Origin of the sequence: Flectobacillus roseus (assembly GCF_030056595.1) — a bacterium.
Classification (GTDB): domain Bacteria; phylum Bacteroidota; class Bacteroidia; order Cytophagales; family Spirosomataceae; genus Flectobacillus; species Flectobacillus roseus.
The window spans coordinates 346,030-393,355 of sequence record NZ_JASHIF010000010.1 but is presented as its reverse complement, the minus strand read 5'-3'; the positions used below and the strand labels follow the sequence as shown (position 1 = coordinate 393,355).

The window sequence follows — 47,326 nt, the reverse complement described above, 5'->3', positions numbered from 1 at the left end:
TACGTGTTACGCACCCGTGCGCCACTGTGTATTGCTACACCGTTCGACTTGCATGTATTAGGCCTGCCGCTAGCGTTCATCCTGAGCCAGGATCAAACTCTCCATTGTAAATATTTTAATGAAATGTTGTTCTGTCTTATTCTAAAGAATTATAACATCACAACCTATCTTAGAATGTAGTATCTTCTTTTATCTTTTCTTACCAGCTTTTCAAAGAACTCTTTTCTCTAAAATAATTAACCAACTTATCGTCAGTACATTATCTCAAAAATTGTCGTCAAATCTCTTTCGATTTAACCGCTTCCCGTTGTTTGGGAGTGCAAAATTAGTTGCTTTATTTTTAACTTCCAAATGTTTTTGAAAATATTTTTAAAATTTATTTTCGCAACTCACATCCTTTCTTTTTCGCTACAACCTCTTTCCCGTCGTTTGGGAGTGCAAAATTCCTACTTTATTCTCTACCATCCAAATCTTTTTTGAACTATTTTTGAAAGTTTTTTGTAAGTCGCTGATAACAAAAGTTTTAATTGTTAATTTTTTAATACAAATTTCAAGGTAAAGTAACATAGCAGCCCCGTCGGGCTGCTATGTAGGGAAATTTTAACTTGATATAATACAATTTATATTCAAAATCTTTTTCTCTTTTATTCAAACTTTTTGATAATTTTCTCCACTGCATCCAAATATCCTCCTCCAAATAGATTAACATGAACCATTAGAGGATACAAATTATAGATAGGAATACGATCACCAAACCCATTTTCGATAGGATATACCTCATGATAGGCTTCATAAAAGTTGGTATCGAAACCGCCGAACATCGTTGTGAAAGCTAATTCAGCTTCACGAAGGCCATAGTAACAGGCTGGATCCACTAAGGCTACTTGCCCATTGGCATCAGTCATTACATTTCCAGACCATAAGTCGCCATGAATTAATGAAGGCTTCTCATTAGGAATAAGTGAAGGCAGTTTCTGAACAAAGCCCATTAGGCGTTCATACAATTCAGTAGTGATTCTTCTTTCATATAGCGCTAGTCCTGCTTGAACACGCAACCTTTTTTCTATAAAAAACTCTACCCCATTATTCATCCACTCGTTACTTTGTGGAAGGGCTCCTATATAATTGTTATAGTCGAGTCCATAATTGGGAGCAGTGTTTAAATGCAGCTTTGCTAATTTGCGTCCGAAGTCCTGCCAAAAGTCATTTTGACGATGGGCTGTTGAAAGGAATTCTAACATAAGATAGTCTTTGTCCACAATTTTGCCAAAGTTGACAACTTTGGGAATTGATAACGCCCCAGTACTTCCTAATAACTCCAAGCTACGAGCTTCGGTCTCGAACATACCATTGTGATCTCCCTGATTCCATTTAATAAAGAAATCGCCTTCTTTGACTTTTACACGAACCGCCAAATTAAAATTTCCACCATAAAAGAATTGGAAATCCAAAATCTCAGGGTTGTAGCCTAAGTTTTCGAAAAGTATAGATTCAATAAATTGGTATTGTTCCTGCGTTTGAAATGTCATGTGCGTAAATATCCTTATCTTTTTTGCTTTATCTCTAATGTCTTAACTTTCGTTAATGCCAAATTTACAATAAAAGACCTAAATTGCAGATAAAAGAATTATTGATTTAGCATAAGCTCAATCGTCTATTTAAACTCATTGTTATTTATGAAATACAAAAAACACGTGTTTGTTTGTACAAACGTAAAGCCTGCTCCTAAAAAATGTTGTGGAGAAGAAAGAGGCATGGCATTGGTAAACGCTCTTAAAGATGAGCTAAAAGAAAAAGGTCTTAATCTTGAAATCCGTGCGCAGAAAGCGGGTTGCTTAGATGTATGTGCATTTGGCCCTTCGATGGTGGTATATCCTGAAGGTGTATTTTATGGTAATGTAGAATTATCTGACATTCCTGAAATAGTAGAAAGCCATCTAGTAAACGATAAAGTAGTAGAGCGCTTGGTGATTGCATAGTATAGATGCAATGTCGACAGCTATAAAGTGATTTAAGAAAGTTTTCTTGAATCACTTTATACTTTTCATCAATTTTATTGAATATCTAAGTTTTCCATTTCTAAAGTCTTTTGACGCTTTTATTATGATTCGCGTTTATCCGACCCTTTTAAATACATTTTCTTTGTTTTTACATGAAAAAACTAACTCAGAGGGAAATCTGATGGTTGACCTTCAGGAAATGTTAGATAGGATTAATCGTGTGCCTCGCCCAACAACCGAAGCGCAACAAAAAGGAATTGATTTTGAAAAGGCTATTACGACGGGCGCCAATGAAGAGATGTTTTCTGAATATGTGATAGAAAAGACAAGAGCGCTTTTACCTCCTAGATATAAAACCCAAGTTTATACTGAAACGCGCTATAAAGATTGTCTTATATATGGATATGTGGATATACTTGGTAATAATAAGGCTATAGACCTAAAAAGCACAAGAGTATACACAGGACCTAAGTTTGAGTACAATCACCAGAACTTGTATTTATTGGGTTTACAAAATTATGGTATCAAAACGTTGGATTATGTGATAACCGACTTTTCGGAAGTATATGTCGAAAGTTATCATATTGATAGCTATAATTTTTCGGAGCTATATAAAGAAATAGATGCTTTTAGTGATTTTGTGAATAGCCATCGCAAGCAAATTAGGGACAAAAAGCTTTTTGTAGCTGAAGATGATCACTCTCAATTATCGTTATTTTAATTTTTTTGTATTCAAGGGAATAAAAGCCTCCTCTTTTATAATAATCTCATCAGTTTTTATTCCCTATCATTTGTTATTTCCTTTCTAGAGTATTTTCTTCAATTCACTCAAATGTTTGATTTCATAAGTAGGGCGTTCGACATGACGTTGATCGTTGGGATTAAAGAAAACCGCATCAATTCCTACTTGCATTGCTCCCAGCACATCTGTATAGAATGTATCCCCAATCATTAAACACTCGCGAGGCTTGGCACCTACTTGCTCGAGAGCATAATGAAAAATCTCTGGATCTGGTTTTTTGTGTCCAGAATTTTGAGAAGTAATAATATGTTTGAAATAATGTTTGATTCCTCCGCTATTCATTTTCACATCTTGGATTTCGTTAAAGCCATTCGTGATAATATGTAATGGGTACTTTGGGCTGAGATAATCAAGAATCTCCTTGGTATAAGGTAAAAGGTGAGGCTTTTTAGGAGAAATATCCAAATAGGTGTCCGAAACTTGATCGCATGAATCATGATTGTTGACGCCTAGTTGAGAAAAAACCTGACGAAAACGAATATGACGAAGTTCGGCTTGTGAGATTTTACTTCTTTCGTAATCTAACCAAAGTTTGTGATTGACCTCATTAAATTTATGGTAAAACTGTTCAATCGAGGGAATACCAATTTCTTGAAGTTGAAATAACTCAAAAACTTCGCCTAATGCGATTTTTGAGTTATAATGGTGATCCCACAATGTATGATCTAAATCGAAAAAGATATGCTTGTACATGTTGTGATGGTTGGATTTGGTCTTCGGGTTTAAAGATTAAACTTTTGTTTTACCCGAATTACCTTTTCATTACATTTCTCAAAGCTAGATACCATATAATATAATAGGGAGTAAAAGCTTTGCCCTTTACTCCCTATTATAATATTGTAGAGATGGGAGTTTCAATAATAAAGTCTTTTTAAAAGCTTATCATTTTTCACTCTTTACTCCTAGCGAATATTCTTTTTACTAATAAACAAACTCACCGTAAGGAGACTGGATTGTCACTTGCTTTTGTTCAGCACCCTCTACGCGACCAATAATTTGAGCATTGATTCCAAATGATTTCGAAATGTCAATGATTGTTTGGGCATATTGAGGTTGTACATATACTTCAAGACGGTGTCCCATGTTGAAAACTTTGTACATTTCTTTATAATCGGTGCCACTTTCTTGCTGAATCAGTTTGAACAATGGAGGTAATTCAAAAAGGTTATCTTTGATAATATGAAGGTTATCGATAAAGTGTAACACTTTTGTTTGGGCTCCACCCGAGCAGTGTACCATCCCATGAATGGCAGAGCGAAGCTCTTTCAACATTGCTTTTACTACAGGTGCGTAAGTACGAGTTGGAGATAAAATCAATTGTCCTACGTTGAGTGGTGTACCTTCAACAGCCTCTGTCAATGATTTTGAACCGCTGTAAACTAAAGATTCAGGAACAGCTGGGTCAAAACTTTCAGTATATTTATCGGCCAAATAATGTCCTAATACATCATGACGTGCAGATGTAAGACCATTACTTCCCATACCGCCATTATAGCTATTTTCGTAAGTAGCTTGACCAAAAGATTCAAGACCTACGATAACATCTCCTGCTTGAATTGTATGATTTGAGATAACATCATCACGTTTCATACGAGCCACTACCGTAGAGTCAACGATAATGGTACGAACCAAATCACCTACATCGGCAGTTTCGCCACCTGTACTCCAGATACCGATACCATTGTCACGAAGCATTTGGAGAACCTCCTCTGTTCCGTTAATGATTTCAGCGATTACTTCACCTGGAATAAGGTTTTTGTTACGACCAATTGTACTAGACAACAACATATTGTCTATTGCTCCCACACAAATTAGGTCATCGGTATTCATTACCACAGCGTCTTGGGCAATACCTCTCCAAACAGAAATATCACCTGTTTCTTTCCAATACAAGTAAGCCAACGATGATTTTGTACCTGCTCCATCAGCGTGCATAATATTGCAGTAAGCCTCATCGCCTCCCAACATATCAGGCGAAATTTTACAGAAAGCTTTTGGAAAAAGTCCCTTGTCTAATTTTTCGATTGCTTTGTGTACGTCTTCTTTTGAGGCAGAAACACCTCTTTGTGCGTAGCGTTCTTGGTTCACAGTAGTAATGAGTTAAACTAATTGGTATTGAGTCAACAGTGCTCAATGTCTAATTTTTTGCAAAAGTACGAATTTATGGTCAAAAGACTTGAACAACACCACTATAAAGCACAAAAAAGCGCTTGGTGTTGTTACCAAAGCGCTTTTAAAGTGATTAGGGATTAGGAGTTTCTTTGCTTTTGGCAGTCGTTCAATTCATCTGCTGTATCGGCGAGTTGTTTTTTTAAGGAGGCGTTTTGGGCATTTACTACCCATCTACCCAATAAAAACCCAACAAATGCTATTGCTAATAAAAGGATGAGCATTTCGGAAATAGCTACACCTTTTGAGAGAGGATTTAATGCTAATAGTACCATATTTATTCTTTTCCTTTATTTAAAATATCTTGCCATTCTTTTAGTTCCTGCCATTTGCCTGCCGAAGCCAATTCGGCTTGACGAGGCCAAGTGCTGGGGTCGTGCATTTGAAAACGAGGACCTGCTTCTTGTAATATTTGTTTTAATAAATACGTAGATGCATGGCTCAATTGGATGAAAGTTAAAATACCATTTTGATTCAACAGCTCTTCAATCTTTGGTCCAATGCCTTCGATTTTCTTTAAATCGTCGGGTTTTTCAACCATTGTATGATAAGTATGAGCAATAGTAGGTATTGAGATGGTAGAAGTATTTATAGGGGTAGATTTTACTAGACTTGCTTTACAAGATTCTAATTGTGATTGAAGACTACTTAATTGATTTTGGAGAAAAGTTTTAGATTCTCCACTTCGATAACCGATGATATATCCTAATACGCCAGCGCCAACAAACATTATTACATGTTGCCACCAAGCATTTTCGTGTAAAAGAGGATTTAGCTCAAACATATTAATAATGATTTAGGGTTAAAATGATAAAACTACTCGGCGATTTTCTTGACGACCTTCTTCCGTTTCGTTATTGCCTTGAGGATTTGCTTTGCCTTGAGAGACGATTTTAAACTGCTCTGGAGAAAGTCCTCTTCGAACAAAAAAGTCTTGTACATTTTGTGCTCGTCGCGCCGAGAGTTTTAAGTTTAGTTCGTCGGAGCCTTTATTGTCGGTATATCCTGTTAGCGTAACTTGTTGACTTGGGTGAGCTTTGAGGAATGCTAGCACTTCTTCAATTTTCTTATCTATTTCTTCAGAATGGCTAAAATCTGTTTTAGCGTAAGGGAAATATAAAGTGAGATCAGGAGAAGATTCAAGGTTGGAAGAAGTTGTACTTTGAGATGCTACTCGCTTAAATATCACATCTATCCCACCAATAAGCGTATCTGCCTGAAAATACAGTGAATCGCTCAAGAGACCATCTGTAACAATGGATTGTGGATTGCCTTTTTCTCCTAAGATAATACCCTTTAATGCCTCCGCTCTGGCAATGCCCAGATTCGCAAAAGATGTATTATTCTTTTCATCAGAAGCATATCTTCCAATCAAAAGCATTTGAAGCGATGGATTTTTGGCAAGATAATCTTTGAGTTGCGCTAGCTGAGGTAGCACCTCCGACACATTGGGTGTCTCGCCAGACTGAGGAAATTTGATATTGCCTGAAGCTTTGAGTGAAAGACCATCAGAATTATGAATATCAAAGGAGGGTTTAGTCAGGGTATTTGCAGATGAAGCTGATTTTACGAGAGGTTCATCACAAACTTCCTTGATTTTGCAGACATGCCAGTAAGTCGAACCAGCAATCCAAGCTGTGAGCGCAATAAGCCAAGGTAAAGTATTTTTTTGCATAGCCAAAGAATTTATTTTTTATAAGACAATGGCTAAAGCTCTAGGTCACAAAGGATTATAGGTATTTTTGTAAAATATTTGTAAGAAAAGACATTTTAGGAGAAAGAAGGAAGGTGTTTTTACAAAAAAACGATGCCAAGAAAATCTCAGCATCGTTCGATATATCCATACTATTAAGCTTTCTTCAATTCAAAAACGGTAATTTCTGGTGGCATTCCTACACGCCCAGGATATCCCAAATATCCATAACCTCGGTTTACATAAAGCTTCTGGTTATCTTGTTCATACAAACCTGCCCATTGTTTGTACACATATTGCGCTGGCGACCAAGTGGTATCTCCTACCGTAATACCAAACTGGGTACCGTGTGTGTGTCCCGAAAACATCACATCAATATCTTTGTATTTAGTATTTACTTCTTTGTCCCAGTGCGTTGGATCGTGCGATAGTAAAAGTTTTACAGCCGCTTCGTCAGTACCTTTTACAGCCTTGGCTAAGTCACCATACGAATGAAAACGACTTTGACCACTGATATTTTGTACCCCAATAATCGCTAGCTTTTCGCCATTTTGCTCAATAAAGCGATTTTCATCATTGAGGATATCCCATCCCATTACTTTATGCGCATGAATCAAATTATTCAAGTTCTTTTGTTTGGCAGCTGGCGATGCCCATTGCACATAGTCACCGTAGTCGTGGTTTCCTAATGTTGAAAATACACCTAGTGGGGCTTTTACTTTCCCAAACAAATCAATGTATTCTTGTACTTCCACAGCTTGATTATTCACCAAGTCTCCTGTAAAGAATACCATATCTGGCTTGGCGTTGAGAATCATTTCAATACCTCCTTTTACGGCTACTTTATTGAAAAAGCTTCCTGAGTGAATATCTGAAATTTGAGCAATCGTCAATCCTTCAAATTCTTTTGGCAAATTGGGCAAAGCCAACTTTACCTTACGAATACGGTAATCGTGCGCTCCCGACAATATCCCCCAAGTCATAGCAACAGCAGGTACTGTACCTGCAATAACAGCCGTTTTCATCAAAAACTCCGAACGTGTAATGGGTTCTCCTTGTGGAGTACTAGCAGTTTCTACTGGCGCTGAATTGGTTAAAAGCTGAACTTTTTGTACAATCCAACGGATCAATCTTCCTAAGTCATCAATTAATAAAAATAGTACGACAAAGATTTTTGAAAGGTAATTCATAAAAATACCTACCATAATCCACGTTCTAATTGTCTTTCCGAGCAAATCGGGATTTGTGAAGTTATATAACCAAAGACCTACAAGAGAGAGGGTTGTTAAACCCCAAAAGATATATCGAGCAGACTGTTGTATCGTTTGTGAAAAATTTTGTACAGATACCTTTACGGCTTGCCAAACGTAATAATCTATTACCAGAAAGATAGCAGTCACCACAGGTATTATTATCAGCTTATTCATCGGAGAGTTGGGATAGTTGAATTTTTATTTCGCTATGTGGAAAGAACAAGCGAAGCTTTCTGAAGGTTTCTTTTGGTCTTTTTTTCTGGATAAAAGGTAATTTTTCTATTTCTTCGGAAAATTCTATCTCTTTTCTAAAAATCTATTTCATATAAAAACTCATATTGTTTGTCACGCATACGATCGGGGGTGCGCTTCATTGTCCAATTTCTGAGTTTTATCAACAAAGGATTTTCGAGCTGAGCTAATTTACCCACATTCCAACTGTTATTAACCACTTTAGTAACCCTTGCTATTCTTTTTTGTTCGAAATGTTTCGTTACTTTTTCCCAATCATATTCTTCTTTTAGGATTTGTTGTAGCACCAAAGCATCCTCTATTGCCTGACAAGCACCTTGCCCCATGTTGGGTGTAGTGGCATGAGCGGCATCGCCTAGTAACAAAATTCTATCAAATGCCCACCGACGAATAGGCGCCAAATCATATAAATCATGTTGCATAAAATTGTTGATAGTTGTTGCCGACAAAATTTGAGGGATAGGGAATTGATAATTGGCAAAATGTTTTGCCAAATCGGTAGGAGTATATTGTCGATAGTGAGGGTCATTTAAAGGAGCGTTGATACACACAAAGTAATACACATGAGTATCTGAAATGGGCACAAATCCAAAACGACCTTTAGCACCCCAAGCCTCGAAAGCTTTGTTGATATCACAAGGAATATCGCTAATATCGACCAGCGCACGCCAGCAGGTATATCCCGAATATCGCAAGCTACTGTTGGGAAGTAACTTTTTGCGCACCACCGAATGAATTCCATCACCTGCTATCATCACATCAGCTTGATCTTGTGTAGCATCTTCGAAGGTGACAGATACTGATTGAGCATTTTGGGAAAAATCTTTGAGCTTTTTGCCAAGTTGAATTGTTCCTTGTTGTAGTTCAGAAGCTAAAATATGGTGTAAATCATAGCGAGCAATCGTGAAGTTTCCGATACCATATTTTTCAAAAAAACGATTAGCATATACTTCCGAAAGAACATTGCCTTGGTCGTCGACTACCTCAAAAGAACTAATAATTCGTCCTGCTCGGATAATTTTTTGTTCTATTCCTAGTTTTCGTAGAGCCGTCATAGCATTGGCGGCCAATACAATCCCTGCGCCCAAAGCTTTGATTTCGCTACTTTGTTCATAGACAATCACTTCATGACCTAACTGTTGTAAAGCTATGGCTGTAGTGAGTCCGCCGATACCTGCTCCGATAATGATTACTTTCATGATTGAAAAGGTTTTTAGAATTTAGAACAAATGTACTAAAAGTATTTATCTGTAGAACATTTGTTCTAAAAATATTATCTTTAACCAAAAATCATTTAAAATTTTACCTGAAATACATCATGGTATTATCAACAAAAGACAAGATTTTGGCAAAAGCTCTTACTCTTTTCAATGAACAAGGTTCCGACTTTGTGACTGTTCGACATATTGCAAGTGAGATGGGAATAAGTCATGGGAATTTATGCTATCATTTTGCGAATACCGATGTGATTATTGAAGCACTGTATCAACAGCTTGTGGATAAACTCAATGAACTGACGATACAAATGACTGGTTTATCCGAAAATCAACTGACAATTCTGTATCAGTTAAGCTATCGTAGTTTTGAGATTTTGTATCAATACAGATTCTTGATGTTAGATTTTGTCAGAATCATGCGTCGAATTCCAGCCATCAAGCTACATTTCAAGGCCTTGATGCAAATTCGACAAGAACAATTCAAACATATCATTACTTCGATGCAAGCGAATGGCTTCATTGATATTCCCGAAAAGAATATTACACCTTTAATCGAGCAGGCTCTACTATTCGGAGATTTCTGGATTTCACGGGCGGAGATTCTATTTGATGGAAATGAACAAGAAAAAATAGCCTATTATCACAAAACCTTTTACGCCCTATTTGAACCCTATTTGTGTGGTAATGCGGATTGGTGATTTCTGGTTTCGGAAATAGTTGTTTCATCACAAATTCAAGTCTTTGTTTTGGACTTATGTTTCATAAAGCTGGTATCTCAAACCTCCACAGCCATTTACTATATTTTTTGCATTTTTGTTGTGAATACTTCAAAGATTTAGGAACTTCTTGCGTTAATTCAAAAGTTTGACATTTTTGCTCACAACTGCCTGATTTTAACCTTGTATAAACCCGCAAGTAACCCTAAATTTCTCGATTGTTTCAATCGTCTATTTTAACAATGAAAGCATTTCGTCCTTCCAATCTATTAGTTCAATTGTCTTTCTTTTTCTTGCTAATACTTAGTTCTTGTTCTCATTTTGGTGATGTAACAATTAGTGGTACTAACTTTGAAGAAGAAATTAACCAAACTCAAAATCTAGTTTTCACCTTCAACAAAGACCTTGTCCCCGTTTCAGAGCTGAATACTTGGTATTCTACCGACTACATTGAGTTTTCTCCTAAAGTCGAAGGACGATTTAAATGGACAGCCCCCAACGAATTGGTTTTCTCCCCTGCCGTAGGTTTTGATCCAGCTACAGAGTATACCGCCGAGGTAAATAAGCTTGTCTTGCACAAAGCTTCCGAAAAATATGACCTTGATACCGAAACCCTCAAGTTTCATACACCTTATTTAGCACTCGAAAAAACGGAAAGTTACTGGTCAAAGTCAAACAACTCGTCTCAGGGAACGGCTATATTAAAATTACATTTCAACTATGCTGTTAATCCACAGGAAGTTGCTAAATTATTGAAAATAACAGGCGAAAAAGAACAAGAAGTAAAAACTCAGATTGTACAAACCGATGCCTCCTCGCTGGTTCTTGTACGCATACAAGATGACATTGCATCGCAGGGCGGTTCGCTCAAGGTAAGTATTGAAAAAGGTCTTTCATTACCTTCTTCTCGCTATGCCACCTCAGAGGCACTAGAATCCGATATTCAACTGTCAGACCCTAGTAGTTTGGAGGTTCAGGAGGTTGAAAATGGATTTAGTAACAATAAAGGCTATATCAAAGTCTTATTCAACCAAGCTATTTCGCCAGAAAGTATTGCTAATGCCTATCAAGTATCTATCAATGGCTCTGCTTCACAAAATGAAGAAACTGAAGAATCCGTAATAGAATATGACTCTTTGGGGAATCCGATTCAAAAAGTAAAAGAAGCTCCGAAAAAAGCCGATAATCCTAAAGTAGATACCAAATATGAGGTAATCGAAAATGGCTTTGTTATTTCTGGCGATTTTAACGAATCTGACACCTACTTACTTGAACTCAAAACACAACTCAAGAGCGTGTTGGGTATCAATTTGTCCGATAGCTATACCAAAGATGTGTATTTTGGACAAATGCCTGCTTCTCTGGCTTTTGTGAATAAAAAAGCAACTTATTTGAGTTCGAAAGGGCATAAAAACATTGCCTTGAATATTGTCAACATTCCTCGTGTAAATGTGAAAATTGCGAAGATTTATGAAAATAATATTCTGAATTTTCTACGTCAAAATCGTTATCAAGATTATGACTACGAAAATGAGAATGGAGGAAACAATAAGTCTTTTGTCTACTATGAAGACGAGTCAGGTTTGTATTCGGACATTTTGGTCAACAAAATGGTAGAAACTACCAACTTGCCCAAATCCAAAGGTGTTCACGCTCTTAATTTATCCTTGCCTGACCAGAATAATTTGAAAGGAATCTATTTGGTAAGCGTCAACTCTACAGATGAGTATTATCAAAATGCCACCAAATTGGTGAGTATTTCGGATATTGGATTAATTACCAAACAAGCCGATGATGAATTGTTTGTATTTGCCAACTCTATCAAAACAACTGAGCCTATTAGTAATGTTGAAATAGCATTGATTTCTACCAATAACCAAACAATTCAAAAACTTACTACCGATAGCAAAGGCGTTGCAGTATTTAAAGATTTCAAAAAAAGTGGGTTTAAGGTTGCGATGCTTACGGCACATACAAATGACGATTTCAACTATTTGTTTTTGGAAGATACGCAGGTCGAAACTTCTCGATTTGAGGTAGAAGGCAAACGTAGTAACGTTTCGGGCTTCGAAGCCTTTATGTATGGCGACCGAGATATTTATCGCCCCGGCGAAACCATTCAGCTCAATACGATTATTCGTACTAATCAATGGAAATCGGTTGGTAAAATCCCTGTCAAACTACGCATTCTTATGCCTAATGGTAAAGAATGGAAAAGTTTCCGCCTCGAAACCAATGACCAAGGAGCCGTTGCCTTATCAATTCCTACCGAGCGTTCTAATGTGACGGGAACTTATATATTAGAAGTCCTCAATGGTAATGATGTTATTCTAGCCTCTAGAAACGTATCAATTGAGGAGTTTATGCCCGACCGCATCAAAGTAGATGTCAATACCAACAAGCCATTCTACCGAACTGGCGAAGTTTTGCAGGTCAATGCCACAGCCACCAATTTGTTTGGCCCTCCTGCCTCCAATCGCAATTATGAAATGGAGATGAAGTTGTCGCGTAAAGTTTTTCAACCCAAAGGATTTGAAAACTTTGTTTTTGATGTGCAAGACAATACAGCATTTGAAGGTATCATGCGCCAAGGTGTTACCAATGAAAATGGTATTGCTTCCGAAAATTTCCAATTGCCCGCAACTATGGCCGATATGGGTGTCATAGAAGCAAAAACATACGTAACTGTTTTTGATGAAACAGGACGCCCAGTAAATCGCTTGAAAAAGTCGGATATTTTTACCCAAAATGTATTTTATGGCATTGGGTTAAATGATACCTATCTCAGTACCAATTCGCCTGTACAAATTCCATTGGTAGCGCTCAATAAAGATGCGCAGGGCGTGAGTACGCAGGGAAAAGTGGAGATTGTTCGTTTCGATTACCAAACCGTTATTGAAAAGAACTCAGATAATTCTCTGAAATACACTTCCAAAAAGCAGACTAAGGTTGTATATGGTCGTATGGTAGATTTTAGTCAAGGGAAAGCTTCTATCAACTTTGTGCCAACGATTTCGGGGGAATACGAAATTCGAGTACATCGTAATGGTGCTAAAACTTGGACAGCACAAACTTTCTATGCTTACAGTTGGGGTAGTACCGAAAACTCTTCGTTTGAAGTCAATACCGAAGGACAGGTTACTATGACTTTTGATAAAGAAAAATACCAAACTGGCGATAAGGTAAAAGTATTATTCAAAACACCATTTGCAGGAAAACTACTTGTGACCATCGAACGTAATAAGGTACTGGAATATCATTATTTGGATACTGACAAAAAATCAGCTGAGTTGAGTTTCAAAGTAGATGACGAACATTTACCTAATGTATACGTGTCGGCTACGCTCATTCGTCCACTCGATGATTCGAATATGCCTCTTACCGTCGCGCATGGTTATGCACCTGTCATGGTCGAAGAAGAAGATAGTCGTTTGCCTATTGAAATTTCGGCGGTAGAAAGGTCCAGGTCAAAAACTTCACAAACGATTAAGGTAAAAACCAAAGCCAATACCGCCGTTACTATTGCAGTAGTTGATGAAGGTATTTTGCAATTGAAAAATTTCAAAACACCAGACCCGCATGCTTATTTCTATCAAAAACAAGCTTTGGAGGTCAATAGCTATGATTTATATCCTTTCTTATTGCCAGAAATAGCCATTCGTCAATCGTCGAGTATGGGAGGTGATGGTTATGATTTGGAAAAACGTGTTAACCCGCTGACAAATGGACGTGTCAATTTAGTAGCCATTTGGTCAGGCGAAATCACGACGAATTCAAGCGGTGAAGCTAGTATCAAAGTTGATATCCCACAATTTTCGGGAGATTTACGAATTATGGCGATTGGTTATAAAGACGAAGCCTTTGGTTCTGCAACCAAAAACATGAAAGTGGCCGACCCATTGGTTATCAGTACAGCGCTTCCAAGATTTGCTAGTCCAAACGATGAAATTCAAGTTCCTGTAAATATTACCAATACCACCAAACAAAATGCCGTGGTATTAGCCAATATTGCCACTTCTGGAGGATTAGCCATTACGACCACACGTCAACAAAAGGTTGTGGTTCCTGCCGAAAAAGAAGCGAGAGTATATTTTAGTGTAAAAGCCGCACCAGTGATTGGCTTGGGCAAAGTAGTCATTAGTGTCAATGGCTTGAAAGAGAAATTTACCGAAAGTACCGAACTCAGTATTCGTCCGAGTACTTCATTATTAAAAACTAGCTCTTCGGGTATTATAGCTGCAAATCAGAGTAAATCGATTGCTTCTGGAACGGAAAACTTTATCCCAAGTTCAGTGTCTTCTCAACTGATTTTGAGTAAATCCCCGATGGTGCAGTTTATCGATAAATTTGAGCATTTGCTGGGATATCCTTATGGTTGTATTGAACAGGTAACGTCCAAAGCATTCCCTCAACTGTATTTCAAAGATTTTGTAGGATTGATTCAAAAAGGGAAAAAACCTCAAATGAAATCAGGAGAAAATGAGCTAAATCCTAATACCAACATTATGGCGGCTATTCACAAAATCGAGACGCAGCAATTGCCTAATGGAGGTTTGGCTTATTGGACAGGTTCAGACAAAGAATCGTGGTGGGGTTCGGTATATGCTTGTCATTTCTTGATAGAAGCTCAAAAAGCTGATTACGAAATTAATATCAATACTCTTGGCAGATTGTTGGAATACATTAACAACCGAGCGAATAAAAAAGAGACTGAATCGGCATCGTTGTATGACCCAGCTACAGGTTCAAGTACTCAAAGCACCATTGCGAGTCGTGAAAATATCTATGGTTTGTATGTATTGGCGCTGTCGGGTAAACCCAACCGAGCAGTGATGAATTATTATAAAGCCAACCAACAGCTTTTAAGTTTGGATGAGCGCTATTTGTTAGCTGGAGCTTTTGCTCAAATCGGTGATCCTAAAAGTCAGGCTAGTATCATGCCTAATCAATTTGTGATGAACAATGATTCGCGCCAAAGTGGTGGGAACTTCAACTCGCCAATTCGTGAGCTGGCACTAACCTTAAATACCTTAGTAGATGTAGACCCTCAAAACTTGCAAATTCCAGTTTTAGCTAGATTATTATCACAGAATATTGCAACCCAAAAATGGCTTTCAACCCAAGAAGAAGCCTTTAGTTTCTTGGCATTGGGTAAAATTGCTCGTAAAGCAGTGGCTAATCAAATTACGGCTTCTGTTCGTACAGGAAAACAAGTCGGTAATTTTAGCGGTGCCGATTTATTGATGAAAAACTTAGCGCCAACCACCAGTGTAAGTACTAAAGGCAAGGGCGCTTTGTATTATTTCTTATCTAGCGAGGGATTATCGGCCAATAGCCAGTTTGTTCAGGAAGATAATTTCTTACAAGTACGAAGAACCTATTACACTCGTTCGGGACAAGTGATCGGTCAGAATCGATTTAAACAAAATCAATTGATTGTGGTAAAAGTTACGTTGTCGAGTCAAGTACCTACCGACAATATTGTTATTACAGATATGCTTCCAGCAGGTTTTGAAATAGAAAATCCACGCCTCAACGCCGACCGTGAACTTACGTGGCTGAAAGACCAAGCCTCACCTGAGCATTTTGATATTCGTGACGATCGTATCAATTTCTTTACAAGCACAAACGGCACAAACAAGAGTTTTTACTATTTGGTAAGAGCGGTTTCTAAAGGGAAATTTACTCAAGGACCAGTAAGTGCAGATGCCATGTACAACGCCGAACTGCGCAGCTATCATGGTGCAGGAAGTGTAACAGTAGAATAGTTTTTGAATGCTGAATGGTGAATGGTGAATGCTTTTTTAGTTATCATTACATCATAAATTTTAATATGAAAAATGCGGTCGAAAATTATTTTTCGACCGCATTTTTCATAAATATTCAATAAACTCCTATTGCCTTGGTAAATTTACCGCCTCCTTTATTAATACTTCTCTACGCCGCTTTTCAGATATTGAGCAAAAGCAGCAATATCAAAATTTGCCCCTTGTGGGTTTTGAAGTAACTGCTCATTGCGAGGGTCTATTAGTACATAATAAGGTTGAGAGTTGGCTTTGAAACGAGTCGTTTGCAGAACACTCCATTTTTTCCCTAATGTTTTAATCTGTTTTCCCTCTATCTCTTTTTGCTCTTCCGCAGGTAGTTCTGTACGGTCATCCACATAAAGTTGAATCAACACATAATCATTTTTGATTTGATTCAACACAGACGGGTCAGGCCACACACTGGCTTCCATTTTACGACAATTGACACAAGCATGACCTGTAAAATCAATCAATACAGGTTTTCCCACTTTTTTGGCGTACGCCATTCCTTCATCATAATCAAAGAACGCATCTAAGCCTAATGGTGCATGAAAGATTTCTCCATATTTATGTGTATTTGTTGTGGAGACACTCGGCTGATCCATCGAGCGTGAATACAAATCAAAATCTTGTGTTTGTTGTGGTGGTAAAAAAGCTGAAATCGCTTTCAAAGGCGCACCCCAAAGTCCTGGCAACATATATAGAGCGAAACTCAAAGAGATTACAGCTAAAAAGAAACGAGGAACGCCAATTGTTTCGAGTGGTGTATCATGCGCAAAACGGATTTTACCCAATAAATAAAAGCCCAACAAAGCAAAAAGGATAATCCATAATACTAAAAATATTTCTCGATCAAACCACTCCCAGTGATAGGCTAAATCTACATTTGACAAAAATTTTAAGGATAAAGCCAGCTCCAAAAACCCTAATACTACTTTTACAGAATTTAACCATCCTCCTGATTTTGGCAAAGTCTTGAGCCAAGACGGAAACATCGCAAAAAGTGTAAAAGGCAAGGCCAACGCAATGGCAAAGCCTAACATTCCAACGGCTGGACCTAATAAAGCGCCCGTTGTTGCAGCCTGTACAAGCAATGTTCCAATGATGGGTCCCGTGCAAGAAAACGACACTAGCGATAAGGTAGACGCCATAAAGAATATACCAAGGTAACCTCCTTTATCCACTTTTTGGTCTAACTTATTCGCCCAGCTACTTGGTAAAACTAGCTCGAATGCGCCTAAAAATGATGCCGCAAAAACAACTAACATCAAGAAAAAGATAAAGTTAAAAACGCCATTCGAGGAAAGGTTATTCAAGGCATCCGCTCCAAATACAATAGTGATGATTAGACCCAAGGCTACATAGATAACCACAATCGACAATCCATATACCAAGGAATCACGAATTCCTGCCGAACGACTTTCTGCTTTTTTGGTAAAAAAGCTTACCGTCATCGGAAGCAAAGGAAATATACATGGCATAAACACTGCTGCCAAACCTCCGAGCAAACCAGCGATAAAAGTCATCCACAATGAATCAGCATTAGTTTCGGTAGGTGGTGCCGTGACTGTTGCCTCGACAGATTTTACTACTGTATCACTTTTACTTTGTGGTAAGGTATCCTCTTTGACAACTTTTTTTGAGGTAGTATCTTCTACCTGTAATGAGGTAGGTGGTGTTACTTCCTCTATTTCCTCCTCCACTCCTATCGCTTTAACAGGAATTTTAAAATCTACCTCCTCTGGCGGCAAACATCTTTCATCATCACAAACCATATATTCCAACGAACCCTTGATGACAGATTTAGACTTTTTGAGTTTGAATTTCTGGGCAAAAACCGCCTGATTTTCAAACCAGCTAATATTCATATTGAAAGTTTTTTCAAAACCTTCCATCAACTTGGTACGTTCTTCTACCTTTCCAATAGGTTCGTACTCTTTGGATGACTTAAAAGAAAAGGTTGTAGGCAAAGGTCCGCCCGACTTTACATGTTGAGAATAGATATGCCATCCTGCATCTATTTGTGCAGTCAAAATCACTTCAACCTCTCCTTTTTCCAAAGTTTTGGTACTAAACTTCCACGAAACAGGAGTAAATATCTGTGCCTGTCCCCAAAGAGACAGGCTACAGAAAAGCACGAAAAAGAGCTTTTTCATGAAAAAGGATAATTTAAAATCTTATTTAGTATGATTTACAATCCAATCGCCGACAGTAGTAAGAACTTGAGGTGGAAATGCCTTTTTGAGCTTACTATATTCGGCAGGAGTACATTCTTGACAAGTTAAAAATAGATGATTGACATCGGGAACCACAACAGTAGTAACATCCTTATTGCCCCCTTCTTTGGCCAACTTTTCGATGTTTGATAGGTTATCTTGACAAGTAACAAACAAATCTTTATCGCCATTCAAAGCTAAAATGGGAGCTTTGACTTTAGGAATAAATTTCGCAGGGTCAAATGTTATATGATATCGATACCAAGCGCCAGTGGCTTGCATGGTATATGAGTAAATGGGGAAACGAAAATGGTCAAATTTAATATCTAAAGATTTCACATATTCATCATCTTTCTTTTTCCATGTATCATACGTTTCTTGCATTGCCTTTGCCAAGCCTAGCGAATCTTTCTCCACATTGTCATACACCGTCTGGAACATTAATTCATTGATTTCGTTATAGCGCTTTTTGTCATGGTCAGGAATTTTGGCAGTAGCTACCAAGGCGGCGTTTTGCTTTCGCAATGCGTCTATTCCTTTGGTAGCTAAACCTGCCATACTAACTAAAAACGCAATATCCTTATGTCTTGAGCCTACAATAAAACTCACCGCTCCCCCTTCACTATGACCCAATAAACCAATCTTTTGTGTATCTATTTGAGGTTGTTTTTTCAAAAAATCAAGACCTGCTTCCACATCTTGGGCAAAATCTTCGGTTGTTGCTTGTTGATAAATTCCTGTTGTTTTGCCTACGCCTCGGTCGTCTATGCGTAAAACTGCAATACCTCGACTGTTGAGATAGCTAGCCAATTCAGCAAAAAACTTAAACCCAGCCATTGTACCATCACGGTCTTGTGGACCTGTACCCGAGATAAAAATCACCGCAGGAACTTTCTTTGAATTGTCAGGTAAAGAAAACGTCGCCCCGTAGGTGATTTTACCTCTTGTATAAGTCACACTATCACTTTTTACTCCTTTTGCCTGAATGCTATAATTAGCTATAAAAACTATGAGTATTCCCCAAATAACACTTCTCATTACTATTCTGCTTTTTTAGTTAATTCAATCATGGCCGAAATTTCATCTGCCAAACCTGTAGCACTTCCCTTAAATCCAACGGTGATAAAGCGTAACTTACCATTTTTATCGATAATCAGTTTTTGAGGAATACCCGAAATCGTAAATGCCTTACATATACGTTTGAACACTTCGTCATTTGCTTTTTCATTTGGTAGCTTATTATCGAAAAGAACAGTAAAAGGATAGTTATTGTCTTTGATATATTGCATGATTTCCTGCTTGTAATTAGGAGAACGCTCTTCGGTATCAACAAAGAAAAACACCACATTCGGATCATTTTTGTATTTCTCGACCGCCAGTTTCATACCCGGAAAAGACGCTTTACAAGGCACACACCATGTAGCCCAAAAATCCATTAAGATAGTTTTTCCTCTTAAATCTTTAAACTTTACAACCTTTCCGTTACCATCTTTCATGGTCCAATCTGGCATGACTTTATTAATCATAATTGATTTTAACTCATCCAATTCTTTGGTTGCTAATTCTGGATTTTTTAGTCCCGACACATAGGTATCAAAGCCATTTTCGGAACCTCTTGCACGGATATAGTCTTTTTTCAATAATTCCAACATTTCTGGTGAACTCTGATTCTCGTGCATACTTTTTACCAAAACATCTTGTAAAAGGTCATATTTCTTGAAATAGTCAAGTAACAAAGCTTGCTCGTTATTCAAAAGGGCTGACTTGAACTGGAAAAACTTTTGAGCACGGTTCGCTAAAGCCAAAGCCTCCTCAAAGTTGCCTGTATTACGTAAAATACCGATTTGCGTAAGTGCTAGATTTTGACTGTAAAGTTTCTCATATTCTGCCGTCCATTCCTCTGGAGACAAGTACCAATATTCAACTGGGCGTTGATTTTTGAATGATTCCATACGAATAAACATCGCTTTGGCAGGAGCTAATAATGAAGCATCATCAACGTCCTTTCTCTTGTGTGCAATATCTATACACTTGTAGTAAATGGTTGGAATACTTATTGCTGGCAACTCGGCACTTAGGGCTTCCAAACGAGCATAGTCTTTTTGCATCATTGCCTGAATTGCCAAGAACAAATACACATTGGTATAATTTATCATTCGTTTCTCATTGAATGTATAGTCTGCTTCACGATAAGGAAACTGCTTCAAAAATGACTTGCTCAGTTCGACTTTCTTTCCAAAATCACGTTCAAAATTAAGCTGCTGATAGGCTTTCAATCGTGCCAAATCACCCGATGGATAAGTACTTAAAATCACATTTTCTAAGGAGTCAGAAGCGATTTTATTATTTAATGGACGCTGATAAATCGACAAGAGTCTCATCATATTTGGCTCGGAAGGATTTTTCTTCAAAAAGCTCACTACACGATTAATTCTTGGGAAAGAAGACTCTCTTTGCATATTGAACAATGCTTGGCAAAAAGGTACAGAAAGTACTTCGCTAGCTTCTTTTGGATGAAAACTGATTTCTTGATTCAACCAAAAGTACACCGCAGAATCACTAATATTCTGTTTTTCCAAGTAGTTTTTTACTCCATAACCATAGTTTGATGCACGCATAAGCCCCCAGCCTGCATAACCTCCAGGTGCAAATCGACCCGAATCATCTACAAGCATTTGGGTATAACTTTGGTCATTGTTGGTATCTTCTAATGCTCCACTTGTGAACTTAATGCTTAACATACCACAAGTATTGGAAAGCTTGAAATTGGCTTTCCAAATACCTTTTTCTTCTTTAAGAGCCAAGTCATTTACCTGCCAAAGATAATTTTCGTAGGTATAAACAACAGCCTTAATATCTTTTTTTCCTGCCAATGGCGAACCTTCAGGATTATAGGTGATAATAATCTCTTGACCAGGTTTTGCACGCTGTGGCTCAAATTTTACTCTAGAATTAGGGTCTTGAGCAAACAACACTTGAGCAAATAGTAGGATAAATCCCAAAAGCATCTTTTTCATGGAGAGCAATAGTTTTTAATTTTTGTAAAAAGCAATGGTTTTTGCAGGAAAGTTGATGACGGTCTTATAAAGTTGTAGAAAAGGCGTTCCCAGCAACCCTTGGATAGGCAGTTGATGAGAAGCGTCCACATTAATTTTGTTTTCGGTCAACGCCATAAACATATCTTTAAAAAGTAAGGATTCTAATTTTGCTTCCGGTAAGTAACCAGTAATACTCTGTTGAGTGCTACCTTCTGCTCCCTCAACATTTTCGGTCGTAACATTTTGTAATAGCGGACTAATTGCCGAGCTGTAGGGCTGATATATCACATTGGCATTCGCGCCGCAATCAATACCAAGTTTGTACGTCTTGCCTTGAATGGTAAGTGGTATAATCGGAATATGTCTTTCTTGAGAAAAAGGGATACTCAACAAGGCTTTTGTGAGTTTGGGGGCTTTGTCTAAAGTCAGTAGTTGATTTTTGTAATCAAAAGTCACGACATAGTCTTTCATCCATTCATATCCCAACAAACCCAAGAAAGGGAACTCTGTCATTTCCATGGGAGACGAAACCAATGTCTTATTCGTAATCTCGATTGCTCCTATTTTCAAGTTACTTACCTCTGTCAGGCGTACATCGTTCATAGCACCATTCAGTCCAGAAAAAGAGGTAAAAGGATTTCCTTGCGTTTTGGGCGCATACATACGATTAAGTATCACTACAGGGCAACCGCTATCAAGCTGAAAATAGCCTTTTTGTCCATTGAGTTCTGCTTCTAGAAAAATCAATCCATTTCGCATTTTAAAAGGCAACACCACCTTTTCAGGAAAAATGCCAGCTAAGATTGGCATTTCTGGTTCGGGTATCCTTGCTGATTTGATAATCCCGAGTTCTCTTACTTTTTCTTTTCCTAAAACAAAATAAGGATGCCCTTCTCTGTTATCCTGATATTTTACATCAAGTTGAACTTTGGTCAATGCCCCATTCGTCTCTTGACTCACAATTTTATAACTAGCAATAGCGACGTATTTTTCTAAAATAGCTGGTAAGATAATGGCATTTTGCCCTTTGGGTAAATTGGCAATGGTACAACTATCGTCTACCATTGTGAGCAATTGAGGAATATTCTTTTGATTAATGGCCGTAATCAAGGCATCCACTCTATTGGGTATTGATTGAGCATACAAAGGGCTAAAAGCTGAAATTCCAAGGATGCCAATAAGTTTGCGTAACATAATTTTAGGGAGTCAAAGTGCCCAAATAAGGCACTTTAACTAATTCATTATTAAGGATTAGAAACGAGTTCTGGATTCATTTTGGTAAGATATTGTGCAATTGGCAACACATATCGTTTGCTATCTGGGGCCAAAGTGTAAGTTACGCCATTGAAAGTACGTGTAACTGTTTTTTGGAACAATGGCTCGCTTTTCAAACGACGCATATCCCACCAACGAAGCATACGGAAACAAAACTCACGACGGCGCTCATTGATTACTTTTACCAAAGCATCATCATTCGAGGTAGCGGTCAAAGGCGTATAGGCTGTTGACAAAATACGATTTTTACGAAGGTTATTAACCCATATCATCGCTTGAGCAGCCTGTCCAGCTCTTGCCAAAGATTCTGCTTTGATGAGCATCATTTCGGGTACAGATGGACCAAGATTTCGGTTTTCACCCGTGATAATTTCACGGTAAAAATAACGTCCTGTATACGAAGATGACACGCGCGAAGCAGGTACAGTAAATAGATTATAGCGTTGGTCATTGGCATCAAAGAGCGTCAATAGATCATCGCTTAGGCGCATGGCTGTTGGTGTGTAAGCGCTCGTTCCAAAAGCAGCGATTTTTGACAATAAGATTTCTGGGTCGCTAATACGCTTCGGAAAAGTACTTGTAGTAGTCATAGTTGCCATATTAATGAGAGTACTCCTCATGGCTAAGGCACTATCTGCATACGTCTCTGCCATTTTGTAGTTGTTCATGTACAAATAAGTACGAGCCAACAGTCCATAAGCCGACGGTTTAGAAGGTAAAGTATTATATAACTGCGAGGCAAGCAAATTAGGCAATGCCTGCTTCAAATCTGTAATAATTTGTTGATAAACAGTTTCGACACTCGCGCGATTCAGGCTTTGCGAAAATGTTTGAGTCAACAACAATGGTACTCCCAAGTCAGTAGTAGCGGTAGTGGAATTGTAAGGTTTTGCATACTGATTAATCAATGTCAAGTAGGCATCAGCACGATGAACCAATGCTTCCGCCATGAGTCTTGATTTTTCTACTTCGGTACCATTACTAGTTGGTAATTCATTAATAATCGTATTTGTTCTGAAAATACGAGCATACATGGTATTCCAGTCTGTATCATTTTCATAACTTGTACTGAGCGGAAAAATATCATCTTGCCATGTATAGGTATTTTTGTAATAACTATAAGAAAGATTCAACAAACTTGTTTGCTGAGATGCATCCACAATGGCAATGTCGTCGCTTGCTAAATCACCGAGGATAACCCCAGTTTCATAGCCTGCTGTATAATTGAGTAAATAACGGTAATTGGCGATGTCTTTTGGTACTAAGCTTCCTTGTGTTTTGATATCCACGTAGCTTTCACACCCACTTGTAAACAACCCTAGGTTCACAAGGCTAAAAAGTATTGCTATCTTTTTCACGACTTTATTTATTAGAAGTTTACGTTTAGTGAAGCTGTAAATGATCTTGCTGGAGGTAATCCCAACGTTGTGCTCGATAATGGACTAGCAAATACAGGGTCAAAACCTTCCTTATTTTTAGTCCAAAGTAGACCCAAGTTGCGAGCTGCAACCCCTAGCGATGCCGACTTGATGCCAAGTTTTCCTAAGATTTTAGGTTCTATTTGATAAGTCAAAGAGATTTCACGCAAACGTACATAATCACCAGGCAATACATTAAGATCAGAATACTGATAACGGAAAAGACTTAATGAAGCATAAACGCCCGCCATGCCGGGCACGTTTGTATTGAGCTCATCGCCTGCTTTTTGCCAGCGTTTTGCAATATCTGCGCTCAAATCATATTTCAAACCCGTATTTCTAGCAGTTCCAGGATAGGCAGAAATCGAAGGCTTGATAAAGACATTTCCAAAACTATAATTAATAATCGTATATAGAGAAAATGCCTTATAACGCAACGTAGCATTGAATGCTCCAAAATAAGGTGCTGTTAATCGACCTACATATTTGAGGGCATCAATTGATGTAATGGACTGACTTGCAGCTACTTTTTCACCTTTTTCATTAAAGATTTGGGTCATACCATTCGCATCCAAACCTGCAAATTGATATACCATTACCTTATCGGTTGTATATCCTTTAATCCACGTTTGGCTAATTGGATTTGATAAATATGAGGAAGAAGGTACAAAACGAGTATCCGTAACCATATTGGTGTTATAGGAAAAGGTCACTCCAGCTTGTATTCCCCAATCCTGACTACGGATAGCATCTCCTCTCAAAGAAACCTCTACCCCATTTCCAGAAAGAGAGGTTGTATTTCGTTTCAAAGTACTGACACCATAGGTAGGGTTTACAGGAAATTCATAAATGATATTACGACCTTCTTTATTGTAGATATCAATACTACCATTAAGACGTCTGTTGAATAGGCCAAAGTCCATACCGAAGTTGGTCACATAAGTATTCTCCCAACGCAATGTCGGGTTCGCTGGGTTAAGAATATCACCATAAGGATTAGTAGTAGTAAAATCCGAGCCACTCACATACATACTTGTAAATGGATAAATATCAGTTGCGATATTACCATTTACACCATAAGTTGCTCTTACTCCAAGGGAGTTAATCCATGAAATATTTTTGATGAAATCTTCTTGGTCTAAATTCCACTTCAAACCAGATGACCAAAGAGGCGTTGCTCTAAATTCTCTGTCAAGACCAAAGTTGTTATAGTCATCATATCTTACACTTCCTGAAAGCACATATCTGTTTTTGAATGTATAAGAAGCATTTGAATAATACGATAAATATCTTCTAGTTTTATCTGCTTGTGATGGGGCTCCGCCAAACGACGATATTCCTCCGATAGCAGTAGTATAGGTTGAAGCATAATTGACGTTTTGAGCTACACCTGTTTGAATATTATATCCATAGAGCGTTGCACCTCCTTGTCCTACGTTCGTTTCTCTCATCTCTGCTCCTGCGATTGCATTGATCTGATGGTCAACACCAAAATTTTCGTTATAGGCCAACTGCCCTCTCAAACTATAGTTATTGAGCTGAGTATTTGTTTGCTGTAATACTCCTCCACTTGGAACTGCATTCACTAATTGCCCCGAAGCATTCGCTACAGTTGACATATTGATTAAATCTCGAGTGTAGAAAGTATTAGGAGAATTAAAAACTCTACTCGATGAAAATGTTCGTTCATTACTATAAAAGCCAATTGCCGATAATCCTTTTAACAGGGGTACCGTTACACTTACTGTAGCCAAATAATTGTTGTCATTTGCACTATTATCCACAAAATCTTGTTCGTCAAGGTAATTATATCGCCAAGGCAAATACCCTTTTGCCTCCAGACCGCTCAAATAACTACTATAATAGTTTCTTGAATAACTTACACGATTGCCATTGTCATCTATCAGTTGATTATATGGCATAAATGTTATTAAACTCGGGCTAAATAATGAGGACAAACTTACTGCACCTTGCTTATAGTTGAACAGTGATGCTTTGAGGTTTGTCGCCACTGTAATCTTATTAAAGACCTTGAAAGTATTATTCATGGTCAAAGTCATTCGCTCTCCTTTATTCCCTACAGTAGACGGTTGCTCTTTGCTGTAGGATAGTCCATAGTAGTAGTTTGAAGCACTGGCTCCTCCCGAAATCGAGAAATTGTACTGTTGATTTGTAGCAGGGGTAAGTAGATATTTTGAAACCTGCTCCATCCCATTACTTTTAGTTCTTAAAGTACTGATTGCCGCATCATAGGCGGTTTGTGTTATTTTGCCCGCTTTCAGTTGTAGTGTTAGGTCGGTAACCCCCGCTACTGTTTGTGGGAATAACGACGTTGTCAGTGGGTTTATCAATAGACCTTTATTAACAATTTCTTGTTCATAAGCAATGGTCTGATCAACCGTCATTAACTTGAGATAGTCTAATCTTGGGCGTTCGCTAACCATAAAGTCTGTAGAAAAGCTCACTTTAGGAGCTTGATTATTTGACCCCCTTTTGGTGGTTATTACAATTACACCATTGGCAGCTCTAGCTCCCCAAATAGAGGCAGCAGCAGCATCTTTTAGGATTGTAATGTTGTCGATATCTCTTGGATTGAAGGTTTTCAAATCTAAATCTGTAATTGAACCATCTACTACAATCAATGGCATTTTCTCTCCAGAATTAGTAGTGACCCCTCTAATGATCAAGTTATAATCTGATGCTCCAACCGTACGTGTACTACTATTAATGGCGAGTCGGGTATTATTATAGGTGAATGAATTATCGCCCGTGTAACTTTGAACATCCAAACCAGGCACTAGTCCTTCTAATCTTTGGATAACATTAGGAACAGGTACTTTTTCCAAATCTTTGGCACTCACTGTACTAAACGCCCCAGTTGCTCTTTCTTTTGGAAGAGATTGATAACCTGTGCTAACTACAGACACTTCGTTAATCATTTTGCTACCGTCACTTTCCAGTTGAATATTCAGCGTACCAATCCCACTAATGGTAACCTCTTTCTCTTTATATCCTACATAAGTAACTACCAATTTATCCCCCGCTTTCATACCTGATAGGTTGTATTCACCACGCTCATTGGCAGTGGTACCCTTACGAGTACCTTTTACCCAAACATTTGCCCACGGTAATGAAACACCCTCAGTGCCAGTGATTACGCCTCTCAAAATCAATTCATCATCCCTTGTTTCTTGGGCTTCTGTTGTTGTAGGCGCATTTGTTCTTGGTGGCTCGGTAGGTGTTTCTGGATTTTTGAAAAACCGAGCATCGCGCGCCACAATACTGTATGAGTTGCCACTCACATACAGAAAAAGTAGATTGTTGGGATACAAAATATCCTTTAAAATTTCTTCTACAGACGGGTTATTGAGGGCTGAGGTCTTAGCTGTTTTGCCATTTAGTAGATTATGTTCATAAGCAAATTTGGTCTTAAATTTTTTCTCTATTTGAGCAATAGCATCCTTCAATGGGATGGTTTTTTGTTGACAAAAAGCAACAAAGTTCAGGAGTACCAACAATGCGCTGGTGCCCAGTATTTTCGAAATCGAATGTTTCATGCGATGTTACCGTGATCTTAAATAAATGATTCTTCCTTCTTTATAGATATTTACGTTTAAGATATTGGATAGGGTGTAAAGGATAGTCTCCTCGCTATTGAAGGCTATAGTTCCATCAATTTGCTTGGACGCTAGGGTTGAGTCTTCTAGAACGACTTTGTACCCGTAGGTATCTTCGAAGTTGTCAATAATCTGTCGTGCAGTCAGACCACTTACAACCATATTTCCTTCGAGCCAAGCCTCGGGCACGTTCCGTGCTTGTTCTAGGGTTTGTTTTTGCAAAATGCCATTGTAACGGACAATCTCTCCTGGCTTCATGATAATAGCCTGAGACTGATTTTCAGCTTGCACTCTAATCTTACCCCTCAACAACGCAATCTGAACTTGTTGGCGACGCTGTTTTACATTAAATTCTGTACCTAAGACATCCACCAATATTTTTCCTGCATGCAGGCGAAACTCTTCCTTGTTTTGGATATGAGTGGGGTCGGCATTCAAATGTTTTACATTCAAATACACTTCCCCACTTACCCACACTTCACGTTTGTTTTGCCAAGCCCAAGCTCGATGGAAACTAATCGAGGAGTTGGCATTTAAGGTCACTATACTATTATCGGGCAAGGTGATTCTTTTTTGCTGTGCATATTCGGTCGAAATAGTAATCATTGATTGTTCATACCAACCGATTCCTATCGCTATTATCAACATAGCTGCTACGGCAACCGAAGCAACTCTTACCCATTTGATAATTTTATTTCGTTTTTCTTGTTGTCCAATACTCGTTTGAATATCGGCAAATAGACTTGTACCAAAATCTTTCGCTGGTTCAATGCGTTTGGCAGTCAATACCGTCCTTAATATCAACGTTGCTTGTTGATATGCTTTTAAACTCTCAGGCTGACTTTCTTGCCATTCCTCCCACTGTTGTCGTTCTTCTTCTGCACCTTCTTTGATCCAACGGATAAAACCCGCATCACTCAAAAAATCTTCCGTAGAATATGTATTGTACTTTTCCATCTATTGCCAGATTTATTTGGCTTCTATATATACAAACCGAATAATTTTTGCCATTACCCCATAGAAGCCAATTTTTTTTTCACATTTTTTTAATATTTCTGTAACTATTCATTTAAAAATAAAACAAACAACTGACTATCAAACAGTTAATATTTTTTCTGTTTTATAAAAACATCAACAAAAACTATCTAAAAGTCACTGTTACAGAATATTACGTAGCTAAACACAAACTAAATGAATATGAAGAAACTCTTACTCACGAATATATTATTAATAGAGAACGTCTTTTATTAGTAGGAAATAGAAGAGAGTGTTGCCTGAAAGGAATTATTATAAAATTCCTTTTAGACGAAGAAGTAGAATAAGACTGATAATACTTGAGTTTGGCATATCCAAAATACCACGTAGGGTTTCCAAAGCACGACTATTGAGCTTGTACACACCTTTTACCGAGATATCCATCATGGCTGCAATCTCGTTGTATTCTAATTCCTCAAAATAACGTAAATAAAGCACCTCCTTTTGACGAGGGCTAAGTTGATTTAAAGCCTGAAGTACCTTTTTAGCTTGTTCATCGGATTGTTCAAGCTTGGTAAGTTCTATTTCTGCATTAAAAGTGATATGAAAGGATTCGGCTTCTTCCATATCCACATAATATAGATTGCTTTTCTTGGCAGTTTGGTTCAGAATGAAATTGCGGAGTGATGCTAGTAAATAATATCGAATATTATCTGTTGTACCTGTTGTAGTACGATTCATCCATAGCTTTACAAACAAATCATGTACATAATCACGAACGAGTTCTTCATTTTGTAACTTGCGCATGCCATACTCGTAGAGCGCTTTATAATGCTGGTTATAAATAGCCTCAAAAGCTTCTCGCCCCCCTGTCAAAAAGGTCTCCCATAAGTATGTATCCTTGGTTTGCATCAAAGCCTCTTGGTGATTAGTTATCGTAGTATTACAAATTTATAAAAAAACTAAGTCTATCCTCTATGCTACATTTTACCAAAATATCACTTATCTATTTAAATTAAGTATTTATACCGATAAAAAGCAAAAGCCCCTTTGTGCTTTTGAGTTCACAAAGGGGCTTTTGCTTTAGCTAGCCAATACTTTTTACAGTAATCACTGGATCAGGAAATTGAATTCCCTCTTTATCAAAGTGCTTTTTGATATGTTCATTCATAAAATATTGTGTCTTATCTAAATCTGTAGCATTTACCCATAGCTTAACATCCCAATATATAGCGCTATCAGTTAGCCTTCCTACCAAAACATCATTATTCTTATCTTTGTGGACAAAAGTACATTCCTCTATTACTTCCCTAATGGCTTTACGTGTTACATCAATATCATTTGTCATAGCGACTTGAAATTGCATATCTAAACGAATAATGCCTTTTCTTGAAATATTTACCACTGGTGAGGTTGACAAGCTTCCGTTTGGAAGAATAATGGTTCGATGACTCGTTGTACTAATTACCGTATTGAAGATTTGAATTGATTCGACATATCCAGTATAGCCGTGCACTGTAATCAATTCTCCTACTCTAAAAGGTTTAAAAACTAATATAAGTACTCCACCTGCAAAGTTTGATAAACTCCCTTGTAGTGCCAAGCCAATGGCTAATCCTGCGGCTCCAAGTGCAGCGATAAACGAAGAGGTCTCTATTCCTAAGATTCCAGCGCAGCTTAATACCAACATAATATTGAGAGCAGCACGAACCAAGGATGCTAAAAAAGGCTGTACATCAGGATCAATACTTTCCAATTTCATTTTGGAATGCATGAGACCAATTACTTTTTTGATAAGCAAACGCCCAATCAAAAACATCAATAATGACATCAATACCTTCGTGCCATATTGCAGTAGTAAAGGCCAAACTTTATCCTCAAAATTGGTCAAATAATTATGGGCTAAATACATAAAGTTCATAGCTATAAACAAATAAAGCGCCCTTACGATAAGGACGCTTTAAAAACGAATGTCAAATATGATTATTTCTCTACTTGAGAGTAATTTAGTTCAACTGGAGTATTACGGCCAAAGATTTTAACCATAACGTTCAATTTCTTCTTATCGTCAAAAATTTCTTCGACAGTACCTTCAAAAGAAGAGAATGGACCATCAATAACTCTGATAGTTTCTCCTTTTGTAAACGACAATGTTGCTACTTCTTCAATTGGAGCAACCTCATCAATTTTCCCTAAGATACGCTTAATTTCACTTTGACGTAAAGGGATTGGTGTTTTAGACGTTTTACCATCATTCCAGCTCAAGAAACCAATTACACCTGGCATTGAAGTAATAATGTGTGAAACCTCACCATATTTAATATCAGCTTCTACGAAAACATAGCCAGGAAAAAGAGTTTTTTCACGAACAATTTTCTTACCGTTACGAATTTCGTAAGTCTTTTCAGTAGGTAACATTACTTGAGGAACGTACTCTGTAAGACCCTGTCTTTGCACCTCGTTCTCAAGATATGTTTTTATCTTTTTCTCCTGTCCTGAAACTGCTCTCAAGACATACCAATTAGTTTCTGCCATCTTTAATAATGATTTCTTTGAGATTGAGAACAAAATCTGTTTGTAAAGGAACAGTTCGTCAGCTCAATTAGAATGACTGATAGAACAACTCTAGACCAGACTTGAACAAAAAGTCGATAAGACCAACCACAAGAGCAAAAATCAAAGAAGCAACCAGTACTAGCGTAGAGCTTGCTTGCAATTCACTAAACTTTGGCCATGTTACGTTTTCTGTAACTTCAGTCCAAGAATCTTTAAATAATTGTGTTAACTTATTCATGTTCTTTGTAATGTTATGAAGCTACGAGCTTTCTTTGGTTTGCTTTTCGCTTGTAAAAAGTGATGCTATCCTTTATAAACTTTAAAGTTCCGAATTCTAGCTTAAAATTCCGACTAATTTAAATAATTAATCTGAAACTCGAAACTAAAAATCGGAACTTACTTTGCACGGGCACCAGGACTCGAACCCAGACCGAAGGTTTTGGAGACCTCTGTACTACCTTTATACTATGCCCGTATTGTTTGGATTGCAAAGGTAACAGTTCAATTTTGTATTTCCAAGCACCCGACCTAGGTTTTCTGTAATATTTTTAACTTTCATTAAAACTATTCACATAAAACATTGTTACTCAAAAACTTAAAATTAATATTTTTTATAAAAAACTGTTATTTACAAATACCGAACTAGATAAAAAGCTCAATAATCTATAAAATAAAAGGCGCTATCTTACGATAGCGCCTTTTTATATGGTTAATCCTAGAATTAGTCTAAGATTTCAGTTACCTGACCAGCACCTACTGTACGTCCACCTTCACGGATAGCGAAACGAAGACCTTTGTCCATAGCTACTTTGTTCAACAATGTAACGTCGATAGTCAAGTTATCACCTGGCATACACATTTCGATACCTTCTGGCAACATGATTTCACCTGTTACGTCAGTTGTACGGAAGTAGAACTGAGGACGGTATTTGTTAAAGAATGGAGTGTGACGACCACCTTCTTCTTTAGACAAGATATAAACCTCTGCTTTGAATTTAGAGTGAGGCTTAACTGAACCTGGCTTACAAATAACCATACCACGACGGATAGATTCTTTGTCAATACCACGCAACAACAAACCTACGTTGTCACCAGCTTCACCACGGTCAAGGATTTTACGGAACATTTCAACCCCTGTTACAGTAGATTTCAAGTTCTCAGCACCCATACCTAAGATTTCAACTGGATCACCAGAGTTGATAACACCAGTTTCGATACGACCTGTTGCTACAGTACCACGACCTGTAATCGAGAATACGTCTTCAACTGGCATCAAGAATGGCTTATCGATATCACGTTTTGGAAGTGGAATCCAGTTATCAACAGCATCCATCAAAGCTTCGATAGTAGCAACCCATTTTGGCTCACCGTTCAAACCACCTAAAGCAGAACCTTGAATTACTGGAATGTTATCGCCGTCAAATTCATAGAATGACAACAATTCACGGATTTCCATTTCAACTAGTTCTAACAATTCTGGGTCATCAACCATGTCCACTTTGTTCATGAACACTACCAATTGAGGTACACCTACTTGACGAGACAAAAGGATGTGCTCGCGAGTTTGTGGCATTGGACCGTCAGTTGCAGCTACTACGATGATAGCACCGTCCATTTGAGCAGCACCAGTTACCATGTTTTTCACGTAATCGGCGTGACCTGGACAGTCAACGTGTGCATAGTGACGGTTTTCTGTTTGGTACTCTACGTGAGCTGTGTTGATTGTGATACCACGCTCTTTTTCTTCAGGAGCTGAGTCAATTGATGAGAAATCTTTCTTTTCAGCAAGTCCTTTTTCTGACAACACCTTAGTGATGGCAGCAGTCAAAGTAGTTTTACCGTGGTCAACGTGACCGATAGTACCAATGTTTACGTGAGGTTTACTACGGTCAAAATTCTCTTTTGCCATGATTATTTAGTTCTTAATTAGTTTTATAAAAAGAATGAAAAAATTGATACCTTTCAACTTCCAACAACCAAAGATAAAAGATACTTGATAGCTCCTATTTAACTATTTGTTGTTTTGAATGGAGCCTTTGAGCAGGATTGAACTGCCGACCTCTTCCTTACCAAGGAAGTGCTCTACCACTGAGCTACAAAGGCAGACGTTGAATGCTTTCTCGTGAATCCAAACTGAAGTAGACCACAAACAAAAATGGTTAATCGTTAATCGCTAATTCGCTAAACTATTAACTATTAACTATTAACAATCAACCATCTTAATTTCTTGAGCGGGAGACGGGGCTCGAACCCGCCACCTATAGCTTGGAAGGCTATCGCTCTACCAAATGAGCTACTCCCGCTTTTCTATAACTGGTTAAAAAGTTTCGAAAAAGTTTCCCTAAACTCTAAACTTGTGGGGACAGATGGATTCGAACCACCGAAGACATAAGTCAGCAGATTTACAGTCTGCCCCATTTGGCCACTCTGGTATATCCCCTCATTTTTCTCTTTTGTTTCCGTTTCTTGTAACGTTCCCGTGAAAGAGTGTGCAAAACTAGGTAGATTTTTGATTAAGTCAAAACATTATTGAAAAAAAATTTTTACTTTTTTTTCAATAAAACTCAAAAAACATAGCTAAACATCCCGTAACTAACATTGTAATATTTTAAAAATCAAGGCTTAATATACTTCTTATCTAGTACATTAAGCCCCGAAAAAAAATTATTTTTTTTTGATTTTTTAGAAACGAATACCAAAACTTAAGCCACTAATTTTAGGGCCATAGCCTGTTTGGTACAATTGTGACAAATCATAATTCACAAATAAATCTGGAAAATCTTTCAAACCAAGCTCCAAAGCAAGTCCATAGCGAAGATTATTCAAGTAAAAACTGCTGTGATTCCAAAGTTTTCTACCACTGTCAGATTCTTTTGTCTTGGTATAGCTATCTAATCTGTAACCAACATATCCCCCAAATCCGATATAAGTGACTGTGCTACTCTTTTTAAATGCCACATATGGCATTACAGGAAGATTAATATAAGCTACCGTTAATTTATTTCTTGATAAGTCTACAGGTTGTCCTTTGTCATCAACATAGTCTCTAAATTCTATATTGTTATTTCCTTTTATTTCATATCTGTTATTTTCATACATGAAATTGTACCAAGAAAACTCCAATCCGTAGCTTATTTTCAAAGCTGCACTGCTTCCTTTACTAATGGCTGCACTACGAGTCCATCCAAAACCGAAATAACGAGAGCCAAATGGACTTAATTCAAAGTCTTTCGTATTGTATATACCGCTTATAGAACCCGTATTAGTAAAGCTATTTAAACCAAAATAGATATTAAATCCTGAACGAGAGGCAAATTCCCCATTTCTGCGTGCCACTTTTGCTGTATCTCTCCACATCACTCTGGTTTCTTCACTACCATCTTTTACCACTACTCCATTAATACTCACATGGACTTCATCTCTTCCATCTTGAATGTGTACTCCTCCAGCACCCACACTTACGCCACCTTTAGAACCATTATTTCCTGACGACCCATTATTTCTATTGGTATTAGAAGAAGCATTTGCTTTAATAGCTACGTTGATTGTTTTGTTATTTTGTGATATTACCAAAACAGTGTCTTTTGTAATATCACTATTAACCACCCTTCTTATTCCAATCCATGTAGCATCGTCCAAGGTCATTCCACTTTTTTGAAAAAGTGCCTGTATATCCTCTTTCAAACTTACGTTGGGTTTACCTCTCTCTAAAACGGTCTGGTTTCTCTTATCTATTTTGATGACTGTTGAGTCAGTCTCAGTATTTCTTGCAATTGTTGGCTGAATTGCTAATACCATAAAAAATGCGACGATGTACAATTTTACCCAGTTTACTGTTACATCTAATTGGCTTATAGATTTCATGACTTTAATGATTTATACTCGATTTAGAAAGTTCTAATTTGTTTTATATCTCCTAGATGCAAGTCGATTGCCTTAGGTTGCGTGATAATTTTATTTTTCGTTATTTTTTATCTCTTTCACTGATTCTACGATAGACTCCTTCGTATTTTCTAGCTTTGCATCAGCACGTGCAAGCACTTTTTGAGGTTTGACACCAAGCTCGTTCCAATCTACACCTTCTCCATTTTTTGCTCTTTTGAGTTGTTGCCAAAGTTTACCAAATTTACTCGTTTTCTTGGTATTGAGTTCGTCAGTCCATACCGATGGTCGGGGTCTTTCAGTCCCACCTGTATCCATTGCATCTACCATTGCTAAAACAATTGTCTCTGAAGTTTTTGGCGAACTAGCAGGTTCAGGACTTGGCTCCATTAGTAATACGATGGTATTATTGGTTTTTGATACAGGCTGTATCGGATCAACTGTAGCTAGGGTATTTTCCGATAAATCTTTGTTAGGCTCTACCAATGGGTTTTGATGCACCCGAAGTGTACCTGATTTTGGGTTAGTAGTCTTCCAAGAATTTTTATTATCTGATTTCTTCTGAGCTACAACTTCCTTCATTGGTACAATACGATCAGGCAACTGTGACTGCATTTGAGAACCTTGACTTCCAGCTTGTAAATCTCCTGACGGTTGTTGCGTAGTACTAGTTTTTTCTGCCACAGATATTTCTGTTTCACTATTTGTATGGAATGCCCAATAACCTGCTGCGCCTAATAATATAACTACCGACGCCGCGCGGGCCACTTTCCACCACAGTGGTACTATTTTGGTTTCGTTTTGCTGTAATTTAGCCTGCAACTTATCCCATGCTTCTGGTCTAGGTTTACGCTCATAATTTTGCAAACGTTCGTCAAATAGTTTATCTATATTATGCTTTTCCATTTTGTCTGCTAATTAACTGTTGATTTTTGTTGAGCTATTGCATTTTGCAATATAACTCTAGCTCTTGATAATTGTGATTTAGAAGTACTTTCTGTTATTCCTAAAGATGCAGCTATTTCTGCGTGAGAATAACCTTCGATAGCGTACAAATTAAAAACAGTGCGATAACCGATAGGTAGTGTTTCTATTAATTTCATCAGATCATCTACCTCTAATTGGGTACTAAATTGTTCGGGTTCTGGTTCATAAAGGATATTATCATAGCTCATTTCAAGTTTGGCATTTTTGGTACGTCTTAAATACATTAATGCTTCGTTTACCATGACTCTTCTAATCCATCCTTCAAAACTTCCTTCTAATTTGAAAGTATCAATCTTTTCAAAAACCTTCACAAATCCTTCAATCATTATCTCTTCTGCTTCAAAATCATCGTGTACATATCTAAAACATACTCCCAGCATTCTAGAGGAGTATTTTTCATACACTCTTCGCTGAGCTTTGGGGTCGCCTTTCTGACAGGCTTTGACCAGAGCTTCCTCGCTTTGAAAGAGTGATAAACCGCCGAGTTGTAAAATTTTCACGATAATTGTCTTGGTTTAGTTTTGTAATAGGTAGATGAAAAAGGTGCTAGAAAGGTTGCATGAATTGTAATGAATTTTCAACTTTACGAAATTTTTTTGAAAAACAGATTATATTTTCGGCAATTCCTTTTTACCCCACATTATTTATGCATACATCCGCTCCAATTGGAATTTTTGATAGTGGTATTGGTGGACTCACGGTAGCACATGCTGTTACGAGATTACTCCCAAACGAAAATATCATCTACTTTGGTGATACTGCCCATTTGCCCTATGGTGACAAATCGGCGACTGCCATTCAGGCATATTCTATCAAAATTTGTAATGTCTTATTACAACAAAAATGTAAGGTAATTTTAATTGCTTGTAATTCTGCTTCTGCTGCTGCCTATGAACTAGTAAAAGAATATGTAGGAAGCAAAGCGAAAGTCATGAATGTAATTGACCCTGTGGTGGCTTTTCTTGGAGAAAATTATGCCAATAAGACCATTGGATTAATTGGGACCAAACAGACTGTAAACTCTAATATTTACCGAAAAAAGATAGACTTTCTTGAAAAAGGTATTATGCTAAAATCTTTGGCGACGCCACTCTTAGCACCGATGATAGAGGAAGGTTTTTTTAATCATAATATTTCTGAAAGTATTATTAATGAATACCTTCAAAACGCTACATTAGACGATATCGAAGCATTGATTTTGGGTTGTACGCATTATCCCCTTATCAAAAAACAAATTAACCAGTATTACGATGGTAAGGTAACAGTTTTGGACACCTCTGAGATTGTAGCAAAATCACTTTATGATTATTTAGAAAACAATCATTTACTCAATGAGATGAATGCACATATTCGTCACTTTTATGTTTCTGATTATACACAATCATTTGAAACATCAACGAAAATATTTTTTGGTGAACAAATTCGACTTCAACACTATCCGCTTTGGGAATAGTATTAGGCATGAATTCATTATAATAAAAAAACCTGTCTCTTTCGAGACAGGTTTTTTTATTATTTAAAAGCTTGCTTCAATTTTCTACGCATTATGTCTTTAGGGCTTAAGCCTTGATTGGAAGTTCTCCACCAAAGAAAACCAATAACCATTGCCAACACATACGGTACTGACAAAAGATATAAAATCCCTGTATTTAGGTTTGATGCAATTTGGCTTCTTCCATTCGATACCGTACTTTCTACTACCGAACGGCACATAGCACATTGAGCAAAACTCATGGTAGTCGAAACTACGCTTAGCAATAAAACTAATAATACCTTTTTCATACAATTTGAATTATTGATAATATGGAGAAATCATCAAGTAAACTATTACTCCTGTTACTGACACATAAAGCCACAATGGAAATGCCCATTTAACAACTTTTTTATGCTCTGCAATTTGATTACTCAACGCAAAATATACAGCTTTGAGTACAAACCAAACCACCCCTACTGACAATAGAATATGGGTAAGTAGGAAGAAATAGTAAATGGGACGTAACAAACCTTGACCTCCATATGGAGTTGAATCATTTGAAATATGATACAAGATATAAAGTACCAAGAACAAAGCACCTTGAACGAAAGAAAGCATCATCATTTTACGATGCCCTTCAAGATTTTGTTTTTTAATGTACGAATATCCCAAAAGGAGTGTAATGGATGTTGTAGTATTCAAAATGCCTATGACATGAGGCAATATTTTTGTCCAACTTCCTAAATCAATTTTTTGGCGAATACCTATTAAGAGTGCAACCGCAACTGGAATAGCGATAGCAAGGACGTTGACGATTTTGTCATTCTTCTTATCCTTCTGAATCGAAAAAGATGCCATGTTTTAGTGGATTATCTATTACGTTTTGTTTATTGATATAACTTCAATATTTACTTTTCTGTTTCGTAAATTTTTTGAAGTACTTTAATTTCCAGCATCAATCGATCTACGTCTTTTTTATCTGTTCCGTCATAAAACCCTCGGATATACCCCTCTTTATCGACAAGAATCAATTTTTCGGAATGAATAAAAGTCTCATCTGGTGTTTTTACCGCTTTATCATATTCTGACGCATCTGCCACTGGAATATAATATCCTTTTACGGCCAATGGGTATAACTGTTGTCGAGTACCTGTCAAAAAGTGCCATTTTCCTGGAATAGCATCATATTGTTTGGCGTATTCGCGTAGCATTTCGGGGGTATCGTGAGAAGGGTCTACCGTAAACGAAGCAAACTCTACATCTTTATCTTGCCCAAAAGTATCTTGTACTCTAGTCAACTGAGTAGACATTTTAGGACAAATAGAAGTACATCTTGTAAAGAAGAAGTCGGCTACGTAAATTTTTCCTGCCAGTTGTTTATTCGTAAATGATTTTCCTTCCTCATTCGTCAATGTCCAATCAGGAATAGTATGAAAAACGGTATCCATTTCGGGTTCATCCCATTTCGGATTCGGGTTTTTCTTCATCTTGATATAACCTGTAGTAGAATCAATCACAGGAATCAACTTTGGGAGTTTGTAGTGGTTTTCACCAAAACCTCTCAAGAATAAAAAAATTAAAGCTGGAACCGCTAATGCTACGATTAGAATTCCAGCTTTGATACCTTTTTGCATATTTATCATGCTTTATACTTGAATAAAATACAGGCTGGCATTTTGCCAGCCTACCTTTATTGCTTCTGATCAATACAAGTGACCGCCTTCAAAAAGTAATGCAGTCAACAACCATACAACGAAAATAACTGGAAGCAAGATCATCCAAATCAATGTCTTCACTTCATGTTTTAAGTGCATGAATTCGCCAATAATATAAAATGCTTTTACAATAGTCATTCCAGCAAAGATTGCCACACGAAGACCATTTGCAGGCATTGTAAATGCGATGATAAATTCAATCGCAGTCAAAATCAAAAGAATCCAGAATGTTTTCCAGATAGCGCCAGTCTGAGCTGGTGGAATTACTTTTTCCTCAGTTGCGTGAGAGTGTGAATGTGATGCCATAATTTCAGAGATATTTTCAAAAATATATGATGTCATGGATAAAATTTATCCATGACATTTTCTCATAAAGACTAAACCAGATAGAAGAATGTAAATACGAATACCCATACAAGGTCTACAAAGTGCCAGTAAAGACCTACTTTCTCTACCATTTCGTAGTGACCACGACGATCATATAAACCTGTAGCAGTGTTGAAGAACACCATGATAATCAAAATTACACCTGAAAACACGTGAGTTCCGTGGAAACCAGTGATAAAGAAGAACAAGTCTGCAAATGCTGGAGGACCATAAGGGTTCTGTGTAAGATTTGCCCCAACGATTGGATTACCCAATGCATCTTTAGCAGCTTTTGCTAAATCGTGAGGACCAGCAATGAAGTGAGACCATTCCCAAGCTTGAGAACCTAAGAAAGTAAAACCACCGATAATTGTCCACAACAACCATTTCTCAACAGCAGCACGGTCGCCTCTGTGACCAGCTTCTACTGCCAATACCATAGTTACAGAACTAAAAATCAAGATGAATGTCATAATACCAACAAACACCAATGGAGCTTCGCCGTGGAAGAATGGCATTGCCTCGAATACCTTCTCAGGAATAGGCCAGTGAGTCGTAGCGAAGTAAAACTTTTCGTGAGCGCCTGTCCAAGCAGGTTGACTAAAACGGATCATTCCGTAAGAGACCAACAACGCTGAGAATGTAAAAGTATCTGAAAGCAAGAAGAACCACATCATTAGTTTTCCATAGCTCGCTTTCAAAGGTTCTGAACCACCCGCCCATGTCAGTTTCTCAGGAACAGCAGGTGCTGCGTGAATTGAAGACATCTTTTTTACTTTTTTGGTTAAATATTAATTACTAGATTATCAATCACCGTTAAATATTAACGATTAAAATACAAGAAAAAGAACAAATACAACCAGAGCCCATCGAGGAAGTGCCAATACGTAGCACACAATTGTATTCTTGTTAAGTTATTAGCATTAATGCTTAATCTGAATGAAGATACCAATGAAAACAAAAGTACAACCAAACCAGATATAATATGCAATCCGTGAATTCCTACAAAAACGTAAATCCAAGAGGCTGCAACGTCACTTCCAGAGAAGTGCAATTGATTCTTTACAAGGTCTGAGAAACCATACCATTGCATAAACAAGAAGGCCATCCCAAATGCAAAAGTAATAGAAATTGCTATTTTGAGTGTATTGAAGTTGTCTTTTTTTGCGGCTCTTACTGCCAAATGCATAAACACACTACTTACAACCAATACCGCTGTAGAATACAGGAAAATATTTGGTAAGTCAAATTCATGCCAATTTCCTTCTGCTTTTCTTACTAAATATCCCGAAGTCCAACCTGCAAACATCATGGTAATCGATGCAATTGCAAGCCACAACATAAACTTTTTCGGGTTCATCGACATAGTTTTTACAGGTTCTTCACCCATATCTATATCCTTCAAATGTTCTTGTGTCATCTTATTTTGTTTTTGCTTGTTGTTTCTATCTGTTGTTTTACACACTATACCTTATCCATCAAGAAGGCAATCTGAACAATTGGTAGGTAGATAAAAGAGCCAAACATCATCATCAGAGCTGATTTATCTGTTGGTTTCATCATTAAGTAAAAGGTTTGAGATAAAAACAATACACCACAAAGTACGGCAACCATTGCTGAGTTTACGCCTGTCATTCCAAGCATATACGGAACGAAGCCGCATGGTACCAAAAAGATCGTATAAATCATAATGGTAATAGCTGTACGCAAATCTTTGTGTCCATTGTTGGGTAGCATTTTAAAACCAGCATTCTGGTAATCTTCATCAGCAACCCACGCAATTGCCCAAAAGTGAGGAAACTGCCAAAAGAATTGAATAGCGAACAATATACCTGGCTCCAACCCAAAGTGGTTTGTAGCCGCAACCCAACCAATCATTGGAGGAAAAGCTCCAGGAATTGCTCCAACAAATACAGAAATGGGTCCTACTCTTTTAAGTGGAGTGTATACAAATCCATATAAAATAAAAGAAAGAACTCCTATAACTCCCGATTTGAAGTTGAATTCGAAAAACAATATATAGCTCGATAAAACTAATAAAATCAAACAGTATACTGAAGCTTCTGTGACTGATAAGCGTCCAGTTGGAAGTGGACGGCCCGCAGTTCGTTTCATGAGTTTATCCAACTCAATTTCTTTGATTTGATTGACAATATTAGCAGCTCCTGTAATCAAAAAACCAGCTAGACTAATCAAAATCAAACGTCCCCAATCAATTCTTTCAACAGCAAGAGAATACCCAAATGCTCCAGAAAATGCAACTAGGAATGATAATCTAAATTTCAATAACTCATAATATGCTTTTACTTTACCAGCAATACCTATTGAGATGTTTTCGTTTGTGGTAACCATTTGTTACTTGACGTTCGTTTACGCCGTTTCCTTTTGAAAGACTTTTTCAGAATTGAGCAACAATAAAATTACAAATTGCAATCCAAGTGCTACAATCGCTAATGTAAGGTGTACAGGCTGAATAAAAGCAGGTACACTAAAATACGCCATCACGGCGCCTGATACAATTTCAACAACAACCAATAGTACTAGTGCTCTGAAAAACTTATATAGAATTCCTTCAGATTGAATATTCTTTTTGAGCTGAACAATCAAATAAATGTGTAAGCCTAATAATACTAATGAGAAAGAGCGATGTATGTAAAAAGACAAACCCAATTGTTCTATCCAAGTAGAACGATCGTAACCAAAAATAGGGTTTGCTATTATTTTATCAATAGCCTCTCGAACTTGAGTACCAATCAATACTTGTGCGGTAGACAAGATCAAAAGAAGCGTTAATATCTTACTTAATAAGGACTTGTTTGTTACTTTTTCAGTTTCTGTCACTTCAGACCATCCTCTTGCAATTGAGTAGAGTAATACAAAAACAACCAAAATTGCTAGAAGCATATGCGCTGTAACTACGCCAGGTTTCAAGAACGAGTCAACAACAAATTTTCCTAATGCTGCATTTGCTCCAATTAATACTACTGCAAGAAATGATAAATAAATTAAGCTTTTATCTCTTTTACGATAGCTAAATGAAGCCAAAAAAACGCCAAAAACTACAATACCTGTAAACGCACCTACCAATCTATTCACATACTCAATCCATGTTTTTACAGGGTTGAACTCCACTTCTCCGTGAAGTTTCTCTGCATAAATTTCCTGATAATTAGGAGGTAACTGACTTACCTCTGTGGGAGGAACCCACATGCCAAAACACTTTGGCCAGTCCGGACAACCCATTCCCGACCCCGTGCTTCTTACAATCCCTCCTGCCAATACTAATAAGTAAATAGAGACGATTGTAACAAGACCAAGCTTACGGAACCACATAAGTTTAAAATTGGATTTTAGATTGAATCGAAAGAATCAAATCTTGAAAAAATATAATTGGGTATTTCCCTAAAATGAATTTGAGAATGTAGAGTGTAGATTTTCCACACTCTACATTCTCAAATCAATATGAGCAGTTATTAATGATTGTAAACATCATTTTGTACCGCCAACAAACCTTCGATTTCTTTTTCTTTAGCAATTTCTTCATTTTCCTCTGGGAAGTTCGACTCAGGAGTTGCTGAGAATGGAACGTTTTGAGGAATAAAGTCAGAAGCTGAACCTGGTTTGCTGTAATCATAAGGCCAACGATATACTGCTGGAATTTCTCCCTCCCAGTTTCCGTGACCTACGTTGATTGGCGTAGTCCATTCCAACGTATTCGAATTCCAAGGGTTTTGCGTAGCTTTTTTACCTTTGAAAATTGAATAGAAGAAGTTGAATGCAAAGATTGCTTGAGCAGCAAATGTCAAAATCGCAGCGATTGAGATAAATGCATTCAAATCAGCAAATGTATCTTGTGCATTGTTTGCCAAAGCAGTAAATGAATAGTAACGACGAGGGAAACCTGCGATACCAATGTAGTGCATTGGGAAGAATACACAGTAAACACCCGCAAATGTCAACCAGAAGTGAACATATCCTAAAGTATTGTTCATCATACGACCAAACAATTTAGGGAACCAGTGGTACACACCTGCCAACAATCCGAAGAATGATGCAGCACCCATTACTAAGTGGAAGTGAGCTACTACGAAGTAAGTATCGTGCAAGTTGATATCCAATGCAGAGTTACCTAAGATGATACCAGTAACACCACCTGAAATAAACAACGATACAAGACCGATAGAGAACAACATACCTGGTGTAAAGATGATATTACCTTTCCATAGGGTTGTAATGTAGTTAAACGCTTTAACTGCTGAAGGAACCGCGATAATCAACGTCAAGAACATAAACACTGAACCTAAGAATGGATTCATACCTGTTACGAACATGTGGTGAGCCCATACGATAAACGCAAGAACTGTAATACCCATCATAGATCCGATCATAGCACGGTAACCAAAGATAGGCTTACGAGCGTTGGTTGCAATAACCTCAGAAGTAATACCTAAAGCAGGTAACAATACGATATACACCTCAGGGTGACCTAAGAACCAGAACAAGTGTTGGTACAAAATAGCTGAACCACCTACGTTTGGAAGAGCTTCACCGCCGATATAGATTTCAGACAAGTAGAATGATGTACCGAAGCTACGGTCAAAAATCAACAACAAGGCAGCAGACAACAATACTGGGAATGATAACAAACCTAATACTGCAGTAAAGAAAAACGCCCAAATAGTCAAAGGCATTTTAGTGAATGACATACCTCTTGTACGCAAGTTGATAACTGTAGTGATATAGTTTACACCACCCAACAATTGTGATACAATAAAGAAGGTCATACTTGTCAACCACATAGTCATACCTAGACCAGAACCTGGCATAGCTTGTGGTAAAGCTGACAATGGAGGATAAATCACCCAACCACCTGAAGCAGGTCCTGTCTCAATGAAAAGAGACGCAAACATGATTACAGACGAAAGGAAGAAGAACCAATATGACAACATGTTCAAGAAACCTGAAGCCATATCTCTAGCACCAATCTGTAATGGAATTAAGAAGTTAGAGAATGTACCAGACAAACCAGCAGTCAATACAAAGAATACCATGATGGTACCGTGCATAGTTACTAGAGCTAGATAAAACTCTTTTTCCAATTTACCTTCCACAATCCACTCACCTAAAACTGGCTTCAACCAGTCAAGGTTCATGTTAGGGAAACCAAGTTGTAAACGGAAGATAATTGACAAAGCACCACCGAAGAAAGCCCAGATGATACCTGTAATCAAATATTGCTTTGCAATAGTTTTGTGGTCTTCAGAGAAAATATACTTTCTAATGAAGCCAGGCTCGTGATGCTCATGCTCGTGGTCATGACCATGTGCGTGAGTGTCGTTTGCGTGTAGTGTCGCAGTTGCCATAGATTACAATGATTATTCTAATAGTAATTGTTCAAAACTCTATTTCAAAAATTGATTATCTTCTTCTCAAAGAAGCAGTTGCAGGAGCTGCACCAGCAGCAGCTTGAGTACTATCTGATTCGGCTGCAGGAGCTTCAGCAGGAACATACTTTTGAGCTTTACCTTTTAACTTTTCAGGAACTTTTGCTAAATAATCAGGATTTTGAGTCAAGAAAGGTTTTTGTTGTGCAACCCAAGCTTTATAATCTTCTGGTTCATCAACAAATACTGTGATAGCCATACCGAAGTGACCACGACCACAGATTTCTGTACAGTTCAACTTGTAGTTGAAGTCAGATTTACCTAACTCTGCACGCATCTCATCTGTAGATTTGTTTGCTACAAACCAGAATTTAGTAGGCATACCTGGAACGGCATCCATCTTAACTCTTTGGTATGGCAAGTATACAGAGTGAAGTACGTCTTGTGCTTTAATTTTCAACAAAACAGGTACACCTTTTGGTAAGTGTAATTCATTTGCTGTAAAGTCGTCAAAAGAACTTTCGTCAGTGAAGTCGATACCAATTTGATTTGTATCGTCAATCAACTTATAATTTTGGTTACCCAATTTGTTATCATCGTTCCCAGCGTAACGTACATACCAACCAAATTGGTGACCTGTAACTTCTATAACTACTGCATTGTCTGGAGCTTGTTTTGTAATATCTCTCCAAATTCTCCAACCTGTAAATACCAATACGGCCATTACGATAGCTGGAATAATTGTCCAAATGATTTCTAACTTGTGGTTTACTGGATAGAAAGTAGCTACATTGTTTTTCTTGTAACGGTACAAGAAAGCAAAAACAAACAACAATGTGTTAGTTAAGAAGAAAGCAGCTGTAACAACACCCATTGAAATCCAGAACATTTGGTCTGTTTTCAAACCGTGTTCTGAACCAGCAACTGGAAGGAAGTCTGGCTGTGAGTGTAAGAAAGACCAAGCAGCGGCAATAGAACCTAATACAAGGAATACTAGAAAACCAAAGGCATTACCATTATTGGCCCCATCTACGCGAGCATCAGAGTCATCAGCACCCTGAATACCTTTCGAAAGAGCAATACTCTTAGAGACAATCATAATTGCCAAACCCAAGAATACTACTGACAAAAGACCTATTAGATATGTCATGTCTGAATTAATTTATTGTTTTGAATCTAATTCTTAAAATGAAATGTTCAGCAAAAATGTTTTACCGAATTCGAAAATTCTGAGAAAATAATTGGATGCCCGTAGGCATCCAATTAGTCACTAAATATCGTGGTGAAGCGACTCTTCCAATAATGGGTGGTTTTTAGCAACCAAAGACGCTTTTGTTAATTCTGTTGAAACAACATAAACAAATGCTGAAGCAAACAAAATAACAGTACCAAATTCAACTAATCCGAATCCACCGTGAGGACCAACCGTACCTGGCATGATCATTTGGTAGAAATCCAAATAGTGACCTACAATCACAAAGAAACAACAGATTTTCAAGAAAATCGGAGTACGTTTTGCATCACGAGTCATCATGATCAAGAATGGGAAGAAGAAGTTCATGAACACGTTCAAGATTTCAACTGCTTTGTACACTTTATTGTGACCTTCCCAACGCTCTAAGAAGTAGATTGTTTCTTCTGGCATGTTAGCATAGTAAATCAATAAGAATTGAGCAAACCATACGTAAGTCCAGAAAATAGAGAATGCAAACATGAATTTACCTAAGTCATGCAAGTGGCTATCGCTAACATATTGCATATATCCTTTGTCTTTCAACAACAATACTGTCAATGTAATAGTAGCCAAACCAGTTACGTGCCAGCTAGAGAACATGTACCATCCAAACATGGTTGAGAACCAGTGAGTATCGATAGACATAACCCAGTCCCAAGCAGACAATGAAGAAGAAATACCCATTGCTACAACAAAACCAGTACCGATACGTACCATGTCAAAAAAGTTTTGAGTTCCACCGTTCAAATCTTCCTCGATTGATTTTTTACGCATCATGTTCCAAAGAACAATCCATACAGTAAAAATAGCAACCAAGCGAACCAAGAAGAATGTGAAGTTCAAATATCCTTTTTTACCTGCAATAATTTTATCGTAATGCTCACTTGCTGGATCAGTGATTCCATGGTGCATCCAGTGGAAGATCACATCGCCTTTGAAGATGAATAACAAAAGCAATACAGGGAAGGTAAAATACAAGAATCTAGGGAAAGCTTCAGGAATTCTTTTTACTACAGATGACCAACCTGCTTTAGCAAGGTATTGTACTGCAACAAAGAACATACCGATTACGGCAATACCTGAGAAGAAAACACCATTCATCCAAAGGTTAACCCAAAGACGATTTAATGGATTCCAAGGTGATTCATGGTGAGAAGCTGCACCGCCAGAAAGGTGCTCTCCGCCATGTTCAGCAGCATGACCTGCCACTGCGTGAGCAGCTTCGTGCTCACCACTTCCTAAGAAGAAAACGCCAATACCCAAAAGCACAGCACCAATGA

39 protein-coding genes, 4 tRNA genes and 1 rRNA gene (1 of these 44 cut by a window edge) are annotated in these 47,326 nt (G+C 37.7%); 5 read left to right on the top strand and 39 right to left on the bottom strand.

The annotated features are described in order from the left end of the window. Positions 1 to 108 (bottom strand): 16S ribosomal RNA (locus QM524_RS14110); the annotation flags it as partial. Between the two features lie 536 nt (positions 109 to 644). Continuing rightward, the gene (locus QM524_RS14105; RefSeq protein ID WP_283345077.1) at positions 645 to 1,529 is read right to left on the bottom strand and encodes a fructosamine kinase family protein; all 885 of its coding nucleotides are present in this window, start codon (positions 1,527 to 1,529) and stop codon (positions 645 to 647) included. Positions 1,530 to 1,676: 147 nt separating this feature from the next. Here QM524_RS14105 and QM524_RS14100 point away from each other — a divergent pair, with 147 nt between their 5' ends. After that, positions 1,677 to 1,979, top strand: a complete 303-nt coding sequence (locus QM524_RS14100) for a (2Fe-2S) ferredoxin domain-containing protein (RefSeq protein WP_095161160.1) — start codon at positions 1,677 to 1,679, stop codon at positions 1,977 to 1,979. A gap of 163 nt (positions 1,980 to 2,142) precedes the next feature. After that, positions 2,143 to 2,721, top strand: a complete 579-nt coding sequence (locus QM524_RS14095) for a hypothetical protein (RefSeq protein WP_229362712.1) — start codon at positions 2,143 to 2,145, stop codon at positions 2,719 to 2,721. An 84-nt stretch (positions 2,722 to 2,805) separates the two neighbouring features. Here the strand turns inward: QM524_RS14095 and QM524_RS14090 are convergent, their stop codons facing one another. From QM524_RS14090 to QM524_RS14060, 7 genes are all read right to left on the bottom strand, one after another. Further along, entirely contained in the window at positions 2,806 to 3,495 is a 690-nt protein-coding gene (locus tag QM524_RS14090; protein ID WP_166576975.1) for a YjjG family noncanonical pyrimidine nucleotidase, read from the bottom strand. A 228-nt stretch (positions 3,496 to 3,723) separates the two neighbouring features. Then, positions 3,724 to 4,890 (bottom strand): AIR synthase related protein, encoded by a 1,167-nt coding sequence (locus QM524_RS14085; protein ID WP_166576974.1) that lies wholly within the window; start codon positions 4,888 to 4,890, stop codon positions 3,724 to 3,726. A 161-nt stretch (positions 4,891 to 5,051) separates the two neighbouring features. Beyond that, positions 5,052 to 5,246 (bottom strand): hypothetical protein, encoded by a 195-nt coding sequence (locus QM524_RS14080; protein WP_283345076.1) that lies wholly within the window; start codon positions 5,244 to 5,246, stop codon positions 5,052 to 5,054. A 2-nt stretch (positions 5,247 to 5,248) separates the two neighbouring features. Then, positions 5,249 to 5,755 carry a hypothetical protein gene (locus QM524_RS14075; protein WP_283345075.1) on the bottom strand — a complete coding sequence of 169 codons (507 nt, stop codon included), beginning with the start codon at positions 5,753 to 5,755 and terminating at the stop codon, positions 5,249 to 5,251. An 18-nt stretch (positions 5,756 to 5,773) separates the two neighbouring features. Continuing rightward, positions 5,774 to 6,646, bottom strand: coding sequence for an OmpA family protein (locus tag QM524_RS14070; protein ID WP_283345074.1), 873 nt, complete (start codon positions 6,644 to 6,646; stop codon positions 5,774 to 5,776). A 173-nt stretch (positions 6,647 to 6,819) separates the two neighbouring features. Next, a complete protein-coding gene (locus tag QM524_RS14065; RefSeq protein ID WP_283345073.1) occupies positions 6,820 to 8,091 on the bottom strand; it encodes a metallophosphoesterase in 1,272 nt (423 codons plus the stop codon). Positions 8,092 to 8,225: 134 nt separating this feature from the next. After that, the gene (locus QM524_RS14060) at positions 8,226 to 9,368 is read right to left on the bottom strand and encodes an FAD-dependent monooxygenase (RefSeq protein ID WP_283345072.1); all 1,143 of its coding nucleotides are present in this window, start codon (positions 9,366 to 9,368) and stop codon (positions 8,226 to 8,228) included. Between the two features lie 119 nt (positions 9,369 to 9,487). Between QM524_RS14060 and QM524_RS14055 the strand changes: the two genes are divergently transcribed. Further along, the gene (locus tag QM524_RS14055; RefSeq protein WP_283345071.1) at positions 9,488 to 10,084 is read left to right on the top strand and encodes a TetR/AcrR family transcriptional regulator; all 597 of its coding nucleotides are present in this window, start codon (positions 9,488 to 9,490) and stop codon (positions 10,082 to 10,084) included. A gap of 260 nt (positions 10,085 to 10,344) precedes the next feature. Then, a complete protein-coding gene (locus QM524_RS14050; protein WP_283345070.1) occupies positions 10,345 to 15,870 on the top strand; it encodes an alpha-2-macroglobulin family protein in 5,526 nt (1,841 codons plus the stop codon). Positions 15,871 to 16,028: 158 nt separating this feature from the next. Here the strand turns inward: QM524_RS14050 and QM524_RS14045 are convergent, their stop codons facing one another. From QM524_RS14045 to QM524_RS13955, 19 genes are all read right to left on the bottom strand, one after another. Further along, positions 16,029 to 18,065: a protein-disulfide reductase DsbD family protein gene (locus tag QM524_RS14045; RefSeq protein ID WP_283345069.1), complete on the bottom strand. Its 2,037-nt coding sequence runs from the start codon at positions 18,063 to 18,065 to the stop codon at positions 16,029 to 16,031. Between the two features lie 21 nt (positions 18,066 to 18,086). Next, positions 18,087 to 19,163 (bottom strand): alpha/beta hydrolase, encoded by a 1,077-nt coding sequence (locus QM524_RS14040; RefSeq protein WP_283345068.1) that lies wholly within the window; start codon positions 19,161 to 19,163, stop codon positions 18,087 to 18,089. Between the two features lie 2 nt (positions 19,164 to 19,165). Beyond that, positions 19,166 to 21,142, bottom strand: a complete 1,977-nt coding sequence (locus tag QM524_RS14035; RefSeq protein WP_283345067.1) for a TlpA family protein disulfide reductase — start codon at positions 21,140 to 21,142, stop codon at positions 19,166 to 19,168. 15 nt (positions 21,143 to 21,157) lie between these two features. Beyond that, positions 21,158 to 22,357, bottom strand: a complete 1,200-nt coding sequence (locus tag QM524_RS14030) for an aspartyl protease family protein (protein ID WP_283345066.1) — start codon at positions 22,355 to 22,357, stop codon at positions 21,158 to 21,160. Positions 22,358 to 22,407: 50 nt separating this feature from the next. Then, positions 22,408 to 23,796, bottom strand: coding sequence for a RagB/SusD family nutrient uptake outer membrane protein (locus tag QM524_RS14025; RefSeq protein ID WP_283345065.1), 1,389 nt, complete (start codon positions 23,794 to 23,796; stop codon positions 22,408 to 22,410). Positions 23,797 to 23,807: 11 nt separating this feature from the next. After that, a complete protein-coding gene (locus QM524_RS14020) occupies positions 23,808 to 27,413 on the bottom strand; it encodes a SusC/RagA family TonB-linked outer membrane protein (RefSeq protein ID WP_283345064.1) in 3,606 nt (1,201 codons plus the stop codon). A gap of 6 nt (positions 27,414 to 27,419) precedes the next feature. Beyond that, the gene (locus QM524_RS14015) at positions 27,420 to 28,430 is read right to left on the bottom strand and encodes a FecR family protein (protein ID WP_283345063.1); all 1,011 of its coding nucleotides are present in this window, start codon (positions 28,428 to 28,430) and stop codon (positions 27,420 to 27,422) included. Between the two features lie 330 nt (positions 28,431 to 28,760). After that, positions 28,761 to 29,360, bottom strand: a complete 600-nt coding sequence (locus QM524_RS14010; RefSeq protein ID WP_283345062.1) for an RNA polymerase sigma factor — start codon at positions 29,358 to 29,360, stop codon at positions 28,761 to 28,763. Between the two features lie 175 nt (positions 29,361 to 29,535). After that, on the bottom strand, positions 29,536 to 30,369 hold the full coding sequence (locus QM524_RS14005; RefSeq protein ID WP_283345061.1) for a mechanosensitive ion channel family protein: 834 nt from the start codon (positions 30,367 to 30,369) through the stop codon (positions 29,536 to 29,538). Positions 30,370 to 30,431: 62 nt separating this feature from the next. Continuing rightward, positions 30,432 to 30,983, bottom strand: coding sequence for a transcription termination/antitermination protein NusG (gene nusG / locus QM524_RS14000; RefSeq protein ID WP_095161148.1), 552 nt, complete (start codon positions 30,981 to 30,983; stop codon positions 30,432 to 30,434). Positions 30,984 to 31,050: 67 nt separating this feature from the next. After that, positions 31,051 to 31,242: a preprotein translocase subunit SecE gene (secE, locus tag QM524_RS13995; RefSeq protein WP_095161147.1), complete on the bottom strand. Its 192-nt coding sequence runs from the start codon at positions 31,240 to 31,242 to the stop codon at positions 31,051 to 31,053. 166 nt (positions 31,243 to 31,408) lie between these two features. Continuing rightward, a tRNA-Trp gene (locus QM524_RS13990) sits at positions 31,409 to 31,479 on the bottom strand. Positions 31,480 to 31,725: 246 nt separating this feature from the next. Further along, positions 31,726 to 32,913, bottom strand: coding sequence for an elongation factor Tu (gene tuf / locus QM524_RS13985; protein WP_095161146.1), 1,188 nt, complete (start codon positions 32,911 to 32,913; stop codon positions 31,726 to 31,728). Positions 32,914 to 33,032: 119 nt separating this feature from the next. Next, positions 33,033 to 33,107: transfer RNA gene (locus QM524_RS13980), tRNA-Thr, on the bottom strand. Positions 33,108 to 33,234: 127 nt separating this feature from the next. Beyond that, positions 33,235 to 33,307, bottom strand: a tRNA-Gly gene (locus tag QM524_RS13975). A 54-nt stretch (positions 33,308 to 33,361) separates the two neighbouring features. Further along, positions 33,362 to 33,444, bottom strand: a tRNA-Tyr gene (locus QM524_RS13970). A gap of 242 nt (positions 33,445 to 33,686) precedes the next feature. Beyond that, complete coding sequence (locus QM524_RS13965) at positions 33,687 to 34,868, bottom strand: outer membrane beta-barrel protein (protein WP_283345060.1); 1,182 nt, start codon at positions 34,866 to 34,868, stop codon at positions 33,687 to 33,689. A 90-nt stretch (positions 34,869 to 34,958) separates the two neighbouring features. Continuing rightward, complete coding sequence (locus tag QM524_RS13960) at positions 34,959 to 35,792, bottom strand: hypothetical protein (RefSeq protein ID WP_283345059.1); 834 nt, start codon at positions 35,790 to 35,792, stop codon at positions 34,959 to 34,961. A gap of 8 nt (positions 35,793 to 35,800) precedes the next feature. Then, positions 35,801 to 36,376: an RNA polymerase sigma factor gene (locus QM524_RS13955; RefSeq protein ID WP_166551620.1), complete on the bottom strand. Its 576-nt coding sequence runs from the start codon at positions 36,374 to 36,376 to the stop codon at positions 35,801 to 35,803. 143 nt (positions 36,377 to 36,519) lie between these two features. On the opposite strand from QM524_RS13955, the gene murI reads away from it, so the two are divergent. Then, complete coding sequence (gene murI, locus QM524_RS13950; RefSeq protein WP_283345058.1) at positions 36,520 to 37,326, top strand: glutamate racemase; 807 nt, start codon at positions 36,520 to 36,522, stop codon at positions 37,324 to 37,326. 59 nt (positions 37,327 to 37,385) lie between these two features. On the opposite strand, the gene QM524_RS13945 is transcribed toward murI, so the two are convergent. From QM524_RS13945 to QM524_RS13895, 11 genes are all read right to left on the bottom strand, one after another. After that, the gene (locus QM524_RS13945) at positions 37,386 to 37,655 is read right to left on the bottom strand and encodes a hypothetical protein (RefSeq protein ID WP_095161142.1); all 270 of its coding nucleotides are present in this window, start codon (positions 37,653 to 37,655) and stop codon (positions 37,386 to 37,388) included. Between the two features lie 10 nt (positions 37,656 to 37,665). After that, positions 37,666 to 38,205, bottom strand: a complete 540-nt coding sequence (locus tag QM524_RS13940; RefSeq protein WP_095161141.1) for a DUF420 domain-containing protein — start codon at positions 38,203 to 38,205, stop codon at positions 37,666 to 37,668. Positions 38,206 to 38,255: 50 nt separating this feature from the next. Continuing rightward, entirely contained in the window at positions 38,256 to 38,981 is a 726-nt protein-coding gene (locus tag QM524_RS13935) for an SCO family protein (RefSeq protein ID WP_095161186.1), read from the bottom strand. 69 nt (positions 38,982 to 39,050) lie between these two features. After that, positions 39,051 to 39,368 carry a cytochrome C oxidase subunit IV family protein gene (locus QM524_RS13930; protein WP_166551621.1) on the bottom strand — a complete coding sequence of 106 codons (318 nt, stop codon included), beginning with the start codon at positions 39,366 to 39,368 and terminating at the stop codon, positions 39,051 to 39,053. Between the two features lie 71 nt (positions 39,369 to 39,439). Beyond that, positions 39,440 to 40,195 (bottom strand): cytochrome c oxidase subunit 3, encoded by a 756-nt coding sequence (locus QM524_RS13925; protein ID WP_095161140.1) that lies wholly within the window; start codon positions 40,193 to 40,195, stop codon positions 39,440 to 39,442. A 56-nt stretch (positions 40,196 to 40,251) separates the two neighbouring features. Then, positions 40,252 to 40,848: a cytochrome c oxidase subunit 3 gene (locus QM524_RS13920; protein ID WP_229241869.1), complete on the bottom strand. Its 597-nt coding sequence runs from the start codon at positions 40,846 to 40,848 to the stop codon at positions 40,252 to 40,254. A 44-nt stretch (positions 40,849 to 40,892) separates the two neighbouring features. Next, positions 40,893 to 41,780, bottom strand: coding sequence for a heme o synthase (gene cyoE / locus QM524_RS13915; RefSeq protein ID WP_283345057.1), 888 nt, complete (start codon positions 41,778 to 41,780; stop codon positions 40,893 to 40,895). Positions 41,781 to 41,798: 18 nt separating this feature from the next. Continuing rightward, on the bottom strand, positions 41,799 to 42,761 hold the full coding sequence (locus QM524_RS13910) for a COX15/CtaA family protein (protein WP_283345056.1): 963 nt from the start codon (positions 42,759 to 42,761) through the stop codon (positions 41,799 to 41,801). A 140-nt stretch (positions 42,762 to 42,901) separates the two neighbouring features. Further along, a complete protein-coding gene (locus tag QM524_RS13905) occupies positions 42,902 to 44,791 on the bottom strand; it encodes a cytochrome c oxidase subunit I (RefSeq protein WP_095161137.1) in 1,890 nt (629 codons plus the stop codon). Positions 44,792 to 44,846: 55 nt separating this feature from the next. Then, entirely contained in the window at positions 44,847 to 45,962 is a 1,116-nt protein-coding gene (locus QM524_RS13900; RefSeq protein ID WP_166576964.1) for a cytochrome c oxidase subunit II, read from the bottom strand. Positions 45,963 to 46,082: 120 nt separating this feature from the next. Next, positions 46,083 to 47,326, bottom strand: the 3' portion of a protein-coding gene (locus QM524_RS13895; protein ID WP_166576963.1) for a quinol:cytochrome C oxidoreductase. Its footprint extends 91 nt past the window's final position; 1,244 of the gene's 1,335 nt are visible here — the last part of the coding sequence; its start codon lies off the right edge, out of view — the gene reads right to left on this strand; it ends in the stop codon at positions 46,083 to 46,085.

Excerpts from the sequence above, each read along its gene's own strand:
- QM524_RS14105 (WP_283345077.1), bottom strand. The coding sequence starts at position 1,529 with ATGACATTTCAAACGCAGGAACAATACCAATTTATTGAATCTATACTT.
- QM524_RS14100 (WP_095161160.1), top strand. The coding sequence starts at position 1,677 with ATGAAATACAAAAAACACGTGTTTGTTTGTACAAACGTAAAGCCTGCT.
- QM524_RS14090 (WP_166576975.1), bottom strand. The coding sequence starts at position 3,495 with ATGTACAAGCATATCTTTTTCGATTTAGATCATACATTGTGGGATCAC.
- QM524_RS14080 (WP_283345076.1), bottom strand. The coding sequence starts at position 5,246 with ATGGTACTATTAGCATTAAATCCTCTCTCAAAAGGTGTAGCTATTTCC.
- QM524_RS14075 (WP_283345075.1), bottom strand. The coding sequence starts at position 5,755 with ATGTTTGAGCTAAATCCTCTTTTACACGAAAATGCTTGGTGGCAACAT.
- QM524_RS14070 (WP_283345074.1), bottom strand. The coding sequence starts at position 6,646 with ATGCAAAAAAATACTTTACCTTGGCTTATTGCGCTCACAGCTTGGATT.
- QM524_RS14065 (WP_283345073.1), bottom strand. The coding sequence starts at position 8,091 with ATGAATAAGCTGATAATAATACCTGTGGTGACTGCTATCTTTCTGGTA.
- QM524_RS14060 (WP_283345072.1), bottom strand. The coding sequence starts at position 9,368 with ATGAAAGTAATCATTATCGGAGCAGGTATCGGCGGACTCACTACAGCC.
- QM524_RS14055 (WP_283345071.1), top strand. The coding sequence starts at position 9,488 with ATGGTATTATCAACAAAAGACAAGATTTTGGCAAAAGCTCTTACTCTT.
- QM524_RS14050 (WP_283345070.1), top strand. The coding sequence starts at position 10,345 with ATGAAAGCATTTCGTCCTTCCAATCTATTAGTTCAATTGTCTTTCTTT.
- QM524_RS14045 (WP_283345069.1), bottom strand. The coding sequence starts at position 18,065 with ATGAAAAAGCTCTTTTTCGTGCTTTTCTGTAGCCTGTCTCTTTGGGGA.
- QM524_RS14040 (WP_283345068.1), bottom strand. The coding sequence starts at position 19,163 with ATGAGAAGTGTTATTTGGGGAATACTCATAGTTTTTATAGCTAATTAT.
- QM524_RS14035 (WP_283345067.1), bottom strand. The coding sequence starts at position 21,142 with ATGAAAAAGATGCTTTTGGGATTTATCCTACTATTTGCTCAAGTGTTG.
- QM524_RS14030 (WP_283345066.1), bottom strand. The coding sequence starts at position 22,357 with ATGTTACGCAAACTTATTGGCATCCTTGGAATTTCAGCTTTTAGCCCT.
- QM524_RS14020 (WP_283345064.1), bottom strand. The coding sequence starts at position 27,413 with ATGAAACATTCGATTTCGAAAATACTGGGCACCAGCGCATTGTTGGTA.
- QM524_RS14015 (WP_283345063.1), bottom strand. The coding sequence starts at position 28,430 with ATGGAAAAGTACAATACATATTCTACGGAAGATTTTTTGAGTGATGCG.
- QM524_RS14010 (WP_283345062.1), bottom strand. The coding sequence starts at position 29,360 with ATGCAAACCAAGGATACATACTTATGGGAGACCTTTTTGACAGGGGGG.
- QM524_RS14005 (WP_283345061.1), bottom strand. The coding sequence starts at position 30,369 with ATGAACTTTATGTATTTAGCCCATAATTATTTGACCAATTTTGAGGAT.
- nusG (WP_095161148.1), bottom strand. The coding sequence starts at position 30,983 with ATGGCAGAAACTAATTGGTATGTCTTGAGAGCAGTTTCAGGACAGGAG.
- secE (WP_095161147.1), bottom strand. The coding sequence starts at position 31,242 with ATGAATAAGTTAACACAATTATTTAAAGATTCTTGGACTGAAGTTACA.
- tuf (WP_095161146.1), bottom strand. The coding sequence starts at position 32,913 with ATGGCAAAAGAGAATTTTGACCGTAGTAAACCTCACGTAAACATTGGT.
- QM524_RS13965 (WP_283345060.1), bottom strand. The coding sequence starts at position 34,868 with ATGAAATCTATAAGCCAATTAGATGTAACAGTAAACTGGGTAAAATTG.
- QM524_RS13960 (WP_283345059.1), bottom strand. The coding sequence starts at position 35,792 with ATGGAAAAGCATAATATAGATAAACTATTTGACGAACGTTTGCAAAAT.
- murI (WP_283345058.1), top strand. The coding sequence starts at position 36,520 with ATGCATACATCCGCTCCAATTGGAATTTTTGATAGTGGTATTGGTGGA.
- QM524_RS13945 (WP_095161142.1), bottom strand. The coding sequence starts at position 37,655 with ATGAAAAAGGTATTATTAGTTTTATTGCTAAGCGTAGTTTCGACTACC.
- QM524_RS13940 (WP_095161141.1), bottom strand. The coding sequence starts at position 38,205 with ATGGCATCTTTTTCGATTCAGAAGGATAAGAAGAATGACAAAATCGTC.
- QM524_RS13935 (WP_095161186.1), bottom strand. The coding sequence starts at position 38,981 with ATGCAAAAAGGTATCAAAGCTGGAATTCTAATCGTAGCATTAGCGGTT.
- QM524_RS13930 (WP_166551621.1), bottom strand. The coding sequence starts at position 39,368 with ATGGCATCACATTCACACTCTCACGCAACTGAGGAAAAAGTAATTCCA.
- QM524_RS13925 (WP_095161140.1), bottom strand. The coding sequence starts at position 40,195 with ATGTCTTCAATTCACGCAGCACCTGCTGTTCCTGAGAAACTGACATGG.
- QM524_RS13920 (WP_229241869.1), bottom strand. The coding sequence starts at position 40,848 with ATGACACAAGAACATTTGAAGGATATAGATATGGGTGAAGAACCTGTA.
- cyoE (WP_283345057.1), bottom strand. The coding sequence starts at position 41,780 with ATGGTTACCACAAACGAAAACATCTCAATAGGTATTGCTGGTAAAGTA.
- QM524_RS13910 (WP_283345056.1), bottom strand. The coding sequence starts at position 42,761 with ATGTGGTTCCGTAAGCTTGGTCTTGTTACAATCGTCTCTATTTACTTA.
- QM524_RS13905 (WP_095161137.1), bottom strand. The coding sequence starts at position 44,791 with ATGGCAACTGCGACACTACACGCAAACGACACTCACGCACATGGTCAT.
- QM524_RS13900 (WP_166576964.1), bottom strand. The coding sequence starts at position 45,962 with ATGACATATCTAATAGGTCTTTTGTCAGTAGTATTCTTGGGTTTGGCA.